Genomic DNA, 57,671 nt, shown 5'->3' with positions numbered 1-57,671 from the left:
AAAACCTGACACCCAATTAGCCCCCAATATCGCCAAAAACTCCCCCTTTTATGGCGTGATTTTGCCCTATACCCCTTTGCATGCTTTATTACTGGATTTATTGGATTTCCCTATTGTGTTCACGAGTGCGAATTTCAACTCCCTCCCTTTAGCGAGCGATGAAAAAGAGATCGATTCGCTTCATTTCATTTTTGATTTTAAGCTCACGCACAATCGCGCTATCATTCACAGGATTGATGACAGCATTGTGCAATGCATAGACAACGCCATTCGCCCCATGCGTTTGGCTAGGGGGTTTGCCCCCCTTTACCTCACCTTGCCTAAACGCTCTAATTGTTCGCCAAAAAAGATTTTAGCGCTTGGAGCGGAGCAAAAAGGGCATTTTAGCTTATTGGATAGTGAAACTTCTGTTCTTTTACTCTCGCCTTTCTGTGGGGATTTGAGCGTTTTAGAAAATGAAAAACACTTTAAAGAAACCTTGAATTTTTTCTTAAAAACCTATGATTTTAAACCCACGCTCTTAGCTTGCGACAAGCATAAAAACTACACCACCACTAAAATGGCTTTTGAATTTAATACGCCCTTGTTGCAAGTCCAGCACCACCATGCCCACTTTTTAGCGAGCGTCTTAGACGCATTGTTACAAGATCCGCATTTAAACCACCCCTTTATAGGTATCATCTGGGATGGGAGTGGGGCTTACGAAAATAAGATTTATGGGGCGGAGTGTTTTGTGGGGGATTTGGAGCGCATTGAAGAGGTGGCCAGATTTGAAGAATTTTGGCTTTTGGGGGGGCAAAAAGCGATTAAAGAGCCTAAACGCTTGGTTTTAGAAATCGCTTTAAAACACCAACTCAACAAGCTTTTAAAGCGCGTTCAAAAACATTTTAAAGAAGAGGAATTAGAAATTTTCCAGCAAATGCATGACAAAAAAATTCAAAGCGTCGCTACCAATTCCATAGGGCGTTTGTTTGATATAGTAGCGTTTAGTTTGGATTTAACAGGAACGATTAGCTTTGAAGCAGAGAGCGGGCAGGTTTTAGAAAATCTGGCCTTACAAAGCGATGAGAGTGCTTTTTACCCTTTTACAATCAAAAACAGCGTGGTGTGTTTGAAAGATTTTTATCAAGCGTTTGAAAAGGATTTGGGCGTTTTAGAACCCAAACGCATCGCTAAGAAGTTTTTTAACAGCTTAACAGAAATCATTAGCGCTTTAATCGCGCCTTTTAAAGAGCATGTGGTGGTGTGTAGTGGGGGCGTGTTTTGCAACCAATTGTTGTGCGAACAATTAGCCCAACGATTGAGGGGGCTAAAAAGGCAGTATTTTTTCCACAAGCATTTCCCCCCTAACGATAGCAGTATCCCTGTCGGTCAAGCCTTAATGGCGTATTTCAACCCTACAATCATTAAAAAAGGATAAAAATGGATAGCGTAACTCTAGCATGCGGGAACGGAGGGAAAGAAACAAACGCTTTGATTGAGCGAGTCTTTATGCCCTATTTAAAAGAATGGATTATTGCGTTTGATGAAGACGCCCCTAAATTTGAAGCCAATGGGGAATATTGCGTTAGCACGGATAGTTTTGTCATCACGCCCTTGATTTTTAATGGAGGCGATATAGGCAAGCTTTGCGTTTGCGGGAGCGCGAATGACGTGAGCGTGCAAGGGGGCGAACCTTTGTATTTGAATATCGGTTTTATTTTAGAAGAAGGCTTAGGAATCCCTCTTTTAAAACAAATTTTACAATCCATACAAAAAGAATTGTTTAAAGCCAACTTAAAACTCCTCTCCCTAGACACTAAAGTCGTGCCAAAAGGGAGCGTGGATAGGCTTTTTATCAATACAACTTGTATTGGTAAAATCATCAAGCCAGGGATTTCTTCGTGCCATTTAAAACAAGGCCAAGCCATTATCCTAAGCGACACTATCGCCAATCATGGGGCAAGCCTGTTTGCAATGCGTCATGAAATCAAGCTCAAAACCAATCTAGAAAGCGATTGCCAGCTGCTCTATCCCTTATTAAAACCCCTATTTTTAAGCGATCTCAAAATTCATGCTTTAAGAGATGCGACTAGGGGCGGGTTAGCGAGCGTGCTGAATGAATGGGCGAACAGCTCCAGAGTGAAAATCGTTATAGAAGAAGAAAAAATCCCCTTAAAAGAAGAAACGAAAGGGATTTGTGAGATTTTAGGGCTAGAACCCTACGCGCTAGCCAATGAGGGGGTGTTTGTGTTAGCGCTCAATCAAAAAGACGCTCCTAAAGCCTTAGAAATTTTAAAAAGTAACGAAAAAGCTAAAAACGCTTGCGTGATTGGCGAAGTGCTTGAAAACCCTTATCCTAGCGTGGTTTTAAAGAACGCATGGGGTTTTGAAAGGATTTTAGAGGTATCAGAGGGCGAATTATTGCCTAGGATTTGTTAACACGCCGTCATTTTTTAATCGTTTTAAGCCTGCCCTAAAAATAGTTTAGAGTCTGCCTAAGCTAAGTCTAAGTCTACTAAACTCAAGCTATTTGAAAGAAAACTTACAATAAGAGGGTGTTAGTGGCGGGTTATAAAAAAGCGGGCTTGGTATTAGCAGTCATTTTTGGGTTTGCTGTGTTTTTTGTGGAGTGTAGTGGTAGTGAAAAACCACCAATAGACATAGAAGTAACTTTTAGGAACAGCCTTTATTGGATAAGCATCATTTCAAATGTTGATAGTATCACTATATTGAGTGCAAAAATCAATCGTGGGAATTGTGATAACGATGGACTTCCTTATTTCAAGATTAATAAAACGCTAAGATTTGGTGATAGCTATCAATTTTATATACTTCGTTATCAGCATATAAAAGAAGTCAGTATAGAGACTGATAAAGGGACTTGGGATTTTGGAAAGTAAAAACCAACTAGCAATCATCTCTAAAAACAGACAGCATAAAAATCCAAAACATTCAATTCAATAGAGGGAATTGCCTGCTCATATAAAAGATAAATCTCATGCCAATCGTAGCTACTGGTTGTAAAATACAAGTTTTGATTTAAAGCAAGCAGTGGTTAATCTCATAAAAAAAGCCCCCACTTCCCCCACTCCCTAGCTCTTTATGAAAAATTAAAATACCAACACGCCTTGCTTTTTGAAAGCGCTTGAGATTGAGAGCGAAGCGACCAAACCCCCATTAATGGCTCAAGCTTTTTGAAGCGAATTGATAAGCACAATATCGTAAAACCGCTAGCCTAACACCTAATGGCAAAGCGTTTTTAAACTCTATAAGAGCCTTGATTTTATTTCAAACCTCTAAAAGCTTCAAATAATACTCATAAGCTTCTTTGATGCCCTGCTCTAAAGGGATTTCTAATTCCCACTTTAAAGCCTTTTGTTTGGAAATATCCATAAGCTTTTGTTGCATGCCCACTGGTTTGGATAAATCTTTCACAAACACGCCCTTATAGTCTAAAACCTGAGCGACCATTTCATAATACTCTTCAATGCTGTAATCCACGCCAGAGCCGACATTCATCACGCTAGGGATTTGAGCGATACTCTCATAAGCGAGAGCGATGAATCTCGCTAAATCTTTAGCGTTTAGATACTCTCTTCTAGCCGTGCCATCGCCCCACATCGCAAAATTTTTTTCATTTTTTAATTTAGCGGTGTGCATCCTAGCAATAAGCCCTGGTATCATGTGCGCTATCTTTTCTTCAAACTTGTCAAACTCGCCATAAAGGTTGCAAGGCACTAGAGTTTTATAAAAAACGCCCTTTTCAGCGCTCACGTATTCGCAATACTTCATCACAGAAAGTTTGGCTAAAGCGTAGCCCTCATTCGTTGGCTCTAAAGAGCCGTTCAATAAATCGCTCTCTTTTAAAGGGTTAGGGGCGAATTTAGGATAAGCGCAAGAGCTCGCCAGATTAATGGCTTTTTTCACGCCCAAATCTAAAGCACTAGAAAAGAGGTATAAGCCCATGAGTAAATTCTCAACCATGTAAGTTGAAAGATCGTTCATGTTAGCGACAATGCCCCCCACTCTCCCGGCGCAATGGATAATGCCTGTAGGCTTGTATTCTTTCAAATAAGCTTGAATGTTGTCTTTATCCAACAAATACAATTCGCTCTTTTTAGGGGTGAGTAGAGTAACATCAGGCTTATTTTTTTTAAAATACAACGCCGTGTTCTGCCCCACCATGCCATAGGCGCCGGTGATTAAAATAATCTCATTCATAAAAATTCCTTAAAATATAGCCCCCATCTTGCAAGTAAAGGTTTTTCTGGCATTCTTTTAAATCGTATTCTAACATGTCCTTAACCAACTCTTTTAAATCGTATTCCCTAACCCAGCCTAGCTCTTTCTCAGCCTTAGTGGGATCGCCTAAGAGCAAATCCACTTCAGTAGGCCTGAAATAGCGTTCATCTATGCGCACCACGATTTTGCCTGTTTTTAAATGGCTTAAGTTTAATTGTAAAGCGTTTGCTCTTTTTCCATCAACGCTTTTAATCAAACCGATTTCTTTAATCCCTGTATTTTGAAATTCTAAATTGATACCAATAAATTCAAAGCTCATTTTCACAAAATCGCGCACGCTCGTGGTCTTCCCTGTGGCGATCACATAATCTTGTGGAGTGGGCGCTTGGAGCATTAAATGCATCATCTTCACATAATCTTTGGCATGCCCCCAGTCTCTTTTAGCGTCTAAATTCCCTAAATACAAGCAATCCGTTAAGTTATACGCTATCGCGCTAGCGGCTCGTGTGATTTTGCGGGTTACAAAAGTTTCGCCCCTTACTTTACTTTCATGGTTAAAAAGAATGCCATTAACCGCAAACAAGTTATAAGCCTCTCTGTAATTTTTAGTGATGTAAAAGGCATACATTTTAGCGACCGCATAGGGGCTTCGTGGGTTAAAGGGGGTGTTTTCATTTTGTGGGGTTTCTAAGACTTCGCCATACAATTCGCTCGTGCTGGCTTGATAAAAGCGCGTTTTCTTTTCTAAGCCTAAAATCCGCATGGCCTCTAAAATCCTTAGCGTGCCAATACCATCAGCGTTAGCGGTGTATTCTGGGGTTTCAAAAGAGACTTTCACATGGCTTTGTGCGGCTAAATTATAAATCTCTGTGGGCTTAGTAGTAGCGATCAAATGGATGAGGTTGGAGCTATCGGTCATATCCCCATAGTGCAAGAAAAAACGCCTTTTGTGTTCGCTGTGCAAATCTTCATACAAATGATCGATCCTAGAAGTGTTGATGCTAGAAGAGCGTCTTTTTAACCCATGCACTTCATAGCCCAAATTCAGCAAGTATTCAGCCAGATAGCTCCCGTCTTGCCCGGTAACCCCGGTGATTAAAGCGATTTTTTCTTTCATTATTGTTCCTTTATTAAATTTTATTTATCAAATCTTTTCATTAGGCGTTTTGATTCTGTCTGTTAAAATCGTCATCAACCCTTACAATATCGTCTTCACCGACATACTCGCCCACTTGAACCTCTATGATGGTTAAAGGGATTTTGCCGTAATTAGCCAGGCGGTGTAGGGTGTTTTTAGGGATATAAGTGGACTCATTAGCTTGCAATTCAAACGATTGGTGATCTAATTCCACGCTCGCCATCCCGCTAATCACCACCCAGTGTTCGCTCCTGTGGAAATGCTTTTGTAAAGAAAGCCTAGCGTTTGGTTTGACTTCTAAAATCTTAACTTTGTAACAACCGCTCTCATGCAAGACTTCATAACTCCCCCAAGGGCGATAGACTTTAGTGTGCGTTTGTAATAATTCCTGGTTATTTATTTCTATCTCGCTCACTAAAGCCTTTAAATCTTTAGCCTTATCTTTATGAGCGATTAAAAGAGCGTCTTTAGTGTCAATGACCGCTAAATCCTCAACGCCTAAAAGAGCACTCACTTTATGAGAAAACACTAAATTGTTTGTGCTCTCTTTGGCAAAAACAGGCGTTTGATTCAGGCTGACATTTTCTTTAGGCTCGTTAGCCGCTTCTTCAAAAAGAGCGTTAAAATTCCCTAAATCGCTCCACTTGGCGTTCAATCCTACCATTTTGATTTTGTGGCTTTGCTGCATTAAGGCAATATCCACGCTCACGTCTTCTAAATCTTGCATGCTCTTTTCACTCAAACGAGCGATCTTTTGTTCAAAAAAATACGCGTTTTCTAAAGATTCAAACGCTTTTTCGCACCCCTTTAAAATAGTAGGAGCATGCTTTTTTAGTTCGTCTAAAAAAACGCCCGCTTGGAAAACAAACATGCCGCTATTGAAATAAAACCCTCCGCTTTTTTGAAACTCTATCGCTTTTTCTAGGCTTGGCTTTTCAATGAATCGCTTGACATCTAGAGCGTTAGGGCTTTCAATATACCCAAACTCCGTGTTGGGCTTGTCAATACTCACGCCAAAAGTGACTAAAAAACCTTTTTGGGCTAAACCAATCGCTTTTTTTATCGCATTTTCATACGCTTGAAGGTCTTTAATCAAATGATCGCTTGGCGTAACGATGAGCAAATCTTCTTTATCGCTCATTAAAGCGCTCAAACTAATGGCGTTAGCGGTGTTTTTACTCAAGCTCTCTAGTAAAAAACCCACGCTTTTGTTTTGGATTTCATTCTTTATCTCTTCTAGGGCTAAAAAATAATGTTTTTCATTGCACACAATGAGCGTTTCATCTACTAAGGAAGCGTTTCTTTTAAAACTCAATTCAAACAAGCTTTTATGGTCAAAAAGCTTTAAAAATTGCTTAGGGTATAGGCTACGGCTTAAAGGCCACAAGCGTTTGCCACTCCCCCCACTCAGTAAGATATTTTTAATTTTCATGGGTTTTCTTGTTAGGCTCTCTTTTGTTTTTTAGGGTTATTATAGCGTTTTTAAACTGGCATTTTTGAGTCACTTCAAAAACTCAGCGATGACTTCATTCTCTTTTGGTATAGGAAAGAAGATGTCAGTATTGGGCGAAATGAAGACCCTGCTCCCCTCTCTAACCACCACAATAGGAGCGATCTTGCTCTTGTCTCTTAAAATTTGATTGACCACTTGATTGATCCCCATGCCGCTTTGCCTCATCAATTGCATTAAAAGATAATCCCCAAAGAAATTGGTGGCTCCTTCTTTATTGCCCCTGTTGTTTAAAGCCGAAGTGATCCCAATCAGTAAGCCGTTAGTGAGAGTAGAAAGCAGTAACGGCACGCCATAACGCTGGAAATTCCTTTCAATCAATTCCCCCACCAAGCCGTTATAGCCTTTAATGTCCGCCCCTTTAGCGTTAGTGAGCATGATATTGATGCCATGGGGAGTGATGATGCGGCTCCATACAATATCCAAGCGGTATTCACCCATTTTGTTATTGTTGCTATAATAGCCTATGACCTTAGAACCTTTGGGGATTAAGACGGCCTTGCCCATGTGAGCAAAAATATCGCTCTCCACTTGCGCGATGACTTTACCAGCGATCTGGCTAGAAATAGGCGTGATCAAAAAAGCGGGTATCATTTTATCGGCTGTAATGGTGCGTAAAAGCTTGTTTTCATTGGTGGTGATGTCTTTTTCTTTAAGGTTAGTAAAACCATCAATGCCCTTAGGGTTATCCATGGGGAAAATCAGGTTTTCTTCGTAATTTTTAGGGCCTTGTTTGAAAGGGGTGATGCGAGCGGCTAATAAATCTAATTGCTTTAAAGAAAAATCTTTTTTAGGGGGGGTTGTGTTTGTTTTTAAATCCATGGGAGGGCTCTTAAAAGTTTCTTCTTTGGAATAATTCATTTCTTTGGAGTTTAGGGCTTTTAAAGCGGCTTTGAGCTGTTCTTGTAAGGCTTTGATGGTAGCGTCTTTGGAGCTTTCCGTGTTGGTTGGCTGTGGGTTTTGAGTGAAAGTGTAGTCTTGTAAGGGGTATTTCACCTCATCGTCATTTAAAAGGCTAGGCTGGTTATTTAAGGGGGCTTTTGGCTTTTGATGATAGATTAAAGAAATTGTTATAATCATTGCAAAACCCCCCACAAAAACAACCGCCCCCTTAAGCCACTTATTCATCTTTACCCTTTTTGACAAAACGGATACACAAATAGTCCTTGCCCAACCTTAAAGTCCATTTAGCCGAAACGTCTTCAGCGATAATGTAATCGCCCACAATCCTAGTATTTACCGGGTTATCATAGCCATCAACGACCTTATAAATCACCGGGAATTTAGAGAGCGCTAATCTTTTGTCAAATTTGAAATAAGTGAATTGCTTGTCGTTAAAGATTTCTTTAGGCATCAAAGAGAGCTTGGATTTTTTAGAACAAATCCCTAAACAATACCATTTCCTTTGAGAGCTTTTTAAAGCCCTGTAGCCTTTTTGAATGTCTTTTTTAACGATTTTCATCGCATTGGTGTTATCGCCAATAGTTATAGTCTCTTCTTCTTTTTCTTTGGTTTCTTCTTTTTCTTCTTTTAAGGGTTTGTTGTTTGTGGGGGCATTTTCAAGGGCATTTTCTTTATTTTCTTTATATTCTTTTTGGGGCTTCAAAAAAGCGTTAGAATAATAATTTTTATCTTCTATGAAAACCTGCAAATTAGGGTGTTTGGAGCTGGTGAAAGTGGTAGAAAACACATAGAAAGAAAAAATCTTGCCCTCATTATCAATCACGCTGATATTGGAATCCACGCCAATTTGTAGGGGTTTGATGAGCAAAATACGATCGTTACTTTCTAATATTTTCGCGTCAAAGCCCACCTTATCCCCTAAAACAAAATCGCTAATAGGTTTTGAAAAAAACAATAAGGTCGCCATCGCATAACGCAAGCGGATTTTATAAGTTTGCCCTTGAAAATAATCAATGTTCAAAGTGTTGGACATTTTGGAGCGGTTTTTATCAAAAAAGCTCCCTTGAATGGCGTTTAAATCCTGCATGGGGTGATTTAAATGCGCCGGGGCTGTTTCGTTAGCTTCTTCTAAAAAATCATCGGCTCTTAAAGCGCTAAAAACCAACAAAAAGCCCACAAGAGCGTATAAAACCTTACGCATCAATCGCCCCTATTAGTGATTTCAGTGATGCTGTAGCGGGTGATTTTAAAGCCGGTAGGGTTTTTAGGCATGGAAGCGTAATCAAAATCCGGGGTGTCAAACAAATAACTCAGCACGATTTTATAACGCTTTTCATACACCAGCTTGTTTTCATTCATGAGTTTAGCTGCAATGGAGACGCTCGCAATGGGGTTATTGTCTTGCTGATAGATCGCAATATTGACAATATGGACTTCTCTTTCCAAATGGCTTTGCGCATAAATGCTGTTTTGGGTTTTAATCAAATCTTCAAAGCGCTGCCACACTTTAGAACTGCTTTGCAAGCGCACCAATTCATAGCGCGATTTATCGTCAATGCGGTTAATGCTCTCTCGGTTTAACACATACGCCCCAATGAGCGAACGAGCCAACGCTTCATTACTGGAAATGCTTTTATCCGCTCTTTGGATAATGGCGTAATGCTTGTCCTGATTTAAAAAATCCACGAAATGGTGTTCGGTTTTTTGTAAGGGCAGAACACTGATTAAAACGATCGCTAAAACAAGAGCGATAAAACTCATCAAGCCTAAGAGTTTATAAGCGATTTTCAAGCGGTTCCTCTCCAGCCTGAACACGCTTTGCATGTCCAAATCATTCACCGAAAAACCAGAAAGCTTGTTTTCTAAATGCTTTTCTTGGTGGCTTAAAAGCTCTTCTAAATAGATCAACTGCTCGCTATTGAAAGGCTTTTCTTTCATGCGAGATTTAACCTGTTTTCATACAATGTGCAAGGGCTTTTTTTCATCTCATGCACCTTACTGGTGCAACCAAAAAACACAAGTCCCATAATAACAAAAAAAATTCTCATTAAATTCCTATTTATTTAAATTTCATTTTTTGTATTTATTGTATCCTTTTTAACCTTTTTTTGCTTGAAATTTGGAACTTTTACATCTAATTGAGTGGTTTCTACCTTAAATGTGGGGGAATGCGTTTCTTTTTCTTTAGAAACGCTACCGCTTGTAGAAGGAGAAACGCTAGAGGGAGCGGGCGAGGTCGTGATATATTGTAAGGAAGTAAGAGCATTTTGGCTAAGATTAGCGCTCAAATTGGTGGCGAGTTTGTAAGTTTCTTTAAGGCTGTTTTGCACCCTAAACAAAGCGTTGATGAAAAAAGGCACGCCTATGATAAAAACGCAACACAAAAATAACGCTACCACCAACAAAAGGCTTAAATCTTGTTTTTCTTGCATGCTAGCGTCTATTAAAGCCTTAGTAACCGACACATTCAAAAACCCCACCAACAACAAAAAAGGCTTGTAAAACCCAAGAGCGAAGCATTTTTTTAGGCACATAACCACAACGCTCCTCCAGGTTTTGAAAAACCCAAACGCCAAAAACAGTGCCCCTAAAGAACACCACACATGCGCTTCCAAATACACTAAAATGATGATCGCAAACAGAACGCTCAAAAAAAGCGCTTGCAAGATGCTTAAAAAAAGCCACACAGACATTTCGTTATGGCTCAAATCGCTGATGAAACTAAGGGCATAAAAACCATGATTGAAGATAAAATCTAAAGAAAGCGCATGGTTAGAAAAGTTACTCAAGCTTTGAGAAAGGCTTTGAGTGATCATGTTAGGCGCAATAAAAATAGCGTTTTGGAAAAATTCATAAAAATGCATGGGATTTTTTAAAGCGTAGTTGAAAAGCGCAAAAAACCCCACAAATAATAACGCTTCTAAAAGCGCGCTAGCGCTGAAGAAATTCTGTTCTTTCAAACTCCTATAAGCAAAGAGCATGAACGCCAAAGCGACCACGCTATTAAACACCAATTGCGCATGCAAAGTGTAGAGGAAAAATTCAGCGAAACGCCCTAGAATCGCCGTGAGAGGCGTGATAAACCAAGAAAGAATAATCTCATAAGCGTCATTTTTCATCAATACTTCAACGGACTTTAATGTAAAATTCAAAGCCTTTACGCCACACTAACAATTCAATTTTAGACGCGCTTAACGCTTCTCTTAAGGCCTTTGGGTTGGACGCCACATTTTTACGATTCACCCATAAAATCCTATCCCCAAGCTTTAAAAAATCCAAGCCTTTGGGCAAATGATTGCCTATTTTAGTGATAATAAAACGCTCGTCTAAAGCGATGCCATAGCGCTCTAAAAAAGTGTCTTTGAGTAAAAACCCCCCATAACGCTTATTGACTTTGAGCGTTACTTCTTTGATTTTGTGGTTTCGTTTGATTCTCACTTTGGCAAGGCTTTGGTATTTAAGATTGCTCACCACCCATTCAAACTCCGCTAACGAATGGATCTTGTAATCATTGATCGCTAGGATTTCATCGTTTTTTAAAAAAGGGTTTTTAGGGAAAAAGGGATCAAATTGCGCTACCACTAAACGCTTATGATGTTCTTCTAAACGCACCCCAATATCCCCATAATAAGGCTCTTTTTGGTTTAAAAAGCGCTTGATAAATTTCGTTTCTATAAAGCCGTTCCCCCCTACCCCTAGCCCTAACATTTGATAGCAAATATTGCTGATAACGCCATTTTTTTGGGTTTTCTGTGAAATTTGAGCGTAGCGGTCATAGCCTTTTTGCCCCACCAATAATCGCACTTCTGTGGCTTCTTTATCCCCTATACTAGCCATTGGCCTTATAAGGGCGTCTTTGTCCAAATCCCTTAATGTATAAACATACTCGCTTGGCGCGCTTTGTAACAAATACAGCCCTACAAAAGGATCGGATTTGATGACTTTGGCGTGTTTAGGGTAGGTTTTGGAATAATATAAATACACGCCCTTAGGCAGTTCTTTTAAAGCCACGCCCCCTTTTTGAAGGCTCGCTTTTTTAAAAAAAGCCTGACAATACTTGAAATCATAAGCCCCTAAGCCATTCAAAAAACCCAACAGAGCGATAAAAACGATAAGGGCTTTATAAAGCATCACAATTTAGCGAAATTCCCCAACATGTTAAAGGCTAAATTTTTTCGGTTTTCTTCTACGGCTTTATACCCGTCATTCAAAGCGCTCATCAAATAGATTTGCATCGCTTCTTTATCTTCTAACAGGCTGTCATCAATTTGCAAATCCACTAATTCCCCCAACCCATTAAAACTCACGCTCACCATTCCCCCACCGCTTTTGGAAGTGTGGATCGTGTCTTTATTTTTTTCTTCTAGTTGGGAAAACTCTTTTTTCATGCCGTCTAACAACCCGCTTAACCCACCCAATTGACTAAAATCCATCTCTAACCCTTTTTTAAAATTTCGTTTTTTTCATCCACTAGCACGATGTTTGGCTTGTGCGCGTTGATTTCATCTTCGTTCATGCTCGCATAAGCTAAAATGATCACCACATCGCCTATGGCCACTTTTCTGGCTGCTGCACCATTGACGCAAATTTCGCCCCTTTTTTTCCCTAAAATCACATAGGTACTGAAGCGTTCGCCGTTATTGACATCCACGATTTCCACTTTCATGCCCTCTCTGAGCTTAGCGAACTTGGCTAAATCCTCATCTATGGTGATCGAGCCTACGTAATTGAGATTAGCGTCTGTGATAGTAGCCCTATGGATTTTACTATAAAGCATTTCAAAAGTCATTTTCTTTCACCTTTTGCAAGCACTTGATTTCTTTTAAAACCAATTGGTTTTTTTCTAGCAAGCAAGCGATCTTACAAGGTTTTTTAAGCGATTGCAAGAGCAGTATATCGCTTAATCTAGTTTTGATTTCATTATGAATGATTTTTTTAATTTCCCTCGCTCCTAAAGTCGTTTGGTAGCTTTTTTGCGCGATGAATTTCAAAACTTCTTTATGGAATTTTAAGGTTATGTCTTGCTCTAGCGCTAGGGCTTTTAATTTGTCTAATTCCACAGAAACAATGCGTTCAAAATCCTCCAAACTGAGCGCATTAAACGGCACGATCGCATCAATCCTGGAGCGTAATTCAGGGGTCAAAAGCTCTTTAACGGCTTTATCATACTTGGTATTTTTAGCGCTAAAAAACCCTAGCGTGTCCTTATCCTTACTCCCCACATTTGAAGTCATAATCAAAATCACATGCTTAAAACTCGCCTGATTGCCTGAATTATCGCTCAAAGTGGCGTTATCCATCACTTGCAACAACAAATCATACACATTAGAATGGGCTTTTTCTATTTCATCTAAAAGCAACAAACAATGCGGGTGTTTTTTAATCGCATTCACCAACAGCCCCCCTTGCTCAAACCCCACATAACCGCTAGGACTCCCGATGAGTTTGGCCACGCTATGGGCTTCTTTGTATTCGCTCATGTCAAAGCGTTCAAAATGCAAATTCAAATTCAAGGCCAATTCCTTAGCCAACTCCGTTTTCCCCACCCCACTAGGCCCCACGAATAAAAAGCTCCCCACAGGCTTATTTTTAGAAGAAAGCCCGCAATGCTGGATTTTAATCGCATTGCTGACAAGACTAATCGCCTCGGTTTGGGCAAAAATCTTATTTTTAAGCGATTTTTCTAAATTCCTTAAAAGGGCTTTTTTATCGCTGCTCAAACGCATTTTAGGGATTTTAAGCTTGAGAGCGAGCGTTTCTTTCACGTCATCAACGCCAATTTTTTTGCCCTTTTTAGGGCTGATTTTTTTCCTCGATCCCACCTCATCTAATAGTTCAATCGCTTTATCCGGCAAGAATTTATCATGCATGTAATCACTCGTTAAATCCACGCATGCCTTAAACACGCTCTCATCATAACGCACCTGGTGGTGTTCTTCATAAAGGGGAGCGATCTTTTTTAAAATCAAGTAACACGCTTCTTTAGAAGGCTCTTCAACTTTTATGACTGAAAAACGCCTATTAAAAGCCTTGTCTTTTTCAAACACGCTGCGGTATTCTTCAAAAGTGGTCGCTCCCAAACATTTCAAGCTCCCATCCGTTAGAACCGGTTTTAATATATTCGCCGCATCCAAGCTCCCAGCATTACTGCTCCCTGCACCTAAAAGGGTGTGGATTTCATCAATGAATAAAATGATGTGGCCGTTTTGTTGGATTTCTTTGAGCGTTTTTTTCAAGCGTTTTTCAAAATCCCCTCTGTATTTTGCCCCAGCCACCATTAAAGCTAAATCCAAAGAATAGACTTCATATTCTTGCAAAAACTCCGGCACTTCTTTTTGAGCGATTTTTAAAGCCAAAGCTTCAGCGATGGAGGTTTTCCCTACGCCCGCTTCGCCAATTAAAAGCGGGTTATTCTTTTTTCTGCGCCCTAAAATTTCTATCACTCTTAAAATCTCTTCTTCTCTGCCAATGACTGGATCTAAAGCGTTATCTTGGGCTAAAGCGCTCAAGTTTTTAGCGTATTTTTTTAGGGGAGTGTTTTTGGGCGCTTCTTCATTATCATTAATGTCATTAGGAATACCATGGTTATCCAAATCCAATAAAGCAGGATTAGAATACAAACGAGCGATGCCAAAACTATCCATGAGTTTTGAAGCGTAACAATCGGGGTGATCTAGCATTAAAATAAGCAATTCTTCCACGCCCACGCTCTCAAAACCACTCGCATACATTCTTTTAAGCATTCTTAATAGCACAAAACTCCTGGCAGGCATTTTGGCTGGATCACTCTTTAAAGGCACATATTGCAACAAATAGTCTTTAAGGATTTGTTTTAATTTATCGTAGTCATCTCTTTCTAAAGCGCCAATAATCTTTGCCCCGCTCTCATGTTCTAAGATGACTAACAGCACATGCTCTGTGGTGCAAAGGGCATGGTTAAGATCTAAGGCTAAATTTAAAGCTCGGTTTAGGACTTCATTGAGATCTTGATTGAATTTAGCCATTATCTTATCTCTTCTACCAATAATTTTAAAGGGAATTCTAACGCTCTGGCTTTGTCCTTAACCCATGCTGCCCTATGCCTGGCAATATCATAAGGATAGACCCCACAAACCCCACAGCCATCACGATGGATGCTTGATGTGAGGGCTTGAGCCTCCTCTAAAGACTTGTCAAAAAAATCCCTCAAAGCAGAGATGACAAATTCCGCTGTCGTAATGGGATCATCAACCATGATCACTTGTGCCATGGTGGGGGTGGGTATGTTACACATTTTCATGCCGCTTATCCATGCTACTTGGCGATCACAACAGGGATACTGGATTGTTCAACCAAGCTATTTTGGTGTGAAATGAACAAACGATACAACAAATTGGATTCGCTCGCCCCAATCAATAACAAATCATAATCCTTCGCCATTTCTAAAACCACATCAATCAAATCACCGCTTTTTAGAACGCTCTCGCACTCTATGTTTTCTTTTTTGAAAGCGTCTTCAAATTGCTTTAACAAAGCCTTAGCTTTTTCTTCTTCTAAGGCTTCTGTCTGGCCGTAATCCATCATCCCGCTTTCGCTATAAATAAACACTTCCATGCTCACATGCAATAAGGTGAAACGGACCTCTTTAAGCGAATGGGCTAATTTGACAGCGAATTTAATAGCGTTATAGCATTCTTGCGTGTCGCTAATCCCAAATAAAATATTCATAAGAACCAACCTTAAATGAAGTTTTGGTATTATACCAAATAAACCCTAATGACCCGCTGAAAGCTCAAAGATAAAGTGCTACAATCTCGCTTAAAGAAAAGGACACAAAATGCTATTGAATTACGATTTTTTAGAATTTGTTGATGATGAACCTAAAAGACACACTTCTTTGACATCGGCTATTGATAAAGCGTTAGCGGACAGGAAGTTAGCTAGACAAAATAAACCTAAAGTAAAGGTAAAAGAGGGACTATCTTTAAGAGCGACATTAGATGCGTTTGGTGATGAACTCTCACGACTTAAAAGAGAACAAAACACAGAGACTATTAAAGGCTCTACCATTGGGAGCGCTAATCTCAATAGCATTGTCAATAAAATTAAAAGCGGACTACCTTTTGGGACTATCTCTGCGTTTAGACCTTTTAAAGACGCTTTTATTAAAGACTTTACTGAAAAGGAACGAGAATTATTGATAGAAGCTTATAAGAGCGGTTATAAGGCATCTCAATTAGACAAAGTAGCTAAAAATTGGAATGACGACCCTAACCCCATAGACGCTTCTTATCTTGCTGACGCCTTTTTGAGAGAGTATAGGACTATCGCTCTTAAACTATCCACAGCATTAGGTAAGTCTTTTGTCAGTAAATTCTTAAACCCTAAAAGTGAAACCACAATGAAAGACCTTATGTCTAGTAAAGAATTTGTTGAGAGATACCGCTACACTCAAAAAGACAATATGGAAAGGACACAACAGCTAAAAAGGCTATTGGATAATAAGAGAGACTTCATTGGTTATATTCAAGTAATCGGTTATTGGAAAGACAATCTCGAGGACGCCCTAATACCTGATAAAGAGACTAGCTTTTTTGTGTTTGTCAATGAACCTAGTAGCACATTTTATTTAAGAAACCATTTGTTATTATGGGCGAGACAATTCAATCAAGCGGCGATTTGTTATTGTCAAAATAGTGTCTATAATAATAAAGACAGATATTATGTGGAATTGGTGAGTGCTGAACCAAAGAGATTTGGTAAGGTAGATGCTAAATTCACCGACATCACATTCTCTATCCTTAAAGAATTACCACACTCTCTCACAAGATTACAGAACAAAGTCTATACATTCTTTGAGAAAAACCCTGAAAAAGACAATTATGGTATAGCTTTTAAAGACATTGTCAAGACACAAATCAAAGCAACTTATATGCCCCACAATATTGGCAACCTTACAGACACATTTGAAAATGAAATTAAAGGATTTATTAAAAGGACACAAAGTAGGGTTCGTGCGTATGGGTATCCAAAGTCGTTCAATATTGATGAGATAGAAAATTGGGAGCAACAAGCAATTAAAACAAGAGAACAACGAAAATGCGCTATGAGTAAAAGATTTAAACAAAGCTACAACCACAACATTAAAGTCAATAACCTTGTTAAAGCTATGCGACAAGGCAAAAAAGTGAGTAGGACATTGATTGCTAACACCATAGACACCGATGCGGGGTATTGCTTTATTTCGCCGACAGATTTAGCGACACAGCTTGGTAACATCAGCCCTAGACTATCTAAAAGCATCGTTACCGCTATTGAGCAAGCAGAGGGAGTTAGACTAACTTATGCGTTGATTGACAAGGTTATTTATAACTCACTCCACAATATCTTAAGTTTCATTTTTGATATTGATAACCCTTTAAACGACCAATTGTTAAACCAATTAGTCATTGAAGTCCCAAGAGAAGCACTAAAGAATGTGAAGTTACCACAAATTAAAAATGTATTGACAGCTCAAATCTTTGAGGGCACTTATCAGTTTAGAGGTAATGACTTTAAATTTAAAAGTTAAACCATGCTCTTTATCAGCGCGACTAACACGAATGCCGGAAAAACCACATGTGCTAGGCTATTAGCCCAATATTGCAACGCTTGTGGCGTTAGAACGATTCTATTAAAGCCCATTGAAACAGGCGTTAATGATGCAACCAACCACTTTAGCGACGCACATCTGTTCTTGCAAGATAACCGCCTTTTAGATCGCTCTTTAACCTTAAAAGACATTTCATTCTATCGTTATCATAAAGCTTCAGCCCCCATCATCGCCCAACAAGAAGAAAACCAAAACGCCCCCATTGATATAAATCATTTAATCCAACGCCTCCAAAATTTCACCAAAACTTACGATTTAGTCATCGTTGAAGGGGCTGGGGGGCTATGCGTGCCTATCACTTTAGAAGAAAACATGCTGGATTTTGCCCTACAATTAAAAGCCAAAATGCTTTTGATTAGCCATGATAATTTGGGCTTGATCAATGACTGTTTACTGAATGATTTTTTATTGAAATCCCACCAACTAGACTATAAAATCGCTATCAATTTGAGGGAAAACAACGCCGCTTTTCACAGCATCAGCTTGCCCTATATTGAGCTTTTTAACAAACGCTCCAATAACCCCATTATGATTTTCCAACAAAGCCTAAAAGAATTAATGAGCTTTGCTCTTGAATAAAGCGCAGACAGAGCGTGCGCTGATAAAAAAGCCCATTAACAGCAAAGCGTATAAAATCCAGCTAAAAATGGGCTTTGAAATGTCAGCACTCTCTTTTAAGGGCTTTAAAAAAATCACATTAGGGAACATGTTAAACAAATTGATCCGCCAACCATAGTATTTCACTTCCACTTGCTGATTGACTAAACTTTGAGCGAGGGCTGAAATATCAGCCGAATCAAACTTAAAATAAAAAGGGAAGCCAAAGCGCGTGTCTTCGTTACGATAAACGGTTACGCTTTTTTTATCCTTAGGGTCGTAAGTTTGCACAAAATAGACATCTCTAGCAAGGGTTTTTACTTCCTTATTATTGGGCGTGTTTTCATTTTCATTCATTCTTTTGACTTCCACCCCGCTAATGACAGCCACGCTATAATGGGGCATGCAATAGCTCACTACAAGCATGAGCGCTAAAAAGATCGCCGTTAAAATGAATAAAACCACATTACGCACAAATTTTATCAACTTCATTCCTTATGATAGTATTAGCCTTTTTTCGCATTCAAACACCATTTAAAAGCTTAAAAACGCTCTTTCACATGTTTTCAATCATCACGCTAGCAAATTCAGAACATTTCACTTCTTTAGCCCCATCCATCAAACGAGCGAAATCATAAGTGACTTTCTTGCTTTTAATCGCTTTTTCCATAGCAGAAACGATCAAATCAGCCGCTTCCACCCAACCCATATACCTTAACATCATTTCCGCGCTCAAAATAATAGACCCCGGATTGACTTTATCTAGCCCAGCGTATTTAGGAGCGGTGCCATGGGTGGCTTCAAACATGCCCACTGTGTCATTGAGATTAGCCCCAGGAGCGATACCAATACCCCCCACCATCGCCGCTAACGCATCAGAGATATAATCCCCGTTCAAATTCATGGTCGCAATAACGCTGTATTCGCTAGGGCGTAAGAGGATTTGTTGCAAAAACGCATCAGCGATCATGTCTTTAATGATGATTTCTTTACCGGTTTTAGGGTTTTTCAAAGAACACCATGGGCCTTTATCAATGACTTGAGCGTTAAATTCTTTTTGAGCGAGCGCATAGCCCCACTTCATAAACGCCCCTTCGGTGTATTTCATGATGTTACCTTTATGCACAAAAGTTACGCTTGGCTTGTCGTTATCAATAGCGTATTCAATCGCTTTTCTCACTAGCCTCTCTGTACCTTCCTTACTAATGGGTTTTACCCCTATGCCGCTGCTTTCAGGGAAGCGGATTTTTTTAACCTTTAGTTCATTTTGTAAAAAATGGATGAGTTTTTTCGCTTCCGCACTGCCTTCTTGCCATTCAATGCCCGCATAAATGTCTTCAGAATTTTCTCTAAAAATCACCATATCCACTTTTTGTGGTTCTTTAACTGGGCTAGGACTCCCATACCACCTTACCGGTCTCAAGCACACATACAAGTCCATTTTTTGGCGTAACGCTACATTCAAAGATCTAAACCCCTCACCAATAGGCGTGGTCAAAGGCCCTTTAATAGAAACTTTATAATGGTTAATCGCTTCAATAGTGTCCGGTAAGAGCCATTGCTCTTCTGGGCTTAATTCTTTGTGATCTTTAAATTTTTGATAGCATTTTTCGCCCACAAACACCTCATACCATGCGATTTTTTTCTCGCCTTTATACGCTTTTTGAACCGCACTATCCACGACTTTAATCATCGCCGGGGTAATATCCGATCCAATGCCATCGCCCTCAATGAAAGGGATAATGGGGTGGTTTGGCACATGCAATTTGCCGTCTTTAATCGTAATTTCTTCGCCCTCTTTAGGCTTTTGTAAAATTTTAGGGTTGTAAGCCATTGTTTATCCTTTTTCTAAAGTTTGAGTAACTATACTAGCGCAAAAATACTATATAACCCTTAAAAATCTTTTTTTGAATGCGTGTTTAAAAGTAGCGGTTAGGAATAACTTGAAATAAAACGAATGTTTTAAAAAAAATCATTTAATTTTTTGGCTTATAATTAGGAGTTGAATATTATCAAAACTTAAGGAAATCACAATGTCTGTTACTTTAATCAATAATGAAAATAATGAACGCTATGAATTTGAGACGATTGAATGCACTCGTGGGCCTAAAGCGGTGGATTTTTCCAAGCTTTTTGAAACGACCGGGTTTTTTTCTTACGACCCAGGGTATTCTTCCACCGCTGGGTGCCAATCTAAAATCAGCTATATCAATGGCAAAAAAGGCGAATTGTATTACAGAGGGCACAGAATAGAGGATTTAGTCGCCAAATACAAATATGTAGATGTGTGCAGGCTATTACTCACAGGGGAATTACCCAAAAATCAAGATGAAAGCTTGGAATTTGAACTGGAACTACGCCACAGAAGCTTTGTGCATGAGAGCTTACTCAACATGTTTTCAGCTTTCCCTAGCAACGCCCACCCTATGGCGAAACTCTCTAGCGGGGTGTCTATTTTATCTACTCTTTATTCTACGCACCAAAACATGCACACTGAAGAAGATTACCAGACTATGGCCAGAAGGATTGTCGCTAAAATCCCCACACTTGCGGCCATTTGCTATCGTAATGAAGTGGGAGCACCCATTATTTATCCGGACATCGCGCGCTCTTATGTGGAAAACATCCTTTTCATGCTGAGAGGGTATCCTTATAGCCGCTTAAAGCACACCACTCAAGGCGAGGTGGAAATCACGCCCCTAGAAGTGGAAGCCTTTGATAAAATCCTAACTTTGCACGCTGATCATGGGCAAAACGCCTCTTCTACCACCGTAAGGAATGTCGCTAGCACCGGCGTGCATCCTTATGCCGCTATAAGTGCTGGCATTAGCGCTTTGTGGGGGCATTTGCATGGCGGAGCGAATGAAAAAGTGCTTATCCAATTAGAAGAGATCGGCGATGTGAAAAATGTGGATAAATACATCGCACGCGTGAAAGACAAAAACGACAATTTCAAACTCATGGGCTTTGGGCATAGGGTGTATAAAAGCTACGATCCGCGCGCTAAAATCTTAAAAGGTTTAAAAGACGAACTGCATAAAAAAGGCGTTAAAATGGACGAGAGGTTGAGCGAAATCGCCGCCAAAGTGGAAGAAATTGCACTAAAAGACGAGTATTTCATTGAAAGGAATCTCTACCCTAATGTGGATTTTTACTCCGGCACGATTTTAAGGGCTTTAAAAATCCCGGTGCGTTTCTTCACGCCGGTGTTTGTCATTGGCAGAACCGTGGGTTGGTGCGCTCAACTCTTAGAGCATGTCAAAAGCCCGCAAGCCAGGATCACACGCCCAAGACAAGTTTATGTAGGGGATTAATATTAGGCTAGGCTTTGTTTTAACAGAGCGTTGATGATAGTTTTAAGAAACGCTCAAAGCCTTTTTAAAAGAGTAAGGATCTCGCACCAAGCTTTTTTACTAACCGCATGCAAACGCCCCAAAACTCAAAAATAACCCCACTTTTTAAAGCAAAACCCTAAGTTTTTTAGGCTTAGGGAACGCTCTTAGAAATTAGCGTTTTATTGAAACCACCGCTTTTTTTAAAAAAACCCTTGAGTTTTTGGGGGAAATGATTGCAAAACCTTTTTATCTCCTTAAGAAAATCATTTTTACAACAAATCTCAAGCAATCAAATCTTATTTTTTAGAAAAAATCCTTTTGACAACCAAACCAAACAATCAAAGTTAAAACCCCTTTTTTATAGCTACCCCCCATTCAAACAACCTCATTTCTTTTAAAATGACCTTTATTGGTTTAATATTTGTTTAGAAACGCTACAAAAACCTTTTTTTTTTTTTTGAAAGGGCAAAAATGCCTCATTAATATCAAAATCCCATTAATTTATACTATATTAACGAAAGCTTGCGATATGGTCTTACTTAAATACACATTTCTGCAAGATTTACGGACAAAATCAATCTTATTTTAATAAAGTAAAGGAGAAAACATGAAGAAAAAATTTCTGTCATTAACCTTAGGTTCGCTTTTAGTTTCCGCTTTAAGCGCTGAAGACAACGGCTTTTTTGTGAGTGCGGGCTATCAAATCGGCGAATCCGCTCAAATGGTGAAAAACACTAAAGGCATTCAAGATCTCTCAGACAGCTATGAAAGATTGAACAATCTTTTAACGAATTATAGCGTCCTAAACACTCTCATCAGGCAGTCCGCCGACCCCAACGCTATCAACAACGCAAGGGGCAATTTGAATGCGAGCGCGAAGAATTTAATCAATGATAAAAAGAATTCCCCGGCGTATCAAGCGGTGCTTTTAGCCTTGAATGCGGCAGCGGGGTTGTGGCAAGTCATAAGCTATGCGATCAGTCCTTGCGGTCCCGGTAAAGACACAAGCAAAAATGGAGGCGTTCAAACTTTCCACAACACGCCATCAAATCAATGGGGAGGGACTACCATTACTTGTGGCACTACTGGTTATGAACCAGGACCATACAGCATTTTATCCACTGAAAATTACGCGAAAATCAATAAAGCCTATCAAATCATCCAAAAGGCTTTTGGGAGCAGCGGAAAAGATATTCCTGCCTTGGGCGACACCAACACAGAACTCAAATTTACAATCAATAAAAATAATGGAAACACGAATACGAATAATAATGGAGAAGAAATTGTTACAAAAAATAACGCTCAAGTTCTTTTAGAACAGGCTAGCACCATTATAACTACCCTTAATAGCGCATGCCCATGGATCAATAATGGTGGTGCAGGTGGTGCGAGTAGTGGTAGTTTATGGGAAGGAATATATTTGAAAGGCGATGGGAGCGCGTGCGGGATTTTTAAAAATGAAATCAGCGCGATTCAAGCCATGATCAAAAACGCCGAAATAGCCGTAGAGCAATCCAAAATCGTTGCTGCAAACGCGCAAAACCAGCACAACCTAGACACCGGGAAGACATTCAACCCCTATAAAGACGCCAACTTCGCCCAAAGCATGTTCACTAACGCTAAAGCGCAAGCGGAGATTTTAAACCGCGCCCAAGCAGTGGTGAAAGACTTTGAAAGAATCCCTGAAGCCTTTGTAAAAGACTCTTTAGGGGTGTGTCATGAAAAGGGTAGCGACGGCAATCTCCGTGGCACGCCATCCGGCACGGTAACTGATAACACTTGGGGAGCCGGTTGCGCGTATGTGGGAGAGACCGTAACGAATTTAAAAGACAGCATCGTTCATTTTGGCGACCAAGCGGAGCGAATCCATAACGCGCGCAACCTCGCCTACACTTTAGCGAATTTCAGCGGCCAGTATAAAAAGCTAGGCGAACACTATGACAGCATCACAGCGGCCATTTCAAGCTTGCCTGATGCGCAGTCTTTACAAAATGTGGTGAGCAAAAAGACTAACCCTAATAGCCCGCAAGGCATACAGGATAACTACTATATTGACTCCAACATCCATTCTCAAGTGCAATCTAGGAGTCAAGAACTCGGCAGTAACCCTTTCAGACGCGCCGGTTTAATCGCCGCTTCTACCACCAATAACGGCGCGATGAACGGGATCGGCTTTCAAGTGGGCTATAAACAATTCTTTGGGAAAAACAAACGATGGGGCGCAAGGTATTACGGCTTTGTGGATTACAACCACACCTATAACAAATCCCAATTTTTCAACGCCTCTTCTGATGTTTGGACTTATGGCGTGGGGAGCGATTTGTTAGTGAATTTTATCAACGATAAAGCCACTAAACACAATAAGATTTCTTTTGGCGCGTTTGGCGGTATCGCCTTAGCCGGGACTTCATGGCTTAATTCTCAGTATGTGAATTTAGCGAATGTGAACAATTACTATAAGGCTAAAATCAACACCTCTAACTTCCAATTCTTATTCAATCTGGGCTTAAGGACCAATCTCGCTAGAAATAAGAGGAGAGGCGCTGAACATAGCACGCAACATGGCATGGAGTTAGGCGTGAAGATCCCCACGATCAACACGAATTATTATTCTTTGCTAGGCACTACCTTGCAATACAGAAGGCTTTATAGCGTGTATCTCAACTATGTGTTTGCTTACTAAAGCATTAAACCCCTTTTTAAACCCTCTTTTTAGGGGGGTTTAATCTTTTTACGCTGACTTCTCACTCGCTTTTTAACTTTTCATAAAGCTTTTATTTTTCTAAACTTTTTTAATTTTTTCCACCAAACAAAGTTTTTTGACTTCAAGCGTTAATCACAAAAAATACTCAAAGGCGTTTTTTACAATCTAAATAAAATCAGCGTTATTCAAGCGATCCTTTTTATAACCCAATGAAAACGCCCCAAAGTCAAGGACAAACCCGCTTATAAAGGAAACCCCTAAGCTTTTTAGGCTTAGGGGAACGCTCTTAGAAATCAGCGTTTCATCAAAAACACTACCTTAAACCAAGAAAAAGAAATTTCAAGGTATAATAGTTTCCAAGAGCGTTTGCCACTTTTACGCTTCATGGCATGCTCCTTATTTGGATTTGCCCCATATTGCGACTATGGGGCGTGATGAAATCCTGCAACCAACACGCTTTAAGCTTCTTCATGCAAGCCACCCCCAAGCCACCTTATAAAAAGTGCTCTTAAAATAAACCATAAAATCCCCATACCTACGATATAATCCTAAGATTGATTGATTTTAAGGGGCGTGTTTGGCATCATTATTCCATCTGAAGTTTTTAAAACCCCTGAGTTGTCTGCAAGCCGGTTTGCTTTATAGCCTTATTTTTGGCGTTTTATACCATTTCCCTTTGTTCGCTTATGTTTATAAAGAAAGCAACCAAGTTAGTTTTATCGCCATGATGGTTGTGGTGCTTTTTTGCGTTAATGGCGCTCTTTTTTTGGCGTTAGGCTTGATCTCTGCTTCTTTGATGCGCTTAAGCGCGGTTGTTTTTAGTTGGCTCAATTCCGTCGCTTTCTATTTCATTAGCGCTTATAAGGTGTTTTTAAATAAGAGCATGATGGGCAATGTCTTAAACACCAACACGCATGAAGTTTTAGGCTTTTTGAGCGTTAAATTATTCGTTTTTATCGTTGTTTTTGGGGTGTTACCCGGCTATATCATTTATAAAATCCCCATCAAAAATTCTTCTAAAAAAGCGCCCTTTTTAGCGATCTTGGCGTTAGTGTTTATTTTTATCGCTAGTGCTTTAGCTAACGCTAAAAATTGGCTGTGGTTTGACAAGCATGCGAAATTCATAGGGGGCTTAATCCTGCCTTTTGCTTATAGCGTGAACGCTTTTAGAGTGAGCGCTCTCAAATTTTTCGCCCCCACTATCAAGCCGCTCCCTCTTTTTTCGCCCAATCATTCTCATTCGTTTGTGGTGCTGGTCATTGGCGAAAGTGCTAGGAAGCATAATTACGCCCTTTATGGCTATGATAAACCCACCACCCCAAGACTAAGCAAACGATTAGAAAATCATGAACTCACTCTTTTTAACGCCACTTCTTGCGCCACTTACACGACAGCGAGTTTGGAATGCATTTTAGATTCTTCTTTTAAAAACAGCTTAAACGCCTATGAAAATTTGCCCACTTACTTGACTAAAGCCGGTATCAAAGTCTTTTGGTATAGCGCCAATGACGGCGAAAAGAATGTTAAGGTTACAAGCTATCTTAAAAACTATGAATTGATTCAAAAATGCCCCAATTGTGAAGCGATCGCTCCTTATGATGAATCCTTACTCTATAATTTGCCTGATCTTTTAAAAGAACACTCTAACGAAAATGTCTTACTCATCTTACACCTTGCAGGCTCGCATGGCCCCAACTATGACAACAAAGTGCCTTTAAATTTTAGGGTGTTTAAGCCCTATTGCTCAAGCGCTGATTTGTCTTCTTGCTCCAAAGAAAGCCTGATTAACGCCTATGACAACACCATTTTTTATAACGACTATCTGTTAGACAAAATCATTAGCATGCTCAAAAAAGCCAAACAGCCCGCCCTAATGATTTATTTAAGCGATCATGGCGAAAGTTTGGGCGAAGGAGCGTATTATTTGCATGGCATTCCTAAAAGCATCGCCCCTAAAGAGCAATACGAGATCCCCTTTATCGTTTATGCCAACGATCTTTTTAAAAAGGAGCATTCCATCATTCAAACCCAAACCCCCATTAATCAAAATGTGATTTTCCATAGCGTTTTAGGGGTGTTTTTGGATTTTAAAAACCCTAGCGCTGTTTATCGCCCTTCTTTAGATCTGCTCAAACACAAAAAAGAGTAAAATAACACTCATGAAAAAATTCTTATTTAAACAAAAATTTTGTGAAAGCCTGCCCAAAAGCTTTTCTAAAACTTTGTTAGCGCTCAGTTTGGGCTTGATTTTGCTGGGCATTTTTGCACCTTTCCCAAAAGTCCCTAAACACCAAAGCGTGCCTTTGGCGCTTCATTTCACCGAGCATTATGCGCGCTTTATCCCTACGATTTTATCTGTAGCAATTCCCTTGATTCAAAGAGATGCGGTAGGGCTTTTTCAAGTCGCTAACGCTTCTATCGCTACAACCATTCTCACGCATACCACCAAAAGAGCCTTAAACCATGTAACGATCAATGATCAGCGTTTGGGCGAGCGCCCTTATGGGGGTAATTTCAACATGCCAAGCGGGCATTCGTCTATGGTGGGTTTGGCGGTGGCGTTTTTAATGCGCCGTTATTCTTTTAAAAAATACTTGTGGCTCTTACCCCTAATCCCTTTAACCATGCTCGCTCGCATTTATTTAGACATGCACACCATTGGTGCGGTGTTGGCCGGGCTTGGCACTGGAATGTTGTGCGTGAGCCTTTTTACAAGCCCCAAAAAACTTAATTAAAAAAACTTAATTAAAGCCTTAATTTCTGTTTTTATAATCTTCATAAGAAAAGTTTTTAAGGATTTTAAAACCTTGCGAGTCTATTTTAGCCAGGCTTGGGAGCGGCACGCCATTAAACGAGTTGTTTTTGACGATCGTATAATGGAGCATGTCTTGAAACACGATTTTATCGCCCCTTTTTAAAGGCGTTTCAAAACTAAAACTCCCCATAAAATCCCCCGCTAAACAAGTAGGACCGCCTAAAAAGTAAGAAAACGCCCCTTGATTTTCGCCCTTTTCAACTTCAATAAGCTCTTCATCATTTTCTACGGAGATTTTAAGGATGCTAGGGCGGTAAGGCATTTCCAAGCAATCCGGCATGTGAGCGCTAAAAGAAGCGTCTAAAATCGCAATTTCTTGATCGTTTTTAACGATGTCTATCACGCTTGCGATTAAAAACCCGCATTGCCACCCTATGGCTTCCCCAGGCTCTAAGATCACTTCTATATTACGATAACGCTCTTTAAAATCCCTAATCGTTTGGATGAGCAAATTCACATCATAATCGCTCTTAGTGATATGATGCCCCCCACCAAAATTCACCCACGCCATGTTTTCTAAATAAGGCTTGAAATACTTTTCTACATGCTCTAAAGTCCGGCACAAAGCGTCAGCGTTTTGCTCGCAATGCGTATGGAAATGCAACCCGCTCACCCCCTCTAACCCATGCTCTTTAACCCCTTTTTCAAACTCGCTAGGCGTAATCCCTAACCGGCTCACTTTAGAGCATGGGTTATAGATCGCTGGGGTTACTTCGCTGTAGAGAGGGTTGATTCTCAAACCCATTTTAATGGGGCTTAAGCCCAAGTTTTCTAATTGCTTGTTTTTATCTAAAATCCTGTCTTTATAGGCAGCGTATTGGTAAAAAGAGTTAAAAATAATGCTTGTCGCTAGGGGTAAAATCGCGCTCATTTCAGCCTCTTTGAAAGCCGGGCTATAAACGCAAATTTCTTTATGGCTCTCTCGCCCCCCAAATTCTTCAAAAGCGAGCTTAGCCTCATAAAGACCGCTCGCGCAACACCCGTTCAATTTTTGCCTTAAAATTCCAAACTCACGCCAAAACGCATACCCCTTTAAAGCGAGCAAGATTTTTGCCCCGCTTTGTTGGCGCACGATTTCTAAAATCTTGGCGTTTTTTTCCAAGCGTTCGCTCTCTAGCACATAGCAAGGGGTGGGGATAGCGCTGTATTTTTTCATGCTAATTCCAAAAATTGCTTAACCACTCGCTGGATGTCTTTAGGGTTAGACTTAGAGATGAAATCATCGGCCTTTAAACTCCTGGCCATGTCTTCATTAGAACTCCCGCTCATAGAAGAATTGACCACGATAGGGATTTTTGAAGTCAAAGGATTGTTTTTAACCTGCTTGATCACTTCAAAACCGCTCGCTTCTGGCATTTCTAAATCGGTAATGATAAGACCAATATTGCTCACATCGGTTGTGGGGTTGAATAAATGCTCTAATAAGGTTTTACCATTGATAAAATCTATATGCTTGACGCCTAGCTTGTCTAAAATCATTTGCATGGTTTTTAAAACGCTTGGGGAGTCATCAGCGAGTAAAACGCATTGGTTAGAATGGATTTTAGAGAGCGTTTCTAAATCGTTGTGTTTTTCTTCTTCAATCCAAGGGAACACATCTATAAGCATTTTTTCAATATCCACCACTTGCACCAAGCGCCCATCAAAATAGCGCGTGCGGCTCACGAGTTTGTTATTGCCTGCAGATCCCCCTAGCCCAGCGCTTTGCTCCATTTCAGTCCATTTCTTGCTCAAAATCCTATCCGCTTCATAGATCCTAACCCCTATAGTCCAGCGAGAAAACTCACAAATCATAACAATATCGTCTTCGCCTTTTTCTTTTTCTATCCTATAAGGGCGTAAATCCTTGTTTTTGTTTTGGCTGTCATAATAAAACCATTTTTTCATATCAATCAAGGGAATGGTGAGCTCTCTTATAATGATTAAGCCCTCAACGAGCGAATTGTTTTCGTGGCTGATGATAGTGAGATTGCCATGGTATTTCACCACTTCACGGATCTTAAAGACATTGACCGCATACAAATCCTTGTTTTTACCCAGCCTGAAACACAACAATTGCAACTCGTTATTTTTATGCAAACTCGTAACTTGATCAATGCCCGCTAAACTATCAGCCATGACTTCCCCTTGATTTAGGTTTTCGTATCGTTTTATAATTATATCGTGTTTGTGTTTAATGCCAACGACACTTAAAAACTATCTTTGGGGTTTTTTAAATCATTTTAAATGACTCAAAACAAACCCGTTTTTAAAACTGCGGATGTATAAAATATTATGGCGGTTAGAACAAAAGATTTGTGGGGCTGTTACAAACCCTGAAAGCAATTCCCTAGCGTCAATGACTTTAGGGCTTTCAAGCGATCTTTTACAAGGCTTTAATGAAAACGAAAAAGCGTCAATAGAATCAGCTCGAACTTCATAATTTTCAAAAGCTTTGTTTTTGATACGCATGAGATAGATTTTATGGGCAAAAATGCTCGTGTTTCTGGTGTCTGCAAAGGTGCTCACACCTGAATACAACGAAGTTACTAGCCCTCCAACAAACCCCAAATAATAGTTCGCTACCGCTTGCATGCCCACCTTAAAAGTAGCCGATAAAATGGCTCTAGTGATAATGTAGGGCAATTGCTTCCTAAATTCGCTAGCGACCACCGCATCTATTGAGGCTAAAGTGTCAAAGGGCGTTACTTTTTCTCCGTCTTTGAGGGTGAAATTTTGATAAAACGCTTCCCCTTTTTCTAGCTTGGGCAAAGCCACACTCACATTATAAACCGAATCAATCATAAAAATAGGCACATCAATTTTAAATTCGCTTTTTTGCGGCTCTTTACCATCTTCAATGATGATCCAAGTGAAATGGCTCCTGTTAGGGTTTTTGAAAAAAACCAAGTCTTGAGCCACGAAAGGGCTTTGACTGATCCCATAGGCTTCATTAAGATAGCCTAATCCCTTATTCTTATCCCCATTTAAAGCGTAAAACAACCCTGAAAGATACGAAACCGCCGGGTTAAGCAAGCCTTGATAAGCTTCGTATTTGTCTAAATTAGAATAGGTGTTGTTTAAAATCTCGCTCACTTCTACCCTAGAGCGTTCCATATTAATATTGTGCTTTTTGCTAGAATCGATTTCTTTAATGGCTTTTTGCACTTCCTCATAATAAAATTCTTTAGCCCTGCGTTGGCGTTCGTTCGCGCGGTTGAATTGCACCCTAGCGTTCGCACTATCGTTTAAAAGCATGTAGTCTATCGCTTTGTAATAATTGATTAAAACGCCCTCATAAATATTCCCCCCATAAGCGCGCACGTTATCATTAATCATGGTAGCGCCCACATAACTAGCCCCTCTTGTGAAAGCGCTTTGGGTTTTATCAAAGCGTTGCTCGGCTTGATCCAATACCCCTAAAGAAGTCTTATAATCCCTTGCGTATAAAGCACTCAAGCCGTTTTGCAAGTCCCATAAAAGAGCGTTCTTTTTTTTCTTCGTGAATTGTTTGGAATATTCATAAGCTTTTTTAGGGCTTTCTTCATAATAGAGCGTGTTAAAATGTTCTAAGTCCATACGATAGCCTATGCAACCTGTTAATGATATTCCTAAAATTACCGACATCAACAGAACGAATATTTTCAATCTAACCCTTTTAATTTTTTTGCTTGTTTGCTTGACTAATTTGAGCGTATCATAACATTTTTAATGAAAACATAAGCTTTTTATGGCTAAAATGACCCCTAAGCTCTTATTTGGACCTATGCAATAGGATTTTAGGGTAACGCTTCAGGGTAGGAATACAGCAGAGTCCCCTAATTTCTTGTGTGCCTTAGCCATCTGAATAGGAGTGCTTCAAAATAATATTAACTTTTTAAAACTAACTCTTCAAAAGTTTCTCACGCCACTCTGTAGGGTAGTCTTTTTGTAACGCTTTCACTTTGTTCACATGACTAGAATCCGAATTAAAGATTTTCAAATAACGCCCCAAACCCTCCAAACTCACATCAATCATGTTAGAATTCCCGTTGCCCAGATTTTTGACTAAAACCTGCCTGGCATACAAAGGGGTGTTTTCTAAAAAAGAAATTTCAGTCTCGCTCAAAGGCACATTGAAATGGTGTTTTAACTCCCTAGCGTTTTTTTGCGGGTACAAAATAAGAGTCCCCATGTTGCTTAAAAAACTATGAGCGTTTTTAACCCCACTTAATTGGTAAATATCTTGCAAAGCCAACACCACCACGCCATTAGCTTTCCTGGCTTGCGTGATTAAAGCGTTGATTTTAGCGTTCAGTAAATCGTTTTCCACATAGGATTTAAACTCGTCTAAAAAAACCAAAAAACCGCTGTCGTTTTTCCTGGATTCTTCTAAGATTTTATAAAACAAATAATAGGCCAAAAGCCCTAAGTCTTTAGGGTTTTGGGTGATAGTGTCCAGGTTTATCACATTTAAAAAAGCGTTGGAGTTGAACGCGTCATTCAAAGCGTTAAAAAGGGGGTTATTCAAATACGGCTCCAAGCTCAAGCCCAATTGGTTAGATGAGGTTCTTTTAAGCGTTTCTTTAAAATCTAGCAAACTAAAAGCTTTAGGGTATAAGGTCTCATAAAGGCTCTTAATCGCGCTAAAAATCGCATTCATATCTTCCAAGGCTTCTTTATCCCTTGAAGGGGCGAGATCAAACATGCTCAAAAAAAAGGATTGCAAAAATTCTAAATTCTGCAAATTAGGCTCTAAACAAAAGGGGTTGATGCTAAAAGATTTGCCATCATGGTAATGCCCTTTAAAAAATTTTGTGAAAGAATACAGCCCTTGCATCCTGTCAAAAGCTAAAAGGCGCATGTTTTGGTATTTCAAAGCGCTCATCATTAAAAAACTAATCAGCGTGCTTTTACCGCTCCCGGTAGCCCCTATGATTAGAGTATGCCCATTCACTCTGGCGATTTCTTTAGCGTTGTTGTGGCTCACTTCTTGGTTGTGGAAATTGAATAAAAAAGGGGAATAATCCAAATTTTTAAACACGCTCAAAGGGCTATTCCCCCATGAATTAGCCTTAAAACCTAAATTTTGCCTTTCAAACACCATCAAACACGCCAGGGCTTTAGAGGTTAAAAAACGCAAGCGGTGGTTTAAATGGATGCGTTCAGGGAAAAAGGAAAAATACCCCCCTTTCAAGCCAAAAGTTTCTATAACGCCCACTAAGTTTTCTTTAAATAAAAGCCCTAAAATTAAGCTCGTTTGAGCGTCTAAATCCTCTAAACTGGGGGCTTTGATAAGAACGTTTAGGGCGAATTTTTGCATGGATAAGCGTTTGGTTTTGACTAATTCCTGGTATTCTAGCAGCTCGTTTTTAACAAGATTGGACATGCTAAACTTGGCTCTCTCTTTTAAAAAACTCAGCGTTTTATTGACGCTCACAGGCTCTATGGAAAAGATAATATCCAAAGGCGTCTCTTGGTATAAAAGCGCTCCCACCGCTATAGAAGTGATACGTTCGCTCTCATAAGCCTTAATGCCAATCAAGCGGTTATAGGTTTTTTGGTTAAAACCCTCTTGAATGAAGTAATCTTTTTCAAAAGTGATAGAACTAGCGATATAGCTATCGCTCAAATACCCTCCTACTAGAGGCCTTAAAGGGAGATCAAACCCATTAATGTATTCTGCATAAAAATTCAAAACCTCTTTAGAGTTTAAGAGTTTGGGGGCATAGTTTTTGAGCTGGATTTCTAAGCTTTTTAAAGTTTCTTGCAAAAAATGCGCTTTATAAGAGAGAATGTCCTTAAAATTTTCCCTATTAGCATGCATGAGAGATTTTTTCTTATGCTCCAAAACACCTTGTAAAGAGTGAGTGCTTTCTAAAACTAAAAAATACTGATTCTCATACACTTCTTTATTTTCAAATTGATTCAAAATCGCTTGCAAGTATTGAGAATCAGTTTGAATGTTTTGTTTATAATCAATTTTACGCCTTTTAACCACTAGGCGCGCCACGACTTTTTCTAAAGAATCCAACGCCATTTGGCGCTCGGTGAAAAGATCTTGCAATTGCTCTGTGCTTAAATGGGTGTAACTCACCCCCTCTAAACGGAGGATGCCCACTAAGTTTTCGTTTTTAGTGAGTAAAAAATGCTCATCATACAAGCCTAAAATGTTGTTTTCTTCGCTCATAGAATAGCTTTTAGGCAAAACCCCTAAAAAATAGTTTGAAACTTTTTGTTTGACAGCGTTCAAAAGCTTTTCTAACATCCTACGCTCTATAACATTTGGTTTTAGTCTTTATTTTGCTTTTAGCCACGATAATATCTGCAATGTCTTCATCAAAAAATTCCAGCACGCTAAAGAGCGCTAAAAACCCTAAATACAATAAAAAAGCGCTCAACAAATCAATCCAAGGGAGCAAAATAAAAGGCGCAAAAACAGAAATCAAATAAGACTTAGCGTTCAGCCATAAAAATTTTTCTTTAACCGAAATTTCACGCAAATTCTTCACGCTCGCTGACAGGATAATCATTAAAAAATTCCCATAAACCAATTCGCTAAACTCGGGGCTTTAAAGAATAAAAAAATCCCAAACACCACGCCAAGGATCGTGAATAAAATCTCTTTCCACCGGTCTAAATTCCTCCACACATAAATAGCGATCCCTATGAAAATCACCATTAAAATCCCCTTAGCGATGGGGCTTTTGAGCTGGGCTTCTAGGGCGTTAAAAAACCCCTCTAAACCTTCAGCGAACAAACTTGAAACGCACATGCCTACTAAAAAAATGATTTTTAAAAAATGAGCGGACATCAAAACCCTTTTGTTTAATTTTAATTAACTTTATGAAGCTTTATTATCTCAAAAAAACCATAAAAACTCCCTAAAAGGGGTCAAAAAGGGTGTATTTAATCTTTGAAAGGGTAAAAAAGCAAAGTCAAAGTGGTAAAAGCCTTACTATTCCACGATTTGATAGACATAAGAAAGATTGGTGTGTTCTTTGGTTTGTAGGGTGTCTTCTTCTAAGAGGCTTTGAATCTTTTCAAAACTATATTGCAAATGGTTGTAAGCAACAATCACCACCTCATCGCCTTTTTGTAAAAAATGCTCTTGCGCAAAAGGCATATAAGGGGTAGCCCCAATCGCAAAAATCATTTTAGTAGGGAAATTATGGCGCTCTAAAAAAGGTCTTAGAGCCTCTAAAGAATCGCCATCTTGTTGGTAGTTTAGTCGGTCTTTGATCCAGTCTAAAAGCTTTTGATAAAAAAATTCGTATTTGATCAATTTGCTGTTTTCCCCATAAATGTGCCAAACATTGTCGTATTTCAAAAAAGACGCGATAGAGAAATTGTTACACACCCCCCCATAAACAAACCTGTCAATGGGCAATTTCTGCCCTATGCCTTTAGAAGCGGGTGAAAAATTCTTTTTTTGGGAGAGCTTTGCGGCTTCTAGATTACGCACAGAAGCGTCATTAAACGCCATGAAAAAATTAGGCACAAGCTTGGTTACCAAATGTTTTTCATCGTATTTAACATCGCATTCTAAAGCGATTTCTGGCTCTGCTTGCACTTTCAAATTTGGATCATTAGGCAAAATAATCTTATGGTTATTAATGCAACAACGCCCCAAATAGCAATTCTCATACGGGATATAAAAAGGGAATAGCCCCTTAGGGGCGTCCTTTTCTTCGCTTTTCATGTTAATAAAACTATGACTCTCTCCTGCTTGCTCCAAATGCCCTGCAAAATTCCCCACCACACCAAAACCTAAAAACTCTTGCATGCAAACCTCCTAAAAAACCGCTTAATCATTAGAGCTTTTTTCATTATAGCATAAAAGAAAACCCCTAAAACCCTCAAAAACTCCCTTTTAAGCGAACAAATACTCTCTAGCGCTCTCTTTATCCAAAGGGTAAAGCTCGCGTTTTTCATTCCCTATTTGAATGAGGTAAGCTTGATTTTTTAAAGTCTTAGCATAGCCTAAAGCGATACGGCCGGCCAATTCTTTATCTTCTTTGCTGGCGTTTTTATCCACTAAACTCAAAGGGCCTTTACAGCTTATCAATTCAATCTTATCCATTAAGGGGTGTTGGATGTCTAGCTTATGGTTTTCTTCTTCATTCCTTGCCACCACCAAACGAGCGTTATGGGGTAAGATAAAATAACGCCCGTTTTTGACAATCACGCCATCTTCAAACACCATTTCTCTGTATTCTTTCAAATTCTTAATCTTATTGCTCACTTGAATATCCGTAAGCAAGCACCCCCCACCTGGCTTTTCATAATATTTCAAGCCATAATCTTTGATCATTTGTAATTGCCTAGTGCGCCCCCTACCACTCACATCTAAAAGCTTTTCTCTATCAACAAAACCCTTTTTTTCCATAAAAGTAGGCTCTAAAAGTTTAGCGCTCATGGGCCTTAAGAGCAATTCGTCTAAAAATTGCGGCTTTTCACCGCTTGCTTGCGTTCGGTCTAAAATAGGATCAAAACGAGCCTCTTCGCCCACTTCTCTGACTAATTTCCTCACCTGATTGAGCGCTTCTTTCCTTTGGGATTTAGGGCGTTGCCCTAGCACTTCCCCGCTCAAAACAAAATCCGCATCCAATTCAAGCATTTTATAAAAAGCGTTCCTAAACATGTTGGCATGGCAGTCAATACAAGGGTTGAAATATTTCCCATAGCCGTATTTGGGCTTGAACAACACATCGTTAAAAAACTGCTCTCTAATATCGCACACTAGGAGCTTAGCCCCAATTTGCGCGGTGGCGTTTTCAAAATACTCTCTTTTATCTTTATTCCCCCCAAACCCTATATTAAAGTGCAAAGCGGTTACCTCAATGCCTTGATCAATGAGTAATTTCATGGACAACAAACTATCCAACCCCCCACTAAATAAGGCTAAAGCTTTTATTTTTTTCATATGGCGACTAATTCTCCTTGTTTTAATTTCATAATGGCCTGGCGAGCCTTTTTCAAACAGATCATTTTTTCGCTAAACGGGAGCGAGCTTTTAGGGATTTCCTTGAGTTGCCGCTCAAAATAGCGCAAAATCAACAAACGCAATTCCTTTTCAAAACCCCCTTTTTTTAGGGGTAAATTCGCATCTAATAATAACGCAACTAATTTAGGGTCGTCTAATTTTTCTTGACACAAAGCGTCAAATTCTTGTTTTTTATGCAAGAATACCCCACTATGGATATAGCCCACCGCCAAATCCAACAAGCTTCTGTCTTCTAAAAGATAGCGGATCACTAATTTTTCTAAAAATTCCAAACTGAGCGCGTTAGAAACATGCACAAACTTTTGAGAGCGATTAGGTTTTTCTGTTTTGGGGTAAAAAGGCTGAAAAGAAATTGGCTCTCTAATCCCTAAAACATGCAAAGGCGCTTGTAAAAGCGCAGCGATTAAGGGCTTGTATTCATTTTGTAAAAGCAAGGAAAAGTTTTTCAAAAACCCTAACATTTCTTTAAGGGCCTTATCTTTTTCTAAAGGATCGTCTAAAAGATAAGAACCCGCCATGTGCCTTAAAACAAATTCAATAAAAGCCATGGGGCGCGATAGCCAATTTTTTAAGGTTTCAATCTGATGATTAGCGATCATATCCGCTGGATCGAGATTGTTTTCAAACAAAATCACCCCCCCTTTCCTTTGCTCTTTAGCCAACATCAAGCTCGCTTTATAAGCCGCCTTTCGCCCTGCCTTATCCCCATCATAGCTCAAAAGGATTTCTGGATCGCCTTTTTTAAGCAAGGGCAAATGCGATGGCGTCAAGGCTGTCCCAAGCGTGGCTATGGCGTTTTTAAAACCCGCCTGGTGCAATAAAATCACATCCAAATACCCTTCTGTTACGATGACTTGCTTTTGTTTATAGATGTGTTCTTTAGCCAAATGGTAGCCATAGAGCAAACTGGATTTATCAAAAAGCTTATTTTGGGGCGAATTGATATATTTGGCCGCCTTTTCTTTTAAGGTGCGCCCTCCAAAACCCACCACTTGAGCGCTAGGGCTATAAATAGGGAACATGATGCGATCCAAAAAGCGCAAATAGGTTTTCTGATCGTTATCGTTTTTGCCTAGCACGCCTAATTCAATGAGCTTGTCTTTATTCAAGCCTTTATTTTCAATGCCGTAATCAATTCTATTCGTGCATAAGCCTAATTTAAACGCTTTGATGCTCTCTATGCTAAGCCCTCTTTTTTGCAAATAATTCAAAAAAAACGGGGCGTTAAAAAGCTCTTCTTGATACAACGAGCTCACCATTTCTAAAAGGTGGTAATCTTCTTTATGATCGTAATAAACGCCTTTGTCATACTCTAAAGCTACATTGAATCGGCGGGCTAATTTCTCAAGCGCTTCCACAAACGAAAGTTTTTCAAACTCCATCACAAATTTAATGCTATCCCCGCTCGCCCCACACCCAAAGCAATGGTAAAACCCTTTAATTTGATTGACGCTAAAACTCGCGCTCCTTTCTTCATGAAAAGGGCAACAAGCCATGTAATTCGAACCTGATTTCCTCAAATCCACATAAGAGCTAATGACTTCTACAATGTCTATCGTTTGTAAAAGGCGATCAATGGAACTTTTAAGAATCATTTTTCATGCTTTCTTCATCTTGCTTTCTTGTTTTAAGCTGTTTGAATGAATTATACTCAATAAATAAAATCTTAAAAAAGGTTTGTTAATAACGCCCCCCCTTTTTCTAATCCTTATATTTTTAAACTAATGAAATTTTATACAAATAGACTTAATAATCCTTATAGTTATAGTCTTAGCTTCGTTTTTATGGCTTGACTTATCCCTAAAAATGCGCTATAGTTATGTCGCTTAATAACAATAAGCGCTAAATTTCTATTTTATTTATCAAAACTTAGGAGAACTGAAATGAAGTTTCAACCATTGGGAGAAAGGGTCTTAGTAGAAAGACTTGAAGAAGAGAACAAAACCAGTTCAGGCATCATCATCCCTGATAACGCTAAAGAAAAGCCTTTAATGGGCGTAGTCAAAGCCGTTAGCCATAAAATCAGTGAGGGTTGCAAATGCGTTAAAGAAGGCGATGTGATCGCTTTTGGCAAATACAAAGGCGCAGAAATCGTTTTAGACGGCACTGAATACATGGTGTTAGAACTAGAAGACATTCTAGGCATTGTGGGCTCAGGCTCTTGCTGTCATACAGGTAATCATGACCATAAACATGCTAAAGAGCATGAAGCTTGCTGTCATGATCACAAAAAACACTAAAAAACATTATTATTAAGGATACAAAATGGCAAAAGAAATTAAATTTTCAGATAGCGCAAGAAACCTTTTATTTGAAGGCGTGAGACAACTCCATGACGCTGTTAAAGTAACTATGGGGCCAAGAGGCAGGAATGTGTTGATCCAAAAAAGCTATGGCGCTCCAAGCATCACCAAAGATGGCGTGAGCGTGGCTAAAGAGATTGAATTAAGTTGCCCGGTGGCTAACATGGGTGCTCAACTCGTTAAAGAAGTGGCGAGCAAAACCGCTGATGCTGCCGGCGATGGCACGACCACCGCAACCGTGCTGGCTTATAGCATTTTTAAAGAGGGCTTGAGGAACATCACGGCTGGGGCTAACCCTATTGAAGTGAAACGAGGCATGGATAAAGCCGCTGAAGCGATTATCAATGAGCTTAAAAAAGCGAGCAAAAAAGTGGGCGGTAAAGAAGAAATCACCCAAGTGGCGACCATTTCTGCAAACTCCGATCACAATATCGGGAAACTCATCGCTGACGCTATGGAAAAAGTGGGTAAAGATGGCGTGATCACCGTTGAAGAAGCTAAGGGCATTGAAGATGAACTAGATGTCGTAGAAGGCATGCAATTTGATAGAGGCTACCTCTCCCCTTACTTTGTAACCAACGCTGAGAAAATGACCGCTCAATTGGATAACGCTTACATCCTTTTAACGGATAAAAAAATCTCTAGCATGAAAGACATTCTCCCGCTATTGGAAAAAACCATGAAAGAGGGCAAACCGCTTTTAATCATCGCTGAAGACATTGAGGGCGAAGCTTTAACGACTCTAGTGGTGAATAAATTAAGAGGCGTGTTGAATATCGCAGCGGTTAAAGCTCCAGGCTTTGGGGACAGAAGAAAAGAAATGCTAAAAGACATCGCTATTTTAACCGGCGGTCAAGTCATTAGCGAAGAATTAGGCTTGACTTTAGAAAACGCTGAAGTGGAGTTTTTAGGCAAAGCCGGAAGGATTGTGATTGACAAAGACAACACCACGATCGTAGATGGCAAAGGCGATAGCCATGATGTCAAAGACAGAGTCGTGCAAATCAAAACCCAAATTGCAAGCACGACAAGCGATTATGACAAAGAAAAATTGCAAGAAAGATTGGCTAAACTCTCTGGCGGTGTGGCTGTGATTAAAGTGGGCGCTGCGAGTGAAGTGGAAATGAAAGAGAAAAAAGACCGGGTGGATGATGCGTTGAGCGCGACTAAAGCGGCTGTTGAAGAAGGCATTGTGATTGGCGGCGGTGCGGCTCTCATTCGCGCGGCTCAAAAAGTGCATTTGAATTTACACGATGATGAAAAAGTGGGCTATGAAATCATCATGCGCGCCATTAAAGCCCCATTAGCTCAAATCGCTATCAATGCCGGTTATGATGGCGGTGTGGTCGTGAATGAAGTGCAAAAACACGAAGGGCATTTTGGTTTTAACGCTAGCAATGGCAAGTATGTGGATATGTTTAAAGAAGGCATTATTGACCCCTTAAAAGTAGAAAGGATCGCTTTACAAAATGCGGTTTCGGTTTCAAGCCTGCTTTTAACCACAGAAGCCACCGTGCATGAAATCAAAGAAGAAAAAGCGGCCCCAGCAATGCCTGATATGGGTGGCATGGGCGGAATGGGAGGCATGGGCGGCATGATGTAAGCCCCCTTGCTTTGATTCTTTCCTTGATAAAAGCCCTCTTTTTAGGGGCTTTTATTGGAAAAAACCGCTCGCTTTTAAAAACGCACCACAAAAAATCTCTGTTAAGCTTTTATCATTAGCGCTCCATTAAAACAAAATCTAAAAACTCTTTCCAATACCACCCAAACAAAAGCGCAAAAAACGCAAAAATTCTAAAATTTTCTCCAAATGACAAAAAAAAAAAAACGATTTTATGCTACAATGCTTTTAATACATTCTTACTTAATGTATAAAATCTCACTCAATTTAATTTCAAAGGATATTCATGAAAAAAACCCTTTTACTCTCTCTCTCTCTCGCTTCATCGCTTTTAAACGCTGAAGACAACGGCTTTTTTATAAGCGCCGGCTATCAAATCGGTGAAGCCGCTCAAATGGTGAAAAACACCGGCGAATTGAAAAGACTTTCAGACACTTATGAGAATTTGAGCAATCTTTTAAGCAATTTTAACAATCTCAATCAGGCGGTAACGAACGCGAGCAGCCCTTCAGAAATCAATGCTGCGATCGATAATTTAAAAGCCAACACGCAAGGGTTGACTGGCGAAAAAGACAATTCCCCGGCGTATCAAGCGGTGTATTTGGCGCTCAATGCGGCGGTGGGGCTGTGGAATGTGATAGCCTATAATGTCCAATGCGGTCCCGGTAATAGTGGGCAACAAAGCGTAATTTTTGATGGCCAACCAGGGCACACTTCAAGTTCCATTAATTGTAATTTAACCGGATATAACAATGGGGTTAGCGGTCCTTTAAGCATTGATAACATGAAAAAGCTTAACGACGCTTATCAGGTTCTCCAACAAGCGTTAAAACAAGGGGTGCCTGTCTTGAATAACACGAGTCAAAAGATAGAAGTCAAAGTAACAACGCAAACTAATGGGCAAACTAGTAAAGAAACTACTACTACTACTACTACTACTAATGACGCTCAAACCCTTTTGCAAGAAGCCAATAAAATGATAAGCGTCCTCACTACAAACTGCCCATGGGTCAATCACAATCAAGGACAAAATGGGGGCGCGCCGTGGAGTTTAAATACAGCCGGGAATGTGTGTCAGGTTTTTGCCACTGAATTTAGCGCCGTTACTAGCATGATCAAAAACGCGCAAGAAATCGTAACGCAAGCTCAAAGCCTTAACAACCAGCAAAACAATCAAAACGCGCCACAAGATTTCAACCCTTACACCTCTTCTGATAGGGCTTTCGCTCAAAACATGCTCAATCATGCGCAAGCGCAAGCCAAGATGCTTGAACTAGCCGCTCAAATGAAAAAAGACCTTAACACTATCCCAAGCCAATTTATCACAAATTACTTGGCAGCTTGCAGAAGTGATGGCACAACACCTAGTGAAGGGGTTACTAACAACACTTGGGGAGCCGGTTGCGCCTATGTAGAAGAGACCATAACGGCTTTAAACAACAGCCTTGCACATTTTGGCACTCAAGCCGAGCAAATCAAGCAATCTGAGTTGTTGGCGCGCACGATACTTGATTTTAGAGGCAGCCTTAGCAATTTAAACAACACTTATAACAGCATCACCACGACCGCTTCAAACACGCCTGATTCCCCATTCCTTAAAAATTTGATAAGCCAATCCACTAACCCTAATAACCCCGAGGGTTTAAAGACCGTTTATCAACTCAACCAAAGCGCCTATTCGCAATTATTAAGCGCCACGCAAGAATTAGGGCATAACCCTTTCAGACGCATTGGATTAATCAGCTCTCAAACCAACAACGGCGCGATGAATGGGATCGGTGTGCAAATAGGGTATAAACAATTTTTTGGTGAAAAGAAACGATGGGGGGCTAGATATTACGGCTTTTTTGATTACAACCATGCTTATATCAAATCCAGCTTTTTCAATTCAGCCTCTGATGTGTTCACTTATGGGGTAGGGACAGATGTCCTCTATAACTTTATCAATGATAAAGCCACCAAAAACAGTAAGGTTTCTTTTGGGGTATTTGGGGGTATCGCCTTAGCGGGCACTTCGTGGCTCAATTCCCAATACGTGAATTTAGCGACATTCAATAATTTCTATAGCGCTAAAATGAATGTGGCGAATTTCCAATTCTTATTCAATTTGGGCTTGAGAATGAATCTCGCTAAGAATAAGAAAAAAGCGAGCGATCATGCAGCTCAGCATGGCGTGGAATTAGGCGTGAAGATCCCCACGATCAACACCAATTACTATTCTTTGCTAGGCACTCAACTCCAATACCGCAGGCTTTATAGCGTGTATCTCAACTATGTGTTTGCTTACTAATGTTTGGCTCTTTGTAAAACTCCCTTTTTAAGGGATTTCTTTTAAAGCCTTTCTTTTTTAAAGCCTTTCTTTTTTTAAACCCTCTTTTTTTGGGGGGATTTTAGTTGTGAGTGTAGGGGAGAAAATGGTTTCAAAGCAATTCCTATCCCTTTAAGAAAATAAAATAAAACTTAAGAAAATGCGTTTTATAACAAAATAAGATCTAAAACAATAAAACAAAACCCCATTTTTTAAAAATGAAATTTTTTAAACAAAAAAGCATTAAATCCCAATAATATTGATCTTGATAAAAACAAAGCTTTTTAAAACCCCTAAAAACAAGACTAACCAACAATAAAATCGTATGGCGTCTGTTGCGATCCTTATAGCGTTAAAGAGCAAACCAAGTTTTTTATTTAAGCAAAAAGCTGTTATGCCGTTTTAAGAGCGCATCATTTCTATGAAAATATTTTTCAGTTATTCTTGACAAGCGTTAAAAAAAATTGTATCATTATCTTTTTTTGTGAGACCCGTTAGCTCAGCTGGTAGAGCAATTCCCTTTTAAGGAATGGGCCGTTGGTTCAAATCCAACACGGGTCACCATGAGCATCGTGGCTCCTTCATCTAGTGGTTAGGATACCACCCTTTCACGGTGGTTACAGGGGTTCAAATCCCCTAGGAGTCACCACTCTTTTATACGGGTTTAGTTGGATTTTATCTCAATATTTTGGTCGCTTAGCTCAGTTGGTAGAGCGCTACCCTTACAAGGTAGATGTCATAAGTTCGAGTCTTATAGCGACCACCATGACTAAAGCATGCATTTTTAGGCTATGGATTTTGGATAGGGAGCGGTAGTTCAGCTGGTTAGAATATCTGCCTGTCACGCAGGGGGTCGCGGGTTCGAGTCCCGTCCGCTCCGCCACCAAGAACTTTTTAAATCATTTTCTACGCTTTATTTCCAATATAATAGTCAATCGTTAAAAATGACCCTTTCATCTAGTGGCCAAGGATACCACCCTTTCACGGTGGAAACGGAAGTTCAAATCTTTCAAGGGTCGCCACAAAAATTCCAAACTACACCCATAAATTATCTAAAAGCCTGGTTTTGCCCACACGAGCCGCCACTAAAATGAGCGTGTTAGTTGGCTCTATGGTTTTTAAAGGCTCTAGCTTGTGGTTGCAAAATTCCAAATAATCCACTTCCAAGGTTTCTAAAATTTCAAGCCCTAGTTTTTTAAGCTTTTCGCACGCTTTTTCGCCCTTATCTATGGCTTGCTTGATGTTTTCTAGAGCTTTTGGAATGGCTAGGGCTTGTTTTCTCTCTATCGCATTCAAATACACATTCCTAGAGCTTAACGCCAAATTATCGCTATCGCGCACGATTTCGCACGGCGTTATTTCAATGTCTAAAAGCAAATCTTTGACTAAATGCTGGATGATTAAAAGCTGTTGGGCGTCCTTTTTGCCAAAATACGCTCTAGTGGGATTAACAAGATGGAACAATCTTAACACGATCTGAACAACCCCATCAAAATGCCCCTCACGCACTGCTCCCTCTAAAGAATGGGATAAAAATTTAGGGGCGTGGAGCTTTAGGCGTTGCTCTGCTTCATAGGGATACATTTCGCTCATTTCAGGTGCAAACACCGCATTAACGCCCAATCCTTCACACAAAGCCAAATCCTTTTCTAAAGGGCGTGGGTAAGCACTAAAATCTTCGTTAGCCCCAAATTGCGTGGGATTGACAAAAATGCTCACAATCGTGTGGGGATTTTCTTTCAAACTCCTTTCTATCAGGCTTTGATGCCCTTTGTGTAAAGCCCCCATAGTCGGCACAAACCCCACGCTTTTTTTCAAACTTTTACGATACTCTCTTAAAGCCGCAATCGTTTCTAACACTCGCATTTAACAATCCTTTAAAAGCTCTAAAACCACTTCTCTAGGCTCTTTAGCCTGATAAATGGGGCGGCCCACCACAATAAAATCGCTTAAATTTTGTTTGGCCTCTTTAGCGTTCGCCACCCTTTCTTGATCTTCTTTATCATTTTTATCCAGCCTTATGCCAGGGGTTAAAGTCAAAAAGCCTTGACCCAAAGCCTCTTTAACCGCCAAACTTTCAAACACCGAACACACCACCCCATCAATCCCGCTCTCTTTACCCATAGCGCTTAATTTAATCGCTTGAGTTTTTAAAGGGGCGTTATACACCATCAAAAATTCCTCTTCGCTAAAGCTGGTTAAAGCGCTCACGCCCATGATTAAAGGGCGTTTTTTAAGAGCGTTTAGGCGTTGCATTAAAATGGTTAGCGCGCTTTTAGCGCTGCTTAAATGCACGGTGAGCATATCAACTTCCAATTTCGCGCATTCTAGCGCGGCATTTGCCATAGTATAAGGAATATCATAGAGCTTCAAATCCAAAAAGATCTTAAAATTTTCATCAATCTTTCTGATTTCATCTAAAAAACTAGCCCCATCTCTTATAAAAGATCTAAGCCCCACCTTAGCCCATAAATCTAAGCCCTTCAATTCTTGCAATAAAGAAAGATTGTCCTCTTTTTTTTCTAAATCCAATGCGACACATAATTGCATGAAAGCCCTTTAAAGTGTAAAATAACGCCATTATAACAAAAAGAAATGCAAGATTTTTAGCTATGATAAGCGTTTTAAAAACAAACGAATTTTAATCAAATGAGATTTAAGGGTTAAAGAGTGAAAGCGTTTTTAGGAGCGTTAGAATTTCAAGAGAATGAATACGAAGAGCTTAAAGGGCTTTATGAGAGCTTAAAAACCAAGCAAAAGCCCCACACTTTGTTCATTTCTTGCGTGGATTCACGAGTCGTGCCTAATCTAATCACTGGCACCAAACCGGGCGAATTGTATGTGATCCGCAACATGGGCAATGTGATCCCCCCTAAAACAAGCTATAAAGAATCCCTTTCTACCATTGCGAGCATTGAATACGCTATTGCGCATGTGGGTATTCAAAACATTATTATTTGCGGGCATAGCGATTGTGGGGCTTGCGGGAGCATTCATTTAATCCATGATGAAACCACCAAAGCTAAAACCCCTTACATTGCAGACTGGATACAATTTTTAGAGCCTATTAAACAAGAGTTAAAAAACCACCCGCAATTCAGCAACCATTTTGCCAAGCGTTCATGGCTTACAGAGCGTTTGAATGTGCGCTTGCAACTCAACAACCTCTTAAGCTATGATTTCATTCAAGAAAGAGTGATGGATAACGAATTGAAAATTTTTGGTTGGCACTATATCATAGAAACAGGCAGGATTTATAATTATAATTTTGAAAGCCATTTTTTTGAGCCGATTGAAGAAACCATTAAACAAAGGAAAAGTCATGAAAACTTCTAACACAAAAACCCCCAAACCCGTTTTAATCGCCGGGCCATGCGTCATTGAGAGTTTAGAAAATCTAAGAAGCATCGCTATTAAATTACAACCCCTAGCCAACAACGAGCGGTTGGATTTTTATTTTAAAGCGAGTTTTGATAAGGCTAACCGCACGAGTTTGGAGAGTTACAGAGGGCCTGGTTTAGAAAAAGGCCTAGAAATGTTACAAATTATCAAAGATGAATTTGGCTATAAGATTTTAACCGATGCGCATGAGAGCTATCAAGCAAGCGTGGCAGCCAAAGTAGCGGATATTTTACAAATCCCGGCGTTTTTGTGCCGCCAAACAGATCTGATTGTAGAAGTGAGCCAAACTAACGCTATTATCAATATCAAAAAAGGGCAATTCATGAACCCAAAAGACATGCAATATTCTGTCTTAAAAGCCCTTAAAACGAGAGATAAAAGCATTCAAAGCCCCACTTATGAAACAGCGTTAAAAAATGGCGTGTGGCTGTGTGAAAGGGGGAGCAGCTTTGGGTATGGGAATTTAGTGGTGGATATGCGCTCTTTAAAAATCATGCGAGAGTTTGCCCCTGTGATTTTTGACGCTACCCACAGCGTGCAAATGCCAGGGGGAGCGAACGGGAAAAGTTCAGGAGACAGCTCTTTTGCTCCCATTTTAGCCAGAGCGGCGGCGGCAGTGGGGGTTGATGGACTATTCGCTGAAACGCACATTGATCCTAAAAACGCCCTAAGCGATGGAGCAAACATGCTAAAACCTGATGAGTTAGAACACTTAGTAACCGACATGTTAAAAATCCAAAATTTATTTTAAAGGAATTTCATGCGAATCATAGAAGGGAAATTGCAATTACAAGGGAATGAAAAAATCGCTATTTTAACCTCGCGCTTCAATCATATCATCACAGACAGATTGCAAGAAGGGGCGATGGATTGCTTTAAAAGGCATGGGGGCGATGAGGATCTTTTAGATCTCGTGCTAGTGCCTGGGGCTTATGAATTGCCTTTGATTTTAGACAAATTGTTAGAGAGTGAAAAATACGATGGCGTGTGCGTTTTAGGAGCCATTATTAGAGGGGGGACTCCGCATTTTGACTACGTGAGCGCAGAAGCGACTAAGGGCATTGCTAGCGCGATGTTAAAATACAGCATGCCGGTAAGCTTTGGCGTGCTTACCACGGACAATATTGAACAAGCGATTGAAAGAGCGGGCAGTAAAGCCGGAAACAAGGGCTTTGAAGCAATGAGCACCCTCATTGAATTGTTGAGCTTGTGCCAAACTCTCAAGGGTTAAAATGGCGACACGAACTCAAGCCAGGGGGGCTGTGGTTGAATTGTTGTATGCGTTTGAAAGCGGTAATGAAGAAATTAAAAAAATCGCTTCCAACATGCTAGAAGAAAAAAAGATTAAAAATAACCAATTGGCTTTTGCCTTAAGCCTTTTTAATGGCGTGTTAGAAAAAATCAATGAGATTGACGCTCTTATTGAACCGCATTTAAAAGATTGGGATTTCAAGCGATTAGGGAGCATGGAAAAGGCGATTTTACGCTTAGGGGCGTATGAAATTGGCTTCACGCCTACACAAAACCCTATCATCATCAATGAATGCATAGAGCTTGGCAAACTCTACGCTGAGCCTAACACCCCTAAATTTTTGAACGCTATCTTGGATTCTTTGAGCAAAAAGCTCGCTCAAAAACCCTTGAATTAAGGGCGTTTTATGCTTAAATTTAAAAAATGATGCTGTAATCACTAATCACTAATCACTAATCACTAATCACTTCACTAAAAAAGGGGGTTGGTGGGATTTGAGTGAGCGGTAGAAGTAAAATCAAGGGAGTCAATTGTGATTTATGCATTAGCTGTATTCCTTCCATGGGTTAGCTTTTTTCTTGAGAGGTAGGATTTTTTCGGCTATATTCAGCTTTATTCTTTGGGTCATTCTTGGTTATAATATTTTTGATATTGTTTATTCAGTCGGCTATATTCAGCTTTATTCTTTGGGTCATTCTTGGTTATAATATTTTTGATATTGTTTATTCAGGAGGTGGGGTTTTCAGTCTTTTAGAGCCATTTCTTTGTGGGTAATATTGACCACTTGGTATTGTTTGGTCATGCATGGGGACCAAAGACGAAAGGAAATGGAACAACTTGTTAATGCTATTGAAACAAACTCCGGTAAATCTTTGCACTACGAAACACAACAAGCAAATGAATATAATGATACGAAACAATCTGTTAGTGAAACCGCTAAGGCAAATTCTAATGAAACTAATACAACTCGCATTTTTATTTGTGTGGTTATTTTCTTTTTAGCCATTATTTTGTTAGCTGTTTTTCTTAGAAAAGGAGGGTATCAATTAAGCAATAACCAAAGAATTGACGCTAAAAATCCCAGCCATGAGAATTACAAAAAAAATGATAACAACCGCTCCAAACCGCTTAACCCCTAATAACCTTAAGTATAAAATGGCAAAAGTAAAGGTTAGAAAAAATGGGGATAAAAATCCCCCCTTTAGCGTTTAAAAGAATTGATGCTTTAAAGCAATCTATAGAGTTAAGGGCGTTGGGCTTTTGAGTTTAAGCCTTTTTAGAATATTAAGTGTAGTTTTAGACAAATGATATTAAAATCAGTAATCACTTTAGAAAAACAGCGATGGAGTGCGAAAAGTCGTTTGTTTTTAATAAGTGATAAAACAATATAAAGGAATAATATGGCATACAAATATGATAGAGATTTGGAATTTTTAAAGCAATTGGAATCTAGTGATTTATTGGATTTGTTCGAGGTGCTTGTTTTTGGTAAAGACGGCGAAAAAAGACACAATGAAAAACTCACAAGCTCCATAGAATACAAAAGGCATGGCGATGATTACGCTAAATACGCAGAAAGAATCGCTGAAGAGTTGCAATACTATGGGAGCAATAGTTTTGCGAGCTTCATTAAAGGCGAAGGAGTCTTATACAAAGAGATCCTATGCGATGTGTGCGATAAATTAAAGGTCAATTACAACAAGAAAACCGAAACGACTTTAATTGAACAAAACATGCTTTCTAAAATCTTAGAAAGAAGTTTGGAAGAAATGGATGATGAAGAAGTGAAAGAAATGTGCGATGAATTGTCCATAAAAAACACGGACAATTTAAACAGACAAGCCTTAAGCGCGGCGACTTTAACGCTGTTTAAAATGGGAGGCTTTAAATCTTATCAATTAGCGGTCATTGTTGCGGATGCGGTCGCAAAAACCATTCTAGGGCGTGGTTTATCGCTTGCGGGCAATCAGGTGCTTACAAGAACTCTGAGCTTTTTAACAGGCCCTGTTGGCTGGATCATTACAGGCGTATGGACAGCGATTGATATTGCAGGGCCGGCTTATAGGGTAACCATACCGGCATGCATTGTGGTCGCCACTTTACGCCTAAAAACACAGCAAGCCAGTGAAGATAAGAAGTCGTTGCAAATAGAATCCATTTAAGCTTTTTTTTAGGGAAAAGGGTATAGAATGGAGACCTAGATGCGAGAATGCATCTGGTTTTTATTTTAATTTAAGGGAGACAAAATGAGTAACAGTTGCAGTAATCAAAACCACAATCAAAAAGGTGATGCTAAAAATCAAAACAACGAAAGCTGTCAAAAAAATAGCCAAAACCAAGCTAATCAATGCAACGCTAACCACGGACATAAAAACAATAAAAAGTAAGGGTTAGAGGGTTAAAGGAGGGGGTTTCTTGTGCCAAAAATCAAAACAGCGTTTCATTAAATTAGCCCTACCCAAAGAAATCAATAAGTCTCCTACTTTCAAATCAAATTTATCTTATCCAAAATGATAAGCGTATCAAAACATTTTAATTATTATCATTCTCTGGTTGTAAAATCCATAAAGCCCATTAGCATTTGTAACGCAATATTCATGCGCAGTTAGCGGGTGTGTTTAAGCCTTTTAGGGCGTTAAACATGATTTTAAAAAATGATGCACTAATCACTAATCACTAAAGAGAGGGTTGGTGGGATTTGAGCGGTGGTAGGAATAAAATTAAAGGGATTGCATGGCATACAAATAGCGACTTGGAATTTTTAAATCACTTAAGCTCTAATGATTTGAAAGATTTGTTTGGTGCGCTTGTTTATGATAAAGATGGCACACTAAGAATGAATGAAGAATTGACAAATTCAACAGAATATAAAAGGTATGGCCATGATTACGCTAAATACCCCAGAAGAATCGCTGAAGAATTGCAGCGTTATGGGGGCAATAGTTTTGCGAATTTTTTTTAGAGATGAAGGGGTCTTATATAAAGAGATTTTGTGCGATGCGTGCGATCATTTAAAGATTAATTACAATGAAAAATCTGAAATCTCTTTGATTGAACAAAACATGCTTTCTAAACTTTTGAAAGATAGTTTAGAGCGAATGGATGGGAGAGAGATCAAAGAACTCTGCGATGAATTGGGCATGACAAATATTGATAAAGTGATTGGTGAAAACAAACAAGTCCCAATCGCATCTATTTTAACGCTGTTTAAAGCGGGTGGCTCTCATTCTTATGCGTTGGCTATGGCTGTTGCAGATGCAATGGTAAGACAAACTCTAGGGCATGGTTTATCGTCTGTGGTGGGTAAAGTAGCGCTTAAAAAAACTCTAGGCATTTTAGCTGGGTCTATTGGTTGGGTCATTACGGGCACGTTAGTGAGCGTCAATCTTGCAGGGCCAGCTTATAGGGTAACCGTGCCTGCATGCGTTTTGGTTGCCACCTTACGCAAAAAATTAAAAGCATAAGAAGCAAGACTGAAAGCGGAACAAGAAGCAAAATTAAAAGCAGAACAGGAAGCAAAATTAAAAGCAGAACAGGAAGCAAAATTAAAAGCAGAACAGGAAGCAAAATTAAAAGCAGAACAGGAAGCAAAATTAAAAGCAGAACAGGAAGCAAAACAGAAAGCACAACAAGAAGCGGATGAAACCAATAAAACATGGTATCTGGTTATTGTTTTTTGTATTCTTGTTGGTCTGGCTGTTTTTTACATGAAAGGGAAACACCATTCAAGCAACAACCCAAAAAGCGGTGTTGAAAACCTTAAAAACCCTAGCCACAAAAATTAAAGAATGGCAACAACCGCTCCAAAACATAAAACCACCCCAAGCACAAAAACAACAAGGGAGCAGAGGTTAAAGAGCGTCAAGGAGAGTAAAATCCCTTTTTAGCGTTTGAGAGAATTGACGGTTTGGAGCATGGCATCAGCGGTTTGAATGCTTTTAGAATTGGCTTCATAGGCCCTTTGAGCGGTGATTAGATCCGTCATTTCTTCTACCAATCTCACATTGCTAAGCTCCAAAAAGCCTTGCCTTAACTTGCCTAAGCCTTGAGAATCCGGATTACCCACAATCGCATCGCCGCTAGCGTTGGTGATGGAAAATAAATTGTCTCCCATAGAATGAAGCCCCGCCGGGTTGACAAAATTAGCCAAAGTGATTTGCCCGATCACATTAGAAGTCGTTTGCAAGCCTTGAGTCACGCTCACCGTGCCATCCACACCGATGTTTACTTGCGTGGTGTCTTCGGGTAAAGTGATTTGAGGGATGAGAAGATAGCCCTCGCTTGTTACAAGATTACCCTGCTCGTCTAGCTTGAAATTCCCGCTTCTTGTGTAAGCGGTGGTGCCATCAGGCAGTTGGACTTGAAAAAAGCCTTTACCCGTAATAGCAATATCTAAATTATTTTCCGTTTCTTTAGGGCTGCCTTGCGAAAACATTTTGGTAATCGCGCTAGGGCGCACGCCTAAGCCCACTTCCATGCCATCTGGCGATAAAGTCGTGTTGCTTGTGTTGGTGCCGGCGTATTGCATCGCTTGGTAAAACAAATCATTAAAATCCGCACGAGATTTTTTAAACCCAGTGGTATTGACATTGGCGATATTGTTTGAAGTGGTGTCAATATGCGTCTGTTGGGCGAGCATCCCTGAAGTGGCGCTATAGAGAGAGCGGAGCATTTTTTCCCTTTAAACTAAAACTTAACAATCTAGAATTATAACAAAAATAAGATTAAATTTGACTAAAACGCTCTTTTAATAAAAAATTTAAACCCATTCAAGCAAGAAGTCCCAAGTATCTTTAGCGTTTGACATGATACAATTCAAAACATGTGCTCCTTAATAGATGTTTGAAACCATTAGCTACCAACTTAATGGTTTGAATAATAATGCCTATTAAGAAACATGCCATAAATAACATAAAGGAGATAACTATGAAATTATTATTAATTATCATAGTGTTAATGGTGCTCGTAACACCACTACACTAAATACAGATCTTTAAGAGCTACCAACTCTTTAAGGATTTTTTAAACCCTTTTTGTGATGAAACTATAATGCAATAATCATTAAATTTAACTTAAATGATAACGGTTTTTTATAAAATTGTAGATTTAATCCGTATTTAATCTAATAATCTGCCCATAATAAAACAATTCTCGTCAAGCGTTTCAAGGCTTTTTGCTTACTCATTAATTCAGTTTTAATGCACTCTTATTCAAGTTTAATCTCTCAAATACAGATAAAAGGTTGATAAATTTTAGGGCGTCTTATCATGCGTTTTCTTTTTGTATCCATTCATTCAAAAGCCTTTTTTAACAGCGTTCTTGGCGAAATGTTAGCGTTTTCTAAAGGGACAAAGCGCTTTTTTTGATAAGCTTCTAGGCTTGATCGCCCTATCATGGCGGCATTGTCGCTGCAAAATTCTAAAGGGGCTAAAACAAGCTTGCAATCAAACTCAGCGCACAAGTTTTCAAACGCCTTTCTTAAAGCCAAATTTTGGCTCGCTCCCCCCACAATGCCAAAAATTTTAGGGTGTTTGATTTTAAAATAGCGTTTAGTCTGCTGGATTAGATGCTCAATGGCTGTGCTTTGAAAATGATAGCTAATCTTTTGTTTTACCTCATCGTTCAAATCATGGGCGTTTTTTTCAACTTCCAAACGCACCGCATTTTTTAAACCTGAAAAACTAAAAGCCAGATTCGGGCTGTTTTTTAAAGGGATAGGGAACATTAAAGGCTCGTTTTGATGCGCATAATCAAGGGCTAATTTTTCCACTATGGGGCCTCCTGGATAGCCTAAATCAAGCATTTTGGAAACCTTATCAAAACTCTCCCCGAAGCTATCGTCTAAACTCGTGGCAACGATTTTAATGTCCTCATAATCTCTAGCCTCTAAAATCAAAGAATGCCCCCCAGAGACTAAGAGCACGCTTAAAGGCATGCAGGTTTGTTTTTCATTGATGAATAGCGAATACACATGCCCTCTCAAATGATCTTCCAAAATCAAAGGCAAATTCAAAGACAAACTCAAGGCTTTTGCCATCATCAAACCTTCTATTAAAGTAACGCTCAAACCTGGCTGATTAGTGATAGCGATGGCTTTAATTTTAGAAAAATCCTTATTCAAGCTTATTTTAATGCGTTCTAATAAAAGCGGCAAATTCTCAGCATGCAGGCGCGATGCAAGCTCAGGCACAACGCCCCCATAAGAGCTGTGGTGCTTTTCTTGAGAGATTTTAAAATGAGCGATGAGTTTAGCGTCCTCTATTCTTGTAAGGGCTAAAGAGCTGTCATCGCAAGAACTTTCAATGCTTAAAATCATGTCTTTATCTTTGGGTGTTTTTGCTTGAATTATACCTTGTTAGCAACACTCTAAAGCCTTTAAACCAAAAACTAATGAGTGCTATTTTTTAATCCTTTTTAAAATTAGGCAATTTGTTTCATCGTTTCGCAACTAGCCAAGCCTAAAAAGTTGTCATCTTTCAAAACTAGCTTGCTGACTATTAGAAATCTTATTGAACAAAGTTTATTGGTATAAAAAAGTGAATTGATAAAAATACCCATGAATGGGAAATCAAATACTTAGCATAAAGAATAAAGAGATGAAATCTAAAATTAAAGCTTTGAATGAAATAAGCCCCTTTTTAGAAAAAGCCTTTAAGCTAAGTATTTGATCGCATTCAAATAGCTTTTGTTGTCCGCTTTGTTTTGATAAGCGATATCAAACGCTGTGCCGTGGTCAGTGGAAGCGCGTAAAATGGGAGCGTTCAAACTCACATTGATGCTTTCATCAAAATAGAGCGCTTTTAAAGGGGCTAGCCCCACATCATGGCTCATGCTCACATAAAAAGGGGTTATTTTGCGCTTATTGGGGGCAAAAGCGCTATCAGCAGGCAGTGGCCCTAAAAAACATTCAAAGCCCAGCGTTTGGTTGCTCTTTTGAATGGCTTTTAAAATCTTTTCATCTTCTTCCCCGAACAAGCCCTCTTCGCCCGCATGGGGGTTAAAACCACACACTTGAACGATTTTAGCTTGAGTGCTTTTTTGAAACGCTAACAAAAACCGGACTAACGCTCCCACTTGAATGAGTTGAGGAACCGATCCTAAAGGCACATGGTCGCTAAAGAGCCCCACAAAGAGTTTAGAACACCCAAGCATCATGATGATTTGATGATCTTTATAGCGTTGTTTTAAAAAATCAGTATGCCCCACAAAAGGGATTTGAGCTTGTTGCCATGCGAGTTTATTGATAGGCAAAGTGCAAACGCCATCCACTTCTTTATCATCCGCTAACTCGCAAGCCTTTTTAAAACTCTCAAAACTATACGCCCCGCTTTGAGCGCTGACTTTGCCTATCGTGCTAGAATTTAATAAGGGTAAGGGGGAATTGATAGCGAGCGCGTTAAGCGTTTTAGTTTCATAAGCGTTATTGAGCAATTGATTGGCCCGCTCTAAAAGTTCGCCATCAATGAGATACAACGGCTCACAAATCGCGCTCACTTCCTTATGGCTTTTTAAAATCAACTCTAAGCCTACGCCTTGAACATCTCCGCAACTGATCGCAATTTTCTTTTTAGCCATTTTATCGTTTGATGAGTTGCGCCATTTCTAAAATCGCTTTTTCCAAGCCCACTAAAACCGCTTTTGAAACCACGCTATGACCGATATTAAGCTCTCTTAAAGAGGGGATTTTTAACAATTCTTTCACATTAGAATAATTCAACCCATGCCCCGCGCACGCCGTGATGCCCATAAAAAACGCTTCTTTACTCATTCTTCTTAATTGCAAAAAGGCGTTGTGCAATTCTTCTTTCAGTTCTTTAGGGCTTTTGTCTTTGAGCGCGCTAATGGCATGGATTTGATTGTTAGCGTTAGAATACAGAGCGTTGTGCAAGTTCGCATACACCCCAGTATGGAACTCCACTTGCTTGACTTGATGCTCCTTTGCAAAATGCAGGGCGTCTTTTAAAGGATCAATAAACAAAGACACTTCAATGCCTTTATTGTGATACGCTCTAATCACCTCTTCTAAACCCTTTAATGAACAATCCAACCCCCCCTCTGTCGTAACCTCATCTCTATTTTCAGGCACGATTGTAACCTTACTAGGCTTATTTTTCAAAGAGCATAAAAAATCAGTGATTTGAGCGTTGATAGAGCATTCAATATTAATAGGCAAAGGGCTTATTTCAAGCAACTTCAAAACATCTTCATTTTGAATGTGCCGTTTGTCTTCTCTTAAATGAATGGTGATTAAATCCACTTTATGGGTGTTTTTAGCAATGAACAGGGCTTCTAAAATCTCAGGCTCATAAGTCTTTCTTATCTCTCTTAAAGTCACAATGTGATCAATATTCAATCCAAAACGCATGACTATCCTTTATTTTATAATAATGATTTTTGGAATTGTAACATAAAATCCGCCTCTTACACCTATAAGATTTTATCATCAAGCTATCTTGTAAAATGCTATAATACCCAAAACAAAATGTCAATTAAATCCAATAAAAAGTGTTGTGGGTGCTATATTTTTTAACCAGTTTATTTATTTGCTCTTTGATCGTTCTGTGGTCTAAAAAATCCATGCTCTTTGTGGATAACGCTAATAAGATACAAGGCTTTCATCATGCAAGAACCCCACGAGCCGGGGGGCTTGGGATCTTTCTTTCTTTTGCGTTGGCTTGTTATTTTGAACCTTTTGAAATACCTTTTAAGGGGTTTTTTGTTTTTTTGGGTTTGTTATTAGTCTTTTTAAGCGGTTTTTTAGAAGACATTAACCTTTCATTAAGCCCCAAAATACGCCTTATTTTGCAAGCCGTAGGGGTCGTTTGTATCATCTCATCAACGCCTTTAGTGGTGAGCGATTTTTCACCCCTTTTTAGCTTACCTTATTTTATCGCTTTTTTATTCGCAATTTTTATGCTGGTGGGTATCAGCAACGCTATTAATATCATTGATGGGTTTAATGGGCTTGCGTCAGGGATTTGCGCGATTGCGCTTTTAGTCATTCATTATATAGACCCTAGCAATTTGTCTTGCTTACTGGCTTACATGGTGCTTGGGTTTATGGTGTTAAATTTCCCTTTAGGAAAGATTTTTTTAGGCGATGGGGGGGCGTATTTTTTGGGCTTGGTGTGCGGGATTTCCCTTTTAAATTTGAGTTTAGAGCAAAAAATCAGCGTGTTTTTTGGGCTCAATTTAATGCTTTATCCGGTCATAGAGGTGCTTTTTAGTATCCTTAGGCGCAAAATAAAACGCCAGAAAGCCACCATGCCGGATAATTTGCATTTGCACACCCTTTTATTCCAATTCTTGCAACAACGCTCTTTAAATTACCCCAACCCTTTATGCGCGTTTATCCTTATTCTATGCAACCTGCCTTTTATCTTAATAAGCGTCTTGTTTCGCTTAAACGCTTACGCGCTCATTATCATTAGCCTAGTCTTTATCGCATGCTATTTAATAGGCTATGCTTATTTGAACAGGCGGATTTATGCTTTAGAAAAGCGAGCGTTTCAATGAAAAAGCTCAAAAATCTTTTTTTGATCCTGCTCTTATGGGTCTATCCTTTAAGGAGTGAGCCGATCAATGAGGGGGCATACATTTTAGAAGAGATTGGCGATGTGCTTAGGTTTTTGCCTATTTTTGTCGGCACGGTCAGTTTGGCGATGCGCGATTATAGAGGTTTAGGGGAATTAGCGGTCGGCACATTAGTCACTCAAGGAGTGATTTATGGTCTTAAAGGAGCTTTTAGCACCGCCCATAAAGATGGGGCTAGAGTGGAATTTGCCAAACGCCCATGTTGTAATTCCTGGAGAGGCATGCCAAGCGGGCATGCTGGGGGGGCGTTTAGCGCGGCTGGGTTTGTGTATTACCGCTACGGGTGGAAGCCGGCTATTCCTGTGATCGCTCTTGCAATCCTCACTGACGCTAGCAGAGTGGTGGCAAGACAACACACGATCTTGCAAGTTACGATCGGTAGCCTTATCGCATGGGGGTTTGCTTATTTATTCACTTCACGCTACAAACCTAAACAATGGATGCTCTATCCTGAAATTTCTAGCGATTTTAAGGGCAGTAGCCGCTATGGGATGAGCTTTTCTTATCAATGGTAAAGGGATAAAGTGCTAAAAAAATTATTACTCATTTCGCTCTTTTTAGGATTTTTAAGAGCAGAGGGCGAACATTATGAAATCATCGTTGAGCTTTCAAAGGCTTTTTTGAAAGCCCAAGAAGTTTTGACTGCGATCCATCAAGCTTATAAAACCTGCATAGAAACCGGGCATGATCGCACCCAAATACGCCTTCAAAGCGCTTTTTTAGAGAACTTGTCTCAAACAGAACAGCAATTTGATGACTATTTTGAAAAGGATTTTAAAAGCGTGGAAGTTTTAAAAACCTTGCTTAAAGACATCCAATCGTTAGAAAAAGCTTCCAACAAGCTTGCATGCGTTTCCCCAAAAAACGCTCAAAATTTTGAAATTTTAGAGGGAGCGATAACGCAAATCATAGACTTAGAAAAACAGATGGATAAATTTATCAATGGCCATTCAAAATAAAGCCCATTTTTGCATGAGAATTTAATGGAATATTCATCGTAAAAAGCTCTAATTCAGTTTGAATGATAACCTTTTAAAAGCGTTCTTTAGAAAGTGGGGTTTTACCATAAACAAAGCGTAAAAATCCCCTTTAAAAAGCGTATTAAAGTTGGCTTTGAATATTCGTATTTGATGAGAGCCAAATCCCTAATACTTATGCTTTCTTAGGCGTTTCACCACATAATCCCCCACGCTTTGAATGATTTGCACTAAAACAATAATCACAACCACCGCATAAAAAAGCACATCGCCCCTATAACTTTGATAGCCAATCCTAATGGCTAAATCCCCCAAACCCCCAGCCCCTAACGCTCCTGCCATAGCCGAATAGCCTATTAAAGAAATCAAGGTGATGGTGATATTGTTCACTA

The 57,671-nt window shown here is 39.6% G+C and carries 54 protein-coding genes, 5 tRNA genes, 1 other RNA gene and 2 pseudogenes (2 of these 62 only partly in view); 30 read left to right on the top strand and 32 right to left on the bottom strand.

Features of this window, described 5'->3' with window-relative positions:
- The 3 genes from hypF to FIM66_RS01120 form a co-directional block, all read left to right on the top strand.
- A protein-coding gene (gene hypF / locus FIM66_RS01130) for a carbamoyltransferase HypF (RefSeq protein ID WP_194149229.1) crosses the window boundary here: on the top strand, positions 1–1,420 show its 3' portion. It extends 833 nt beyond the left edge of the window; the window shows 1,420 of its 2,253 coding nt (coding positions 834–2,253); the start codon falls outside the window, past its left edge; the stop codon is at positions 1,418–1,420.
- Positions 1,421–1,422: 2 nt separating this feature from the next.
- A complete protein-coding gene (gene hypE, locus FIM66_RS01125) occupies positions 1,423–2,421 on the top strand; it encodes a hydrogenase expression/formation protein HypE (RefSeq protein ID WP_140599816.1) in 999 nt (332 codons plus the stop codon).
- 176 nt (positions 2,422–2,597) lie between these two features.
- Positions 2,598–2,882 carry a hypothetical protein gene (locus FIM66_RS01120; protein WP_120927544.1) on the top strand — a complete coding sequence of 95 codons (285 nt, stop codon included), beginning with the start codon at positions 2,598–2,600 and terminating at the stop codon, positions 2,880–2,882.
- 388 nt (positions 2,883–3,270) lie between these two features.
- Here FIM66_RS01120 and FIM66_RS01115 read toward each other — a convergent pair whose 3' ends face one another.
- From FIM66_RS01115 to FIM66_RS01050, 14 genes are all read right to left on the bottom strand, one after another.
- On the bottom strand, positions 3,271–4,203 hold the full coding sequence (locus FIM66_RS01115) for a GDP-L-fucose synthase family protein (RefSeq protein ID WP_140547945.1): 933 nt from the start codon (positions 4,201–4,203) through the stop codon (positions 3,271–3,273).
- Positions 4,196–5,341 (bottom strand): GDP-mannose 4,6-dehydratase, encoded by a 1,146-nt coding sequence (gene gmd / locus FIM66_RS01110; protein ID WP_140547946.1) that lies wholly within the window; start codon positions 5,339–5,341, stop codon positions 4,196–4,198. Before gmd ends, FIM66_RS01115 begins: the two co-directional genes overlap by 8 nt.
- A gap of 40 nt (positions 5,342–5,381) precedes the next feature.
- Positions 5,382–6,794, bottom strand: a complete 1,413-nt coding sequence (locus tag FIM66_RS01105) for a mannose-1-phosphate guanylyltransferase/mannose-6-phosphate isomerase (RefSeq protein ID WP_140474848.1) — start codon at positions 6,792–6,794, stop codon at positions 5,382–5,384.
- Positions 6,795–6,863: 69 nt separating this feature from the next.
- Positions 6,864–8,000: a DNA type IV secretion system protein ComB10 gene (locus FIM66_RS01100; RefSeq protein ID WP_140547947.1), complete on the bottom strand. Its 1,137-nt coding sequence runs from the start codon at positions 7,998–8,000 to the stop codon at positions 6,864–6,866.
- Entirely contained in the window at positions 7,993–8,976 is a 984-nt protein-coding gene (locus FIM66_RS01095) for a TrbG/VirB9 family P-type conjugative transfer protein (RefSeq protein ID WP_140500960.1), read from the bottom strand. The genes FIM66_RS01100 and FIM66_RS01095 overlap by 8 nt, the downstream gene beginning before the upstream one ends.
- Positions 8,976–9,713: a VirB8 family type IV secretion system protein gene (locus tag FIM66_RS01090; protein WP_000660523.1), complete on the bottom strand. Its 738-nt coding sequence runs from the start codon at positions 9,711–9,713 to the stop codon at positions 8,976–8,978. Before FIM66_RS01090 ends, FIM66_RS01095 begins: the two co-directional genes overlap by 1 nt.
- Positions 9,710–9,823, bottom strand: coding sequence for a hypothetical protein (locus tag FIM66_RS01085; protein WP_001217873.1), 114 nt, complete (start codon positions 9,821–9,823; stop codon positions 9,710–9,712). The genes FIM66_RS01090 and FIM66_RS01085 overlap by 4 nt, the downstream gene beginning before the upstream one ends.
- A 15-nt stretch (positions 9,824–9,838) precedes the next feature.
- Positions 9,839–10,894, bottom strand: coding sequence for a type IV secretion system protein (locus FIM66_RS01080; RefSeq protein WP_140599815.1), 1,056 nt, complete (start codon positions 10,892–10,894; stop codon positions 9,839–9,841).
- A gap of 7 nt (positions 10,895–10,901) precedes the next feature.
- Positions 10,902–11,906 carry a PDZ domain-containing protein gene (locus FIM66_RS01075; RefSeq protein ID WP_140599820.1) on the bottom strand — a complete coding sequence of 335 codons (1,005 nt, stop codon included), beginning with the start codon at positions 11,904–11,906 and terminating at the stop codon, positions 10,902–10,904.
- On the bottom strand, positions 11,906–12,208 hold the full coding sequence (locus tag FIM66_RS01070) for a YbaB/EbfC family nucleoid-associated protein (protein ID WP_000347926.1): 303 nt from the start codon (positions 12,206–12,208) through the stop codon (positions 11,906–11,908). Before FIM66_RS01070 ends, FIM66_RS01075 begins: the two co-directional genes overlap by 1 nt.
- A gap of 2 nt (positions 12,209–12,210) precedes the next feature.
- Positions 12,211–12,564, bottom strand: coding sequence for an aspartate 1-decarboxylase (panD, locus tag FIM66_RS01065; protein ID WP_140478563.1), 354 nt, complete (start codon positions 12,562–12,564; stop codon positions 12,211–12,213).
- Positions 12,554–14,779, bottom strand: a complete 2,226-nt coding sequence (locus FIM66_RS01060; protein WP_140599814.1) for an AAA family ATPase — start codon at positions 14,777–14,779, stop codon at positions 12,554–12,556. The genes panD and FIM66_RS01060 overlap by 11 nt, the downstream gene beginning before the upstream one ends.
- On the bottom strand, positions 14,779–15,054 hold the full coding sequence (locus FIM66_RS01055; RefSeq protein WP_140599813.1) for an ATP-dependent Clp protease adaptor ClpS: 276 nt from the start codon (positions 15,052–15,054) through the stop codon (positions 14,779–14,781). Before FIM66_RS01055 ends, FIM66_RS01060 begins: the two co-directional genes overlap by 1 nt.
- Before the next feature lie 14 nt (positions 15,055–15,068).
- Complete coding sequence (locus FIM66_RS01050) at positions 15,069–15,482, bottom strand: universal stress protein (RefSeq protein ID WP_001023008.1); 414 nt, start codon at positions 15,480–15,482, stop codon at positions 15,069–15,071.
- A 109-nt stretch (positions 15,483–15,591) separates the two neighbouring features.
- On the opposite strand from FIM66_RS01050, the gene FIM66_RS01045 reads away from it, so the two are divergent.
- Positions 15,592–17,325 (top strand): hypothetical protein, encoded by a 1,734-nt coding sequence (locus FIM66_RS01045; RefSeq protein ID WP_140599812.1) that lies wholly within the window; start codon positions 15,592–15,594, stop codon positions 17,323–17,325.
- Between the two features lie 3 nt (positions 17,326–17,328).
- Positions 17,329–17,985, top strand: a complete 657-nt coding sequence (gene bioD, locus FIM66_RS01040) for a dethiobiotin synthase (RefSeq protein WP_140599811.1) — start codon at positions 17,329–17,331, stop codon at positions 17,983–17,985.
- Here the strand turns inward: bioD and FIM66_RS01035 are convergent.
- Positions 17,962–18,489, bottom strand: a complete 528-nt coding sequence (locus FIM66_RS01035; protein WP_017283493.1) for a DUF1523 family protein — start codon at positions 18,487–18,489, stop codon at positions 17,962–17,964. The two genes, bioD and FIM66_RS01035, sit on opposite strands and share 24 nt — an antisense overlap.
- A 70-nt stretch (positions 18,490–18,559) precedes the next feature.
- Entirely contained in the window at positions 18,560–19,837 is a 1,278-nt protein-coding gene (gene icd / locus FIM66_RS01030; protein WP_140599810.1) for an isocitrate dehydrogenase (NADP(+)), read from the bottom strand.
- Positions 19,838–20,036: 199 nt separating this feature from the next.
- Here icd and FIM66_RS01025 point away from each other — a divergent pair, with 199 nt between their 5' ends.
- The 4 genes from FIM66_RS01025 (at position 20,037) to lpxE (ending at position 26,777) form a co-directional block, all read left to right on the top strand.
- Complete coding sequence (locus tag FIM66_RS01025; RefSeq protein ID WP_079340061.1) at positions 20,037–21,317, top strand: citrate synthase; 1,281 nt, start codon at positions 20,037–20,039, stop codon at positions 21,315–21,317.
- A 628-nt stretch (positions 21,318–21,945) separates the two neighbouring features.
- The gene (gene sabA, locus FIM66_RS01015) at positions 21,946–24,021 is read left to right on the top strand and encodes a Hop family adhesin SabA/HopD (protein ID WP_140599809.1); all 2,076 of its coding nucleotides are present in this window, start codon (positions 21,946–21,948) and stop codon (positions 24,019–24,021) included.
- Between the two features lie 598 nt (positions 24,022–24,619).
- Positions 24,620–26,191 carry a phosphoethanolamine--lipid A transferase EptA gene (gene eptA, locus FIM66_RS01005; RefSeq protein ID WP_140599808.1) on the top strand — a complete coding sequence of 524 codons (1,572 nt, stop codon included), beginning with the start codon at positions 24,620–24,622 and terminating at the stop codon, positions 26,189–26,191.
- Positions 26,192–26,240: 49 nt separating this feature from the next.
- Positions 26,241–26,777, top strand: a complete 537-nt coding sequence (gene lpxE / locus FIM66_RS01000) for a lipid A 1-phosphatase LpxE (protein WP_238699340.1) — start codon at positions 26,241–26,243, stop codon at positions 26,775–26,777.
- Positions 26,778–26,795: 18 nt separating this feature from the next.
- Here lpxE and nspC read toward each other — a convergent pair whose 3' ends face one another.
- The 3 genes from nspC to FIM66_RS00985 form a co-directional block, all read right to left on the bottom strand.
- Positions 26,796–28,013, bottom strand: a complete 1,218-nt coding sequence (gene nspC / locus FIM66_RS00995; protein ID WP_140599807.1) for a carboxynorspermidine decarboxylase — start codon at positions 28,011–28,013, stop codon at positions 26,796–26,798.
- Positions 28,010–28,975, bottom strand: coding sequence for a chemotaxis protein CheV1 (gene cheV1, locus FIM66_RS00990; RefSeq protein WP_140547955.1), 966 nt, complete (start codon positions 28,973–28,975; stop codon positions 28,010–28,012). Before cheV1 ends, nspC begins: the two co-directional genes overlap by 4 nt.
- A 99-nt stretch (positions 28,976–29,074) precedes the next feature.
- Positions 29,075–30,415, bottom strand: a complete 1,341-nt coding sequence (locus FIM66_RS00985) for a COG3014 family protein (RefSeq protein WP_194149228.1) — start codon at positions 30,413–30,415, stop codon at positions 29,075–29,077.
- A gap of 176 nt (positions 30,416–30,591) precedes the next feature.
- On the opposite strand from FIM66_RS00985, the gene ffs reads away from it, so the two are divergent.
- Positions 30,592–30,689, top strand: an RNA gene (ffs, locus tag FIM66_RS00980) — signal recognition particle sRNA small type.
- Between the two features lie 30 nt (positions 30,690–30,719).
- Here ffs and FIM66_RS00975 read toward each other — a convergent pair.
- The 6 genes from FIM66_RS00975 to dnaG form a co-directional block, all read right to left on the bottom strand.
- Positions 30,720–33,083 carry a VirB4 family type IV secretion/conjugal transfer ATPase gene (locus tag FIM66_RS00975; protein WP_140547957.1) on the bottom strand — a complete coding sequence of 788 codons (2,364 nt, stop codon included), beginning with the start codon at positions 33,081–33,083 and terminating at the stop codon, positions 30,720–30,722.
- Position 33,084: 1 nt separating this feature from the next.
- Entirely contained in the window at positions 33,085–33,348 is a 264-nt protein-coding gene (locus FIM66_RS00970) for a hypothetical protein (RefSeq protein ID WP_000584956.1), read from the bottom strand.
- Complete coding sequence (locus FIM66_RS00965; RefSeq protein WP_001272686.1) at positions 33,348–33,629, bottom strand: TrbC/VirB2 family protein; 282 nt, start codon at positions 33,627–33,629, stop codon at positions 33,348–33,350. The genes FIM66_RS00970 and FIM66_RS00965 overlap by 1 nt, the downstream gene beginning before the upstream one ends.
- 144 nt (positions 33,630–33,773) lie before the next feature.
- Positions 33,774–34,601 carry a DUF5718 family protein gene (locus tag FIM66_RS00960; RefSeq protein ID WP_140489657.1) on the bottom strand — a complete coding sequence of 276 codons (828 nt, stop codon included), beginning with the start codon at positions 34,599–34,601 and terminating at the stop codon, positions 33,774–33,776.
- 87 nt (positions 34,602–34,688) lie between these two features.
- A complete protein-coding gene (locus FIM66_RS00955; protein WP_140547958.1) occupies positions 34,689–35,741 on the bottom strand; it encodes an MnmA/TRMU family protein in 1,053 nt (350 codons plus the stop codon).
- The gene (dnaG, locus tag FIM66_RS00950; RefSeq protein ID WP_140547959.1) at positions 35,738–37,417 is read right to left on the bottom strand and encodes a DNA primase; all 1,680 of its coding nucleotides are present in this window, start codon (positions 37,415–37,417) and stop codon (positions 35,738–35,740) included. Before dnaG ends, FIM66_RS00955 begins: the two co-directional genes overlap by 4 nt.
- 288 nt (positions 37,418–37,705) lie before the next feature.
- On the opposite strand from dnaG, the gene groES reads away from it, so the two are divergent.
- The 8 genes from groES (at position 37,706) to FIM66_RS00900 (ending at position 43,076) form a co-directional block, all read left to right on the top strand.
- Entirely contained in the window at positions 37,706–38,062 is a 357-nt protein-coding gene (gene groES, locus FIM66_RS00940) for a co-chaperone GroES (protein ID WP_000671934.1), read from the top strand.
- Positions 38,063–38,087: 25 nt separating this feature from the next.
- Positions 38,088–39,728, top strand: a complete 1,641-nt coding sequence (groL, locus tag FIM66_RS00935) for a chaperonin GroEL (protein ID WP_140599806.1) — start codon at positions 38,088–38,090, stop codon at positions 39,726–39,728.
- 304 nt (positions 39,729–40,032) lie between these two features.
- On the top strand, positions 40,033–42,036 hold the full coding sequence (gene hopZ / locus FIM66_RS00930; RefSeq protein WP_140599805.1) for a Hop family adhesin HopZ: 2,004 nt from the start codon (positions 40,033–40,035) through the stop codon (positions 42,034–42,036).
- 506 nt (positions 42,037–42,542) lie between these two features.
- Positions 42,543–42,618: transfer RNA gene (locus tag FIM66_RS00920), tRNA-Lys, on the top strand.
- 10 nt (positions 42,619–42,628) lie between these two features.
- Positions 42,629–42,703: transfer RNA gene (locus tag FIM66_RS00915), tRNA-Glu, on the top strand.
- Between the two features lie 41 nt (positions 42,704–42,744).
- Positions 42,745–42,820, top strand: a tRNA-Val gene (locus FIM66_RS00910).
- 40 nt (positions 42,821–42,860) lie between these two features.
- Positions 42,861–42,937 (top strand) — tRNA-Asp (locus FIM66_RS00905).
- Positions 42,938–43,000: 63 nt separating this feature from the next.
- Positions 43,001–43,076, top strand: a tRNA-Glu gene (locus tag FIM66_RS00900).
- 13 nt (positions 43,077–43,089) lie between these two features.
- On the opposite strand, the gene panC is transcribed toward FIM66_RS00900, so the two are convergent.
- Together panC and pyrF are read right to left on the bottom strand one after the other, a co-directional pair.
- On the bottom strand, positions 43,090–43,920 hold the full coding sequence (gene panC / locus FIM66_RS00895; protein WP_140599804.1) for a pantoate--beta-alanine ligase: 831 nt from the start codon (positions 43,918–43,920) through the stop codon (positions 43,090–43,092).
- On the bottom strand, positions 43,921–44,604 hold the full coding sequence (gene pyrF, locus FIM66_RS00890) for an orotidine-5'-phosphate decarboxylase (protein ID WP_140599803.1): 684 nt from the start codon (positions 44,602–44,604) through the stop codon (positions 43,921–43,923).
- Between the two features lie 120 nt (positions 44,605–44,724).
- On the opposite strand from pyrF, the gene FIM66_RS00885 reads away from it, so the two are divergent.
- The 9 genes and pseudogenes from FIM66_RS00885 (at position 44,725) to FIM66_RS07995 (ending at position 50,493) form a co-directional block, all read left to right on the top strand.
- On the top strand, positions 44,725–45,390 hold the full coding sequence (locus FIM66_RS00885) for a carbonic anhydrase (protein ID WP_140599802.1): 666 nt from the start codon (positions 44,725–44,727) through the stop codon (positions 45,388–45,390).
- Entirely contained in the window at positions 45,377–46,207 is an 831-nt protein-coding gene (kdsA, locus tag FIM66_RS00880; protein ID WP_140599801.1) for a 3-deoxy-8-phosphooctulonate synthase, read from the top strand. Before FIM66_RS00885 ends, kdsA begins: the two co-directional genes overlap by 14 nt.
- Positions 46,208–46,216: 9 nt before the next feature.
- A complete protein-coding gene (gene ribH, locus FIM66_RS00875) occupies positions 46,217–46,687 on the top strand; it encodes a 6,7-dimethyl-8-ribityllumazine synthase (RefSeq protein ID WP_140498913.1) in 471 nt (156 codons plus the stop codon).
- 1 nt (position 46,688) lies between these two features.
- Positions 46,689–47,105, top strand: a complete 417-nt coding sequence (gene nusB / locus FIM66_RS00870) for a transcription antitermination factor NusB (RefSeq protein ID WP_053460082.1) — start codon at positions 46,689–46,691, stop codon at positions 47,103–47,105.
- Between the two features lie 135 nt (positions 47,106–47,240).
- Positions 47,241–47,415 (top strand): annotated as a pseudogene (locus FIM66_RS08100) (flagellar biosynthesis protein FlgG).
- Positions 47,416–47,535: 120 nt separating this feature from the next.
- Positions 47,536–47,847, top strand: a complete 312-nt coding sequence (locus FIM66_RS00860) for a hypothetical protein (protein WP_238699997.1) — start codon at positions 47,536–47,538, stop codon at positions 47,845–47,847.
- A gap of 261 nt (positions 47,848–48,108) precedes the next feature.
- Positions 48,109–48,870, top strand: coding sequence for a YaaW family protein (locus FIM66_RS00855; RefSeq protein WP_140547963.1), 762 nt, complete (start codon positions 48,109–48,111; stop codon positions 48,868–48,870).
- Between the two features lie 84 nt (positions 48,871–48,954).
- Positions 48,955–49,095, top strand: coding sequence for a hypothetical protein (locus tag FIM66_RS08000; protein ID WP_162979252.1), 141 nt, complete (start codon positions 48,955–48,957; stop codon positions 49,093–49,095).
- 365 nt (positions 49,096–49,460) lie between these two features.
- A pseudogene (locus FIM66_RS07995) lies at positions 49,461–50,493 on the top strand (YaaW family protein).
- A 98-nt stretch (positions 50,494–50,591) separates the two neighbouring features.
- On the opposite strand, the gene flgG reads toward FIM66_RS07995, so the two are convergent.
- The 4 genes from flgG to pdxJ form a co-directional block, all read right to left on the bottom strand.
- Entirely contained in the window at positions 50,592–51,380 is a 789-nt protein-coding gene (gene flgG / locus FIM66_RS00835; RefSeq protein WP_000946433.1) for a flagellar basal-body rod protein FlgG, read from the bottom strand.
- A gap of 618 nt (positions 51,381–51,998) precedes the next feature.
- Positions 51,999–53,024, bottom strand: coding sequence for a tRNA (adenosine(37)-N6)-threonylcarbamoyltransferase complex transferase subunit TsaD (gene tsaD / locus FIM66_RS00830; RefSeq protein WP_140478046.1), 1,026 nt, complete (start codon positions 53,022–53,024; stop codon positions 51,999–52,001).
- Between the two features lie 335 nt (positions 53,025–53,359).
- The gene (gene pdxA / locus FIM66_RS00825) at positions 53,360–54,283 is read right to left on the bottom strand and encodes a 4-hydroxythreonine-4-phosphate dehydrogenase (RefSeq protein WP_140547776.1); all 924 of its coding nucleotides are present in this window, start codon (positions 54,281–54,283) and stop codon (positions 53,360–53,362) included.
- 1 nt (position 54,284) lies between these two features.
- On the bottom strand, positions 54,285–55,073 hold the full coding sequence (pdxJ, locus tag FIM66_RS00820; RefSeq protein WP_140547777.1) for a pyridoxine 5'-phosphate synthase: 789 nt from the start codon (positions 55,071–55,073) through the stop codon (positions 54,285–54,287).
- 140 nt (positions 55,074–55,213) lie between these two features.
- On the opposite strand from pdxJ, the gene wecA reads away from it, so the two are divergent.
- The 3 genes from wecA to FIM66_RS00800 are packed head-to-tail and all read left to right on the top strand — an operon-like array spanning position 55,214 to position 57,261.
- The gene (wecA, locus tag FIM66_RS00810; RefSeq protein ID WP_140599800.1) at positions 55,214–56,224 is read left to right on the top strand and encodes an undecaprenylphosphate N-acetylglucosaminyl transferase WecA; all 1,011 of its coding nucleotides are present in this window, start codon (positions 55,214–55,216) and stop codon (positions 56,222–56,224) included.
- On the top strand, positions 56,221–56,817 hold the full coding sequence (lpxF, locus tag FIM66_RS00805) for a lipid A 4'-phosphatase (RefSeq protein WP_194149227.1): 597 nt from the start codon (positions 56,221–56,223) through the stop codon (positions 56,815–56,817). Before wecA ends, lpxF begins: the two co-directional genes overlap by 4 nt.
- A gap of 9 nt (positions 56,818–56,826) precedes the next feature.
- Positions 56,827–57,261 (top strand): hypothetical protein, encoded by a 435-nt coding sequence (locus FIM66_RS00800; RefSeq protein WP_140599798.1) that lies wholly within the window; start codon positions 56,827–56,829, stop codon positions 57,259–57,261.
- A 186-nt stretch (positions 57,262–57,447) separates the two neighbouring features.
- On the opposite strand, the gene metI is transcribed toward FIM66_RS00800, so the two are convergent.
- A protein-coding gene (metI, locus tag FIM66_RS00795) for a methionine ABC transporter permease (RefSeq protein ID WP_000625456.1) crosses the window boundary here: on the bottom strand, positions 57,448–57,671 show its 3' portion. It continues 424 nt past the right edge of the window; the window shows 224 of its 648 coding nt (coding positions 425–648); its start codon lies beyond the right edge, outside the window; the stop codon is at positions 57,448–57,450.

The sequence above is a fragment of the Helicobacter pylori genome (genome assembly GCF_006439795.1).
GTDB classification, from domain to species: Bacteria; Campylobacterota; Campylobacteria; order Campylobacterales; family Helicobacteraceae; genus Helicobacter; species Helicobacter pylori_CR.
This window is presented reverse-complemented; position numbering and strand designations above follow the sequence as displayed.

Coding starts and splice junctions, on each gene's coding strand:
- hypE (WP_140599816.1), top strand. CDS start 1,423: ATGGATAGCGTAACTCTAGCATGCGGGAACGGAGGGAAAGAAACAAAC.
- FIM66_RS01115 (WP_140547945.1), bottom strand. CDS start 4,203: ATGAATGAGATTATTTTAATCACCGGCGCCTATGGCATGGTGGGGCAG.
- gmd (WP_140547946.1), bottom strand. CDS start 5,341: ATGAAAGAAAAAATCGCTTTAATCACCGGGGTTACCGGGCAAGACGGG.
- FIM66_RS01105 (WP_140474848.1), bottom strand. CDS start 6,794: ATGAAAATTAAAAATATCTTACTGAGTGGGGGGAGTGGCAAACGCTTG.
- FIM66_RS01100 (WP_140547947.1), bottom strand. CDS start 8,000: ATGAATAAGTGGCTTAAGGGGGCGGTTGTTTTTGTGGGGGGTTTTGCA.
- FIM66_RS01095 (WP_140500960.1), bottom strand. CDS start 8,976: ATGCGTAAGGTTTTATACGCTCTTGTGGGCTTTTTGTTGGTTTTTAGC.
- FIM66_RS01090 (WP_000660523.1), bottom strand. CDS start 9,713: ATGAAAGAAAAGCCTTTCAATAGCGAGCAGTTGATCTATTTAGAAGAG.
- FIM66_RS01085 (WP_001217873.1), bottom strand. CDS start 9,823: ATGAGAATTTTTTTTGTTATTATGGGACTTGTGTTTTTTGGTTGCACC.
- FIM66_RS01080 (WP_140599815.1), bottom strand. CDS start 10,894: ATGAAAAATGACGCTTATGAGATTATTCTTTCTTGGTTTATCACGCCT.
- FIM66_RS01075 (WP_140599820.1), bottom strand. CDS start 11,906: ATGCTTTATAAAGCCCTTATCGTTTTTATCGCTCTGTTGGGTTTTTTG.
- FIM66_RS01070 (WP_000347926.1), bottom strand. CDS start 12,208: ATGGATTTTAGTCAATTGGGTGGGTTAAGCGGGTTGTTAGACGGCATG.
- panD (WP_140478563.1), bottom strand. CDS start 12,564: ATGACTTTTGAAATGCTTTATAGTAAAATCCATAGGGCTACTATCACA.
- FIM66_RS01060 (WP_140599814.1), bottom strand. CDS start 14,779: ATGGCTAAATTCAATCAAGATCTCAATGAAGTCCTAAACCGAGCTTTA.
- FIM66_RS01055 (WP_140599813.1), bottom strand. CDS start 15,054: ATGAAAATGTGTAACATACCCACCCCCACCATGGCACAAGTGATCATG.
- FIM66_RS01050 (WP_001023008.1), bottom strand. CDS start 15,482: ATGAATATTTTATTTGGGATTAGCGACACGCAAGAATGCTATAACGCT.
- FIM66_RS01045 (WP_140599812.1), top strand. CDS start 15,592: ATGCTATTGAATTACGATTTTTTAGAATTTGTTGATGATGAACCTAAA.
- bioD (WP_140599811.1), top strand. CDS start 17,329: ATGCTCTTTATCAGCGCGACTAACACGAATGCCGGAAAAACCACATGT.
- icd (WP_140599810.1), bottom strand. CDS start 19,837: ATGGCTTACAACCCTAAAATTTTACAAAAGCCTAAAGAGGGCGAAGAA.
- FIM66_RS01025 (WP_079340061.1), top strand. CDS start 20,037: ATGTCTGTTACTTTAATCAATAATGAAAATAATGAACGCTATGAATTT.
- sabA (WP_140599809.1), top strand. CDS start 21,946: ATGAAGAAAAAATTTCTGTCATTAACCTTAGGTTCGCTTTTAGTTTCC.
- nspC (WP_140599807.1), bottom strand. CDS start 28,013: ATGAAAAAATACAGCGCTATCCCCACCCCTTGCTATGTGCTAGAGAGC.
- cheV1 (WP_140547955.1), bottom strand. CDS start 28,975: ATGGCTGATAGTTTAGCGGGCATTGATCAAGTTACGAGTTTGCATAAA.
- FIM66_RS00985 (WP_194149228.1), bottom strand. CDS start 30,415: ATGGACTTAGAACATTTTAACACGCTCTATTATGAAGAAAGCCCTAAA.
- FIM66_RS00975 (WP_140547957.1), bottom strand. CDS start 33,083: ATGTTAGAAAAGCTTTTGAACGCTGTCAAACAAAAAGTTTCAAACTAT.
- FIM66_RS00970 (WP_000584956.1), bottom strand. CDS start 33,348: ATGATTATCCTGTCAGCGAGCGTGAAGAATTTGCGTGAAATTTCGGTT.
- FIM66_RS00965 (WP_001272686.1), bottom strand. CDS start 33,629: ATGTCCGCTCATTTTTTAAAAATCATTTTTTTAGTAGGCATGTGCGTT.
- FIM66_RS00960 (WP_140489657.1), bottom strand. CDS start 34,601: ATGCAAGAGTTTTTAGGTTTTGGTGTGGTGGGGAATTTTGCAGGGCAT.
- FIM66_RS00955 (WP_140547958.1), bottom strand. CDS start 35,741: ATGAAAAAAATAAAAGCTTTAGCCTTATTTAGTGGGGGGTTGGATAGT.
- dnaG (WP_140547959.1), bottom strand. CDS start 37,417: ATGATTCTTAAAAGTTCCATTGATCGCCTTTTACAAACGATAGACATT.
- groES (WP_000671934.1), top strand. CDS start 37,706: ATGAAGTTTCAACCATTGGGAGAAAGGGTCTTAGTAGAAAGACTTGAA.
- groL (WP_140599806.1), top strand. CDS start 38,088: ATGGCAAAAGAAATTAAATTTTCAGATAGCGCAAGAAACCTTTTATTT.
- hopZ (WP_140599805.1), top strand. CDS start 40,033: ATGAAAAAAACCCTTTTACTCTCTCTCTCTCTCGCTTCATCGCTTTTA.
- panC (WP_140599804.1), bottom strand. CDS start 43,920: ATGCGAGTGTTAGAAACGATTGCGGCTTTAAGAGAGTATCGTAAAAGT.
- pyrF (WP_140599803.1), bottom strand. CDS start 44,604: ATGCAATTATGTGTCGCATTGGATTTAGAAAAAAAAGAGGACAATCTT.
- kdsA (WP_140599801.1), top strand. CDS start 45,377: ATGAAAACTTCTAACACAAAAACCCCCAAACCCGTTTTAATCGCCGGG.
- ribH (WP_140498913.1), top strand. CDS start 46,217: ATGCGAATCATAGAAGGGAAATTGCAATTACAAGGGAATGAAAAAATC.
- nusB (WP_053460082.1), top strand. CDS start 46,689: ATGGCGACACGAACTCAAGCCAGGGGGGCTGTGGTTGAATTGTTGTAT.
- FIM66_RS00860 (WP_238699997.1), top strand. CDS start 47,536: ATGGAACAACTTGTTAATGCTATTGAAACAAACTCCGGTAAATCTTTG.
- FIM66_RS00855 (WP_140547963.1), top strand. CDS start 48,109: ATGGCATACAAATATGATAGAGATTTGGAATTTTTAAAGCAATTGGAA.
- FIM66_RS08000 (WP_162979252.1), top strand. CDS start 48,955: ATGAGTAACAGTTGCAGTAATCAAAACCACAATCAAAAAGGTGATGCT.
- flgG (WP_000946433.1), bottom strand. CDS start 51,380: ATGCTCCGCTCTCTCTATAGCGCCACTTCAGGGATGCTCGCCCAACAG.
- tsaD (WP_140478046.1), bottom strand. CDS start 53,024: ATGATTTTAAGCATTGAAAGTTCTTGCGATGACAGCTCTTTAGCCCTT.
- pdxA (WP_140547776.1), bottom strand. CDS start 54,283: ATGGCTAAAAAGAAAATTGCGATCAGTTGCGGAGATGTTCAAGGCGTA.
- pdxJ (WP_140547777.1), bottom strand. CDS start 55,073: ATGCGTTTTGGATTGAATATTGATCACATTGTGACTTTAAGAGAGATA.
- lpxF (WP_194149227.1), top strand. CDS start 56,221: ATGAAAAAGCTCAAAAATCTTTTTTTGATCCTGCTCTTATGGGTCTAT.